Origin of the sequence: Kitasatospora sp. NPDC087861 (assembly GCF_044742585.1) — a bacterium.
In the GTDB taxonomy this organism is placed as follows: domain Bacteria; phylum Actinomycetota; class Actinomycetes; order Streptomycetales; family Streptomycetaceae; genus Kitasatospora.
Genome location: NZ_JBIUUS010000009.1, coordinates 177871 through 232873 on the forward strand (window position 1 = coordinate 177871; position 55003 = coordinate 232873).

At 73.4% G+C, this 55003-nt stretch carries 57 protein-coding genes and 1 riboswitch (1 of these 58 cut by a window edge); of the genes, 40 read left to right on the forward strand and 17 right to left on the reverse strand.

Going from position 1 to position 55003, the window contains the following annotated elements:
• The first annotated feature begins 130 nt into the window (after window positions 1-130).
• The 7 genes from aroC (at window position 131) to ACIOJE_RS15745 (ending at window position 7278) form a co-directional block, all read left to right on the forward strand.
• The gene (aroC, locus tag ACIOJE_RS15715) at window positions 131-1315 is read left to right on the forward strand and encodes a chorismate synthase (protein WP_280682908.1); all 1185 of its coding nucleotides are present in this window, start codon (window positions 131-133) and stop codon (window positions 1313-1315) included.
• The gene (locus ACIOJE_RS15720; protein ID WP_280682906.1) at window positions 1312-1833 is read left to right on the forward strand and encodes a shikimate kinase; all 522 of its coding nucleotides are present in this window, start codon (window positions 1312-1314) and stop codon (window positions 1831-1833) included. The genes aroC and ACIOJE_RS15720 overlap by 4 nt, the downstream gene beginning before the upstream one ends.
• Window positions 1826-2917: a 3-dehydroquinate synthase gene (gene aroB / locus ACIOJE_RS15725; RefSeq protein ID WP_280682904.1), complete on the forward strand. Its 1092-nt coding sequence runs from the start codon at window positions 1826-1828 to the stop codon at window positions 2915-2917. Before ACIOJE_RS15720 ends, aroB begins: the two co-directional genes overlap by 8 nt.
• 8 nt (window positions 2918-2925) lie before the next feature.
• Window positions 2926-3354: a type II 3-dehydroquinate dehydratase gene (gene aroQ / locus ACIOJE_RS15730; protein WP_280683026.1), complete on the forward strand. Its 429-nt coding sequence runs from the start codon at window positions 2926-2928 to the stop codon at window positions 3352-3354.
• Window positions 3355-3439: 85 nt separating this feature from the next.
• Window positions 3440-4306 carry an AAA family ATPase gene (locus tag ACIOJE_RS15735; RefSeq protein ID WP_400776753.1) on the forward strand — a complete coding sequence of 289 codons (867 nt, stop codon included), beginning with the start codon at window positions 3440-3442 and terminating at the stop codon, window positions 4304-4306.
• Between the two features lie 83 nt (window positions 4307-4389).
• On the forward strand, window positions 4390-5199 hold the full coding sequence (locus ACIOJE_RS15740) for an Fpg/Nei family DNA glycosylase (protein WP_400776607.1): 810 nt from the start codon (window positions 4390-4392) through the stop codon (window positions 5197-5199).
• 72 nt (window positions 5200-5271) lie between these two features.
• Entirely contained in the window at window positions 5272-7278 is a 2007-nt protein-coding gene (locus tag ACIOJE_RS15745) for an AAA family ATPase (protein WP_400776609.1), read from the forward strand.
• An 8-nt stretch (window positions 7279-7286) separates the two neighbouring features.
• Here ACIOJE_RS15745 and ACIOJE_RS15750 read toward each other — a convergent pair whose 3' ends face one another.
• Both ACIOJE_RS15750 and ACIOJE_RS15755 read right to left on the reverse strand, forming a co-directional pair.
• Window positions 7287-8978 (reverse strand): hypothetical protein, encoded by a 1692-nt coding sequence (locus ACIOJE_RS15750; RefSeq protein WP_400776612.1) that lies wholly within the window; start codon window positions 8976-8978, stop codon window positions 7287-7289.
• 69 nt (window positions 8979-9047) lie between these two features.
• Window positions 9048-9431, reverse strand: coding sequence for a metalloregulator ArsR/SmtB family transcription factor (locus ACIOJE_RS15755; RefSeq protein ID WP_280682896.1), 384 nt, complete (start codon window positions 9429-9431; stop codon window positions 9048-9050).
• Window positions 9432-9512: 81 nt separating this feature from the next.
• Window positions 9513-9727, forward strand: a riboswitch (cobalamin riboswitch).
• Window positions 9728-9758: 31 nt separating this feature from the next.
• Here ACIOJE_RS15755 and ACIOJE_RS15760 point away from each other — a divergent pair.
• Window positions 9759-10871 carry a HoxN/HupN/NixA family nickel/cobalt transporter gene (locus tag ACIOJE_RS15760; RefSeq protein WP_400776614.1) on the forward strand — a complete coding sequence of 371 codons (1113 nt, stop codon included), beginning with the start codon at window positions 9759-9761 and terminating at the stop codon, window positions 10869-10871.
• A gap of 67 nt (window positions 10872-10938) precedes the next feature.
• Here the strand turns inward: ACIOJE_RS15760 and ACIOJE_RS15765 are convergent, their stop codons facing one another.
• The gene (locus ACIOJE_RS15765; RefSeq protein ID WP_400666788.1) at window positions 10939-11187 is read right to left on the reverse strand and encodes a type B 50S ribosomal protein L31; all 249 of its coding nucleotides are present in this window, start codon (window positions 11185-11187) and stop codon (window positions 10939-10941) included.
• A gap of 26 nt (window positions 11188-11213) precedes the next feature.
• Window positions 11214-11378 carry a 50S ribosomal protein L33 gene (gene rpmG / locus ACIOJE_RS15770; protein ID WP_280682890.1) on the reverse strand — a complete coding sequence of 55 codons (165 nt, stop codon included), beginning with the start codon at window positions 11376-11378 and terminating at the stop codon, window positions 11214-11216.
• 140 nt (window positions 11379-11518) lie between these two features.
• On the opposite strand from rpmG, the gene rpmB reads away from it, so the two are divergent.
• From rpmB to ACIOJE_RS15820, 10 genes are all read left to right on the forward strand, one after another.
• Window positions 11519-11755 carry a 50S ribosomal protein L28 gene (gene rpmB / locus ACIOJE_RS15775; RefSeq protein ID WP_280682888.1) on the forward strand — a complete coding sequence of 79 codons (237 nt, stop codon included), beginning with the start codon at window positions 11519-11521 and terminating at the stop codon, window positions 11753-11755.
• The gene (gene rpsN / locus ACIOJE_RS15780) at window positions 11755-12060 is read left to right on the forward strand and encodes a 30S ribosomal protein S14 (protein WP_400776619.1); all 306 of its coding nucleotides are present in this window, start codon (window positions 11755-11757) and stop codon (window positions 12058-12060) included. Before rpmB ends, rpsN begins: the two co-directional genes overlap by 1 nt.
• Window positions 12061-12101: 41 nt before the next feature.
• Window positions 12102-13268: a CobW family GTP-binding protein gene (locus ACIOJE_RS15785; RefSeq protein WP_400776756.1), complete on the forward strand. Its 1167-nt coding sequence runs from the start codon at window positions 12102-12104 to the stop codon at window positions 13266-13268.
• A 12-nt stretch (window positions 13269-13280) separates the two neighbouring features.
• Window positions 13281-13517: a 30S ribosomal protein S18 gene (gene rpsR / locus ACIOJE_RS15790; RefSeq protein WP_400776621.1), complete on the forward strand. Its 237-nt coding sequence runs from the start codon at window positions 13281-13283 to the stop codon at window positions 13515-13517.
• 9 nt (window positions 13518-13526) lie between these two features.
• The gene (locus tag ACIOJE_RS15795) at window positions 13527-13733 is read left to right on the forward strand and encodes a 50S ribosomal protein L32 (protein ID WP_400776623.1); all 207 of its coding nucleotides are present in this window, start codon (window positions 13527-13529) and stop codon (window positions 13731-13733) included.
• 124 nt (window positions 13734-13857) lie between these two features.
• Window positions 13858-14964 (forward strand): M24 family metallopeptidase, encoded by a 1107-nt coding sequence (locus ACIOJE_RS15800; RefSeq protein ID WP_400776624.1) that lies wholly within the window; start codon window positions 13858-13860, stop codon window positions 14962-14964.
• Between the two features lie 79 nt (window positions 14965-15043).
• Window positions 15044-15607 carry an elongation factor P gene (gene efp, locus ACIOJE_RS15805; protein WP_280682879.1) on the forward strand — a complete coding sequence of 188 codons (564 nt, stop codon included), beginning with the start codon at window positions 15044-15046 and terminating at the stop codon, window positions 15605-15607.
• A gap of 4 nt (window positions 15608-15611) precedes the next feature.
• Window positions 15612-16049 carry a transcription antitermination factor NusB gene (nusB, locus tag ACIOJE_RS15810; RefSeq protein WP_280682877.1) on the forward strand — a complete coding sequence of 146 codons (438 nt, stop codon included), beginning with the start codon at window positions 15612-15614 and terminating at the stop codon, window positions 16047-16049.
• A 163-nt stretch (window positions 16050-16212) separates the two neighbouring features.
• Window positions 16213-17040 carry a thioesterase family protein gene (locus tag ACIOJE_RS15815; RefSeq protein WP_280682874.1) on the forward strand — a complete coding sequence of 276 codons (828 nt, stop codon included), beginning with the start codon at window positions 16213-16215 and terminating at the stop codon, window positions 17038-17040.
• A 199-nt stretch (window positions 17041-17239) separates the two neighbouring features.
• Entirely contained in the window at window positions 17240-18181 is a 942-nt protein-coding gene (locus ACIOJE_RS15820) for a hypothetical protein (RefSeq protein WP_400776627.1), read from the forward strand.
• A 133-nt stretch (window positions 18182-18314) separates the two neighbouring features.
• Here the strand turns inward: ACIOJE_RS15820 and ACIOJE_RS15825 are convergent, their stop codons facing one another.
• The gene (locus tag ACIOJE_RS15825; RefSeq protein WP_031072501.1) at window positions 18315-18818 is read right to left on the reverse strand and encodes a transcriptional regulator; all 504 of its coding nucleotides are present in this window, start codon (window positions 18816-18818) and stop codon (window positions 18315-18317) included.
• A gap of 328 nt (window positions 18819-19146) precedes the next feature.
• On the opposite strand from ACIOJE_RS15825, the gene pyrR reads away from it, so the two are divergent.
• The 14 genes from pyrR (at window position 19147) to ACIOJE_RS15895 (ending at window position 35725) form a co-directional block, all read left to right on the forward strand.
• Window positions 19147-19770, forward strand: a complete 624-nt coding sequence (pyrR, locus tag ACIOJE_RS15830) for a bifunctional pyr operon transcriptional regulator/uracil phosphoribosyltransferase PyrR (RefSeq protein WP_280682866.1) — start codon at window positions 19147-19149, stop codon at window positions 19768-19770.
• A gap of 5 nt (window positions 19771-19775) precedes the next feature.
• Window positions 19776-20750, forward strand: coding sequence for an aspartate carbamoyltransferase catalytic subunit (locus tag ACIOJE_RS15835; protein ID WP_280682864.1), 975 nt, complete (start codon window positions 19776-19778; stop codon window positions 20748-20750).
• Entirely contained in the window at window positions 20747-22051 is a 1305-nt protein-coding gene (locus ACIOJE_RS15840; RefSeq protein ID WP_280682862.1) for a dihydroorotase, read from the forward strand. Before ACIOJE_RS15835 ends, ACIOJE_RS15840 begins: the two co-directional genes overlap by 4 nt.
• Window positions 22048-22614: a hypothetical protein gene (locus ACIOJE_RS15845; protein ID WP_280682856.1), complete on the forward strand. Its 567-nt coding sequence runs from the start codon at window positions 22048-22050 to the stop codon at window positions 22612-22614. Before ACIOJE_RS15840 ends, ACIOJE_RS15845 begins: the two co-directional genes overlap by 4 nt.
• On the forward strand, window positions 22611-23801 hold the full coding sequence (gene carA, locus ACIOJE_RS15850) for a glutamine-hydrolyzing carbamoyl-phosphate synthase small subunit (RefSeq protein WP_280682854.1): 1191 nt from the start codon (window positions 22611-22613) through the stop codon (window positions 23799-23801). Before ACIOJE_RS15845 ends, carA begins: the two co-directional genes overlap by 4 nt.
• On the forward strand, window positions 23794-27102 hold the full coding sequence (gene carB, locus ACIOJE_RS15855) for a carbamoyl-phosphate synthase large subunit (RefSeq protein WP_400776632.1): 3309 nt from the start codon (window positions 23794-23796) through the stop codon (window positions 27100-27102). Before carA ends, carB begins: the two co-directional genes overlap by 8 nt.
• A 105-nt stretch (window positions 27103-27207) precedes the next feature.
• A complete protein-coding gene (locus ACIOJE_RS15860; protein ID WP_280682851.1) occupies window positions 27208-28323 on the forward strand; it encodes a quinone-dependent dihydroorotate dehydrogenase in 1116 nt (371 codons plus the stop codon).
• A 34-nt stretch (window positions 28324-28357) separates the two neighbouring features.
• Window positions 28358-29191, forward strand: coding sequence for an orotidine-5'-phosphate decarboxylase (pyrF, locus tag ACIOJE_RS15865; protein ID WP_400776635.1), 834 nt, complete (start codon window positions 28358-28360; stop codon window positions 29189-29191).
• 366 nt (window positions 29192-29557) lie between these two features.
• Complete coding sequence (gene mihF / locus ACIOJE_RS15870) at window positions 29558-29884, forward strand: integration host factor, actinobacterial type (protein ID WP_030056187.1); 327 nt, start codon at window positions 29558-29560, stop codon at window positions 29882-29884.
• A gap of 48 nt (window positions 29885-29932) precedes the next feature.
• Complete coding sequence (gmk, locus tag ACIOJE_RS15875; protein ID WP_280682845.1) at window positions 29933-30490, forward strand: guanylate kinase; 558 nt, start codon at window positions 29933-29935, stop codon at window positions 30488-30490.
• A gap of 37 nt (window positions 30491-30527) precedes the next feature.
• Window positions 30528-30794, forward strand: coding sequence for a DNA-directed RNA polymerase subunit omega (gene rpoZ / locus ACIOJE_RS15880; protein ID WP_030240625.1), 267 nt, complete (start codon window positions 30528-30530; stop codon window positions 30792-30794).
• A 154-nt stretch (window positions 30795-30948) separates the two neighbouring features.
• The gene (gene coaBC, locus ACIOJE_RS15885; RefSeq protein WP_400776639.1) at window positions 30949-32193 is read left to right on the forward strand and encodes a bifunctional phosphopantothenoylcysteine decarboxylase/phosphopantothenate--cysteine ligase CoaBC; all 1245 of its coding nucleotides are present in this window, start codon (window positions 30949-30951) and stop codon (window positions 32191-32193) included.
• 150 nt (window positions 32194-32343) lie between these two features.
• Window positions 32344-33552, forward strand: a complete 1209-nt coding sequence (gene metK, locus ACIOJE_RS15890) for a methionine adenosyltransferase (RefSeq protein ID WP_280682839.1) — start codon at window positions 32344-32346, stop codon at window positions 33550-33552.
• A 91-nt stretch (window positions 33553-33643) separates the two neighbouring features.
• A complete protein-coding gene (locus tag ACIOJE_RS15895; RefSeq protein WP_400776640.1) occupies window positions 33644-35725 on the forward strand; it encodes a primosomal protein N' in 2082 nt (693 codons plus the stop codon).
• Between the two features lie 134 nt (window positions 35726-35859).
• Here ACIOJE_RS15895 and ACIOJE_RS15900 read toward each other — a convergent pair whose 3' ends face one another.
• Window positions 35860-36486 carry a hypothetical protein gene (locus tag ACIOJE_RS15900; RefSeq protein ID WP_400776643.1) on the reverse strand — a complete coding sequence of 209 codons (627 nt, stop codon included), beginning with the start codon at window positions 36484-36486 and terminating at the stop codon, window positions 35860-35862.
• Between the two features lie 290 nt (window positions 36487-36776).
• Between ACIOJE_RS15900 and def the strand changes: the two genes are divergently transcribed.
• The 4 genes from def to ACIOJE_RS15920 all read left to right on the forward strand — a co-directional run bounded on the left by def (window position 36777) and on the right by ACIOJE_RS15920 (window position 40874).
• The gene (gene def / locus ACIOJE_RS15905; protein ID WP_280682833.1) at window positions 36777-37322 is read left to right on the forward strand and encodes a peptide deformylase; all 546 of its coding nucleotides are present in this window, start codon (window positions 36777-36779) and stop codon (window positions 37320-37322) included.
• Between the two features lie 40 nt (window positions 37323-37362).
• Window positions 37363-38307 carry a methionyl-tRNA formyltransferase gene (fmt, locus tag ACIOJE_RS15910; RefSeq protein ID WP_400776644.1) on the forward strand — a complete coding sequence of 315 codons (945 nt, stop codon included), beginning with the start codon at window positions 37363-37365 and terminating at the stop codon, window positions 38305-38307.
• Between the two features lie 103 nt (window positions 38308-38410).
• The gene (locus ACIOJE_RS15915) at window positions 38411-39844 is read left to right on the forward strand and encodes an RsmB/NOP family class I SAM-dependent RNA methyltransferase (RefSeq protein ID WP_400776647.1); all 1434 of its coding nucleotides are present in this window, start codon (window positions 38411-38413) and stop codon (window positions 39842-39844) included.
• Between the two features lie 55 nt (window positions 39845-39899).
• Window positions 39900-40874 (forward strand): MerR family transcriptional regulator, encoded by a 975-nt coding sequence (locus ACIOJE_RS15920; RefSeq protein WP_400776650.1) that lies wholly within the window; start codon window positions 39900-39902, stop codon window positions 40872-40874.
• Between the two features lie 6 nt (window positions 40875-40880).
• On the opposite strand, the gene ACIOJE_RS15925 is transcribed toward ACIOJE_RS15920, so the two are convergent.
• The 7 genes from ACIOJE_RS15925 to ACIOJE_RS15955 all read right to left on the reverse strand — a co-directional run bounded on the left by ACIOJE_RS15925 (window position 40881) and on the right by ACIOJE_RS15955 (window position 45868).
• The gene (locus tag ACIOJE_RS15925) at window positions 40881-41333 is read right to left on the reverse strand and encodes a hypothetical protein (RefSeq protein ID WP_400776652.1); all 453 of its coding nucleotides are present in this window, start codon (window positions 41331-41333) and stop codon (window positions 40881-40883) included.
• 143 nt (window positions 41334-41476) lie between these two features.
• A complete protein-coding gene (locus ACIOJE_RS15930; protein ID WP_280682825.1) occupies window positions 41477-41806 on the reverse strand; it encodes a sulfurtransferase TusA family protein in 330 nt (109 codons plus the stop codon).
• A 38-nt stretch (window positions 41807-41844) separates the two neighbouring features.
• The gene (locus ACIOJE_RS15935; RefSeq protein WP_400776654.1) at window positions 41845-42378 is read right to left on the reverse strand and encodes a MarR family winged helix-turn-helix transcriptional regulator; all 534 of its coding nucleotides are present in this window, start codon (window positions 42376-42378) and stop codon (window positions 41845-41847) included.
• 70 nt (window positions 42379-42448) lie between these two features.
• A complete protein-coding gene (locus ACIOJE_RS15940; protein WP_400776657.1) occupies window positions 42449-42802 on the reverse strand; it encodes a DUF6204 family protein in 354 nt (117 codons plus the stop codon).
• A 198-nt stretch (window positions 42803-43000) separates the two neighbouring features.
• Complete coding sequence (locus ACIOJE_RS15945; protein ID WP_400776660.1) at window positions 43001-43702, reverse strand: alpha/beta hydrolase; 702 nt, start codon at window positions 43700-43702, stop codon at window positions 43001-43003.
• A gap of 152 nt (window positions 43703-43854) precedes the next feature.
• Window positions 43855-45339, reverse strand: a complete 1485-nt coding sequence (locus ACIOJE_RS15950; RefSeq protein WP_400776663.1) for a serine/threonine-protein kinase — start codon at window positions 45337-45339, stop codon at window positions 43855-43857.
• A gap of 121 nt (window positions 45340-45460) precedes the next feature.
• Window positions 45461-45868 (reverse strand): helix-turn-helix domain-containing protein, encoded by a 408-nt coding sequence (locus ACIOJE_RS15955; protein ID WP_280682815.1) that lies wholly within the window; start codon window positions 45866-45868, stop codon window positions 45461-45463.
• A gap of 79 nt (window positions 45869-45947) precedes the next feature.
• Here ACIOJE_RS15955 and ACIOJE_RS15960 point away from each other — a divergent pair, with 79 nt between their 5' ends.
• Complete coding sequence (locus ACIOJE_RS15960; protein ID WP_400776667.1) at window positions 45948-46853, forward strand: NmrA family NAD(P)-binding protein; 906 nt, start codon at window positions 45948-45950, stop codon at window positions 46851-46853.
• 29 nt (window positions 46854-46882) lie between these two features.
• Here the strand turns inward: ACIOJE_RS15960 and ACIOJE_RS15965 are convergent, their stop codons facing one another.
• Window positions 46883-48901 carry an ABC transporter ATP-binding protein gene (locus ACIOJE_RS15965; RefSeq protein ID WP_280682812.1) on the reverse strand — a complete coding sequence of 673 codons (2019 nt, stop codon included), beginning with the start codon at window positions 48899-48901 and terminating at the stop codon, window positions 46883-46885.
• A 745-nt stretch (window positions 48902-49646) separates the two neighbouring features.
• Between ACIOJE_RS15965 and ACIOJE_RS15970 the strand changes: the two genes are divergently transcribed.
• Both ACIOJE_RS15970 and ACIOJE_RS15975 read left to right on the forward strand, forming a co-directional pair.
• Window positions 49647-51146 carry a PQQ-binding-like beta-propeller repeat protein gene (locus ACIOJE_RS15970; RefSeq protein ID WP_400776671.1) on the forward strand — a complete coding sequence of 500 codons (1500 nt, stop codon included), beginning with the start codon at window positions 49647-49649 and terminating at the stop codon, window positions 51144-51146.
• 261 nt (window positions 51147-51407) lie between these two features.
• Window positions 51408-52220, forward strand: a complete 813-nt coding sequence (locus ACIOJE_RS15975; RefSeq protein WP_280682809.1) for an alpha/beta hydrolase — start codon at window positions 51408-51410, stop codon at window positions 52218-52220.
• 84 nt (window positions 52221-52304) lie between these two features.
• On the opposite strand, the gene ACIOJE_RS15980 is transcribed toward ACIOJE_RS15975, so the two are convergent.
• Window positions 52305-52871: a hypothetical protein gene (locus ACIOJE_RS15980; RefSeq protein ID WP_400776675.1), complete on the reverse strand. Its 567-nt coding sequence runs from the start codon at window positions 52869-52871 to the stop codon at window positions 52305-52307.
• Window positions 52868-54010, reverse strand: coding sequence for a serine hydrolase domain-containing protein (locus tag ACIOJE_RS15985; RefSeq protein WP_400776758.1), 1143 nt, complete (start codon window positions 54008-54010; stop codon window positions 52868-52870). The genes ACIOJE_RS15980 and ACIOJE_RS15985 overlap by 4 nt, the downstream gene beginning before the upstream one ends.
• Before the next feature lie 218 nt (window positions 54011-54228).
• Here ACIOJE_RS15985 and ACIOJE_RS15990 point away from each other — a divergent pair, with 218 nt between their 5' ends.
• On the forward strand, window positions 54229-54798 hold the full coding sequence (locus ACIOJE_RS15990; RefSeq protein ID WP_400776677.1) for a hypothetical protein: 570 nt from the start codon (window positions 54229-54231) through the stop codon (window positions 54796-54798).
• Between the two features lie 119 nt (window positions 54799-54917).
• On the opposite strand, the gene ACIOJE_RS15995 is transcribed toward ACIOJE_RS15990, so the two are convergent.
• A protein-coding gene (locus ACIOJE_RS15995; protein ID WP_400776680.1) for a glycoside hydrolase family 18 protein crosses the window boundary here: on the reverse strand, window positions 54918-55003 show its 3' end. 1435 nt of this gene lie beyond the right edge of the window; only the last 86 of its 1521 coding nucleotides appear in the window; the start codon falls outside the window, past its right edge; its stop codon occupies window positions 54918-54920.

The window sequence follows — 55003 nt, forward strand, 5'->3', positions numbered from 1 at the left end:
GTGGCCGGTAGCCGTCCGTCACGCGGACTCCGCTCCCGGGTGCCGCCGGGGCATGAAAGGATTCAGTCACAAGGCACGTCCGGGCGGGCCCCGGCGGTGCCGTGGCCGGTCCGCTGATGAAGGAGCTCCGTTGGGTACGTTGCGCTGGCTGACGGCGGGGGAGTCGCACGGCCCCGCACTCGTCGCGACGCTGGAAGGCCTGCCCGCCGGTGTACCGGTCACCACCGCGGTGGTGGCCGACGCGCTGGCGCGCCGCCGGCTCGGTTACGGTCGCGGCGCACGGATGAAGTTCGAGCAGGACGAGGTGACCTTCCTCGGCGGTGTTCGGCACGGCGAGACCATGGGCAGCCCGGTCGCGGTCATGGTCGGCAACACCGAGTGGCCGAAGTGGGAGCAGGTCATGTCGGCCGACCCGGTCGACCCCGAGGTGCTGGCCGGCCTGGCCCGCAACGAGGCGCTCACCCGCCCCCGCCCCGGCCACGCCGACCTGGCCGGCATGCAGAAGTACTCGATCGACGAGGCCCGCCCGATCCTGGAGCGCGCCAGCGCCCGCGAGACGGCCGCCCGGGTCGCGCTCGGCGCCGTCGCCCGCGCGTACCTGAAGGAGACCTGCGGGATCGAGATCGTCAGCCACGTGGTCGAGCTGGCCGCCGCCAAGGCCCCGGCCGGCGTGCTGCCGCTGCCCTCGGACGAGGCGAAGCTGGACGCCGACCCGGTCCGCTGCCTGGACGCCGACGCCTCGAAGGCGATGGTCGCCGAGATCGACCAGGCCCACAAGGACGGCGACACCCTCGGCGGTGTGGTCGAGGTGCTGGCGTACGGCGTGCCGGTGGGCCTCGGCTCGCACGTGCACTGGGACCGCCGGCTGGACGCCCGGCTGGCCGCCGCGCTGATGGGCATCCAGGCGATCAAGGGCGTCGAGGTCGGCGACGGCTTCGAGCTGGCCCGGGTGCCCGGCTCCAAGGCGCACGACGAGATCGTCCCGACCCCCGAGGGCGTCAAGCGCACCTCCGGCCGCTCCGGCGGCACCGAGGGCGGGCTGTCCACCGGCGAGGTGCTGCGGGTGCGTGCGGCGATGAAGCCGATCGCCACCGTGCCGCGGGCGCTGCAGACCCTGGACGTGCGCACCGGCGAGCCGGCCAAGGCGCACCACCAGCGCTCGGACGTCTGCGCCGTGCCGGCCGCGGGGATCGTCGCGGAGGCGATGGTCGCGCTGGTGCTGGCCGACGCGGTGAACGAGAAGTTCGGCGGTGACCACGTCTCCGAGACCCGCCGCAACGTGCAGAACTACCTCGACAACCTGATCATCCGATGACTATTCCGGTCGTTGTGCTGGTCGGTCCGCCCGGCAGTGGCAAGTCCACCGTCGGGCGGGCTCTGGCCGAGCGCCTGGGCGTCGCCTTCCGGGACACCGACGCCGACATCGAGGCGCTGGCCGGCAAGCCCATCCCGGAGATCTTCATCGACGAGGGCGAGCCGCACTTCCGCGAGCTGGAGGTCCGGGCCGTGCGCGCGGGCGCCACGGAGCACGGCGGCGTCCTGGCGCTCGGTGGCGGTGCGGTGATGGCCGAGGCCACCCGCGCGCTGCTGCGCGAGCTGCCGGTGGTCTTCCTGGAGGTCCCGCTGGCGGACGCGGTCAAGCGGGTCGGCCTGGACGCCCCGCGCCCGCTGCTGGCCGTCAACCCGCGGGCCCGCTGGCGCGAGCTGATGGAGGCCCGCCGCCCCCTCTACCTGGAGGTGGCCACCGCCGTCGTCGACACCGCCGGCCGCACCCCGGAGCAGGTCGCGGACGCCGTACTGGAAGCACTGGAGCTGAAGACCCCCCATGACTGACCCCATCGTCAGGATTCACGTCGGCGGCAGCGCCGGCCACGACCCGTACGACGTGCTGATCGGGCACCAGCTGCTCGGCGAGCTGGCGCCGCTCATCGGCACTCGCGCCAAGCGGGTCGCGATCATCCACCCCGAGGCGCTGGCCGCCACCGCCGACGCCATCCGCGAGGACCTGCTCGGCGAGGGCTACGAGGCGATCGCCCTCCAGGTGCCCAACGCCGAGGACGCCAAGAGCGCCGAGGTCGCCGCGTACTGCTGGTCGGTGCTCGGGCAGACCGGTTTCACCCGCAGCGACGTCGTCGTCGGCCTGGGTGGCGGCGCCACCACCGACCTGGCCGGCTTCGTGGCCGCCACCTGGCTGCGCGGCGTGCGCTGGATCTCCATGCCCACCACGCTGCTCGGCATGGTCGACGCGGCCGTCGGCGGCAAGACCGGCATCAACATCGCCGAGGGCAAGAACATGGTCGGCGCCTTCCACCCGCCGGTGGGCGTGCTGGCCGACCTCGACACCCTGGCGACCGTGCCCAAGCACGACTACGTCTCCGGCCTCGCCGAGGTCATCAAGTGCGGCTTCATCGCCGACCCGGCCATCCTCGACCTGATCGAGGCCGACCCGGAGGGCGCCAAGACCCCGGACGGCCCGCACACCGTCGAGCTGATCCGCCGCGCCATCCAGGTCAAGGCCGACGTGGTCTCCGGGGACCTCAAGGAATCCGGCCGACGCGAGATCCTCAACTACGGCCACACCCTCGGCCACGCCATCGAGCGCAACGAGCGCTACAAGTGGCGGCACGGCGCCGCGATCTCCATCGGCATGGTCTTCGCCGCCGAACTCGGCCGCCTGGCCGGCCGGTTGGACGACGAGACGGCCGACCGGCACCGCGCCGTGCTGGCCTCCGTCGGCCTGCCGCTGCGGTACCAGGCGGACGCCTGGCCGAAGCTGCTGGACGCCATGAAGATCGACAAGAAGTCGCGCGGCGACCTGATCCGCTTCATCGTCCTGGACGGCCTCGGCAAGACCTCCGTCCTGGAGGGCCCCGACCCGTCCCTGCTGGTCGCCGCCTACGCGGAGGTCTCGGCGTGACCCGGGTGATGGTGCTCAACGGCCCCAACCTCGGGCGGCTCGGCAGCCGCGAGCCGGACGTCTACGGCGCCACGTCCTACGCCGGGCTGGTCGAGCGCTGCACCGCGCTCGGCCAGGAGTTCGGCTTCGAGGTCGAGGTCCACGAGACCAACTCCGAGCAGCAGATGGTGGAGTGGCTGCACGAGGCGGCCGACGGCAAGGTGCCCGTGGTGATCAACCCGGGCGCGTTCACGCACTACTCGTACGCCATGCGGGACGCCGCCGCGCAGCGCACCGCGCCGCTGATCGAGGTGCACATCTCCAACCCGTACGCGCGGGAGACCTTCCGGCACACCTCGGTGATCGCCGCGGTGGCCTCCGGCACCATCGCCGGGTTCGGGCTCGGCTCGTACGAGCTGGCCCTGCGCGCCCTGGCCGAACAGCTCACCACGCGCTGACGCCTGGTCAGCGGCCCGGCGGCGGACTGTGCCCGCCGCCGGGCCGCCGTGTAGTGTCCCCGCTGAGAGGTGTCGGGAGGTGACCGTGACGCAGTACGCCGGGGGTGGGCAGGTCCCGCCGCGTCCCGTCGCTCCGCCGGGGCCGCAGCCGTCGGGGAGCCGGTCGTCAGGGGCGCAGTCGTCGAGGGCGGTCGGTCCGCCGCCGGTGCCGCCGGCGTCCGCTCCGGTCGCTCCGGCCCCTGTGCCGACAGCACCGGTGCCCGCTCCGCCCGCGCCCGTCCCTCCGGCCCCCGCGCCGAGCGCGCCCGTCCCCGCCGGGGCCACCGGGCACTTCGTGCTGCCCTCCGGCATGCCCGTCCAGCTCCCCACCCACCCGCCCCAGCGGCACGCGCCCTCCGGGCCGATCGCCGTCCTGCTGATCGGACCTGCCGGAGCCGGCAAGACCACCGTCGCCCGGTACTGGGCCGAGCGCCGGCCCACCCCGACCGCGCACATCAGCCTGGACGACGTCCGCGAGTGGGTGCAGTCCGGCTTCGCCAACCCGCAGTCCGGCTGGAACAACGCCTCCGAGGCGCAGTACCGGCTGGCCCGCCGCACCTGCGGCTTCGCCTGCCGCAACTACCTCGCCAACGGCATCTCCTGCATCATCGACGACGCGGTCTTCCCGGACCGCCCGGCGATCGGCCTCGGCGGCTGGAAGCGGCACATCGGCCCCGGCATGATCCCGGTCGTGCTGCTGCCCAGCCTGGACTCCGTGCTGCGCCGCAACGCCCGGCGCGGCGGCACCCGGCGGCTCGGCGACGAGGAGGTGGCGCGGATCCACGGCCGGATGGCCGGCTGGTACAACTCCGGGCTGCCGATCATCGACAACTCCCACCTGGACGTCGCCGGCACCGCCGCCGAGCTGGACCGCGTCATCCTGGCCCGGCTGATGGGCATGCCGGTCCGCTGACCCGGGGTGTGTCGGTCCCGGCTGCGATGATGGACGAGTCCTTGGACCCGTCCTGTCGAACCACCCCGGGGGAGCTGACGCCCGTGCCGGAAGGCCACATCATCCACCGCCTCGCCGCCGAGAACCGGACGGCCTTCGGCGGCCGCCCGGTCGAGGTGTCCAGCCCGCAGGGCCGGTTCGCCGACGAGGCCAAGGCGATCGACGGGCAACTGCTCACCGGAGCCGAGGCCACCGGCAAGCACCTGTTCCTCGGCTTCGAGGAGGGCGCCTGGGTGCACGTCCACCTCGGCCTCTACGGCGGCTTCACCTTCGGCATCGGTCCCGCGCCCGAGCCGGTCGGCCTGGTCCGGCTGCGGCTGGCCAACGACGACGGCTACGCTGACCTGCGCGGCCCGAACACCTGCGCGCTGGTGACCGGCGCCGAGAAGGCCGCCGTCGCCGCCCGCCTCGGGCCCGACCCGCTGCGCGCCGACGCCGATCCGGAGGCCGCCTGGCGGCGGATATCGGGGAGCCGGACGACCGTCGCCGCGCTGCTCATGGACCAGAAGGTGCTGGCCGGGGTGGGCAACGTCTACCGGGCCGAGGTGCTGTTCCGACACGGGATCAACCCGCACCGGGCCGGTCGCGACCTCACCCGGGGCGAGTGGGACGCGATCTGGGCCGACCTGGTCGCCCTGATGCACGAGGGCGTCGGCGCGGGCCGGATCGACACCGTACGCCCCGAGCACACCCCCGAGGTGATGGGCCGCCCGCCGCGGGTCGACGACCACGGCGGCGAGGTCTACGTCTACCGCCGCGCCGCGATGCCCTGCCTGGTCTGCGGCACCGACGTCCGCACCGAGCAGCACGCCGCGCGCAACCTCTTCTGGTGCCCGCGCTGCCAGGCGGCCTGAGGCCCTGATCCGCCCTCCGGCCCGGCGCCCAGCCCGTAGGCTGGGGCCGACCGGCCGGAGGGAGCAGGCAAGATGGAGCATCACCGGGTGGCCAACACCGTGTCAGGGACGGTGGGCGGCCATGTGGTGCAGGCCGAGAACATCGGGTCGGTGCACATCCACCCCCGTCCCGAGCCGCCGCCGAGGCCTCATCAGGTCCGGTCGCCGTACGGCCCGTTCGTCAACCGTGAGCCGGAGTTCGCCGCGCTGAGCGCGGCCTTGGGCCGAGTCGAGACGGGCGGACTGGGGATCGTGGTGTTCACCGGCCTCGGTGGGGTCGGGAAGACCGAACTGATCGCCAAGTTCACCGAGGAGCACCGGGCGCGCTTCCCCGACGGGGACCTCTACGCGGACCTCCAGGCGTACCGCCACCAGGGTGGGGTGGACCTCCCCGCGCTGCTGGCCGGCTTCCTGCGCGCCCTCGGCACGGAGCCCCCGGCGGTGGAGGCGGAGCGGTTCACGACGTTCCGGACGGTCACCGCCGAGCGCCGGTGCCTGTTCTTCCTGGACAACGTCGAGCACGCCGCCGAGGTCCGGGCGCTGCTCCCGTCCTGCGGGCTGGTGGTGGTCGCGAGCCGGCGGCGGCTGCCCGCGCTGCGGACGGTCGGCGCCGAGGTGCGGCAGCTCGGGCCGCTGAGCGCGACGGCCGGCGCCGATCTGGTGCGGGCCTGGCTGGGCTCCGAGCGGGGCACCGACGGGGAGCTGGCGGCGCTGGTCGAGCTGTGCGGCGGGTTGCCGCTGGCGCTGAACGCGGTCGGCAGCCAGCTGCTGGACCGCGACAACCTGCCGCTCGGTCGGGTGGTGGCCGAACTGCACGACCGCGAGGGCAGGGTGGCCGTGCTGCACGACGAGGAGAGCGACCTCGGCCCGACCTACGACCTGGTCTACGAGCGGTTGTCGCCGCAGGGCCGGGCGCTCTACCACCTCATCGGCGTGCACCCTGGCCCCTTCGTGTCCGCCGAACTGGCGCGCGCGGCGGGCGTCGAACAGGCCGGGGCGGCGCTGACCGAGCTGCGCGCCGTGCACCTGCTGGACGAGGTGGTGGACGACGGCCTCGACGATCGCTTCCGGGCCCATGACGTGGTGCGGCTGCACGCCTATGACCGCACCCGCGAGCTGCCCGGCCGGGTCGAGCTCCTCGCCCGCGTCGTGGCGTACTTCCGGGGCCGGGCGTCGCTGGCGGACCGTGCGATGGGGGCGAGGCTGCGGTTGCAGGACCCGAGCGGCGAGGGGCTGCCCGGATTCGCCTCGTACCCGGAGGCACTGGAGTGGCTGCAGGCCGAACGGGCCAACCTGCGCGCGGCGGTGGAGGCGGCGGCCAAGCAGAAGTGGCACGGCGAGGTGTGGCGGCTCTGTGAGTCGCTGTGGCCGCTGTACCACGGCCGCAAGCACTACCAGGACCTGATCGCCACGCACCGGCTCGGCGTGACGTCGGCCCAGTGGGACAACCGGCCGGACGCCGTGGTCCGGATGCGCAATCAACTGGCCCGCGCCCACTTCGAGCGCAAGGAGTACGCGCTCGCCGCCGAGCAGCTGGAGGTCGCCTCCGAACTGGTGCCGCTGGTGACCGACCAGCGCGTCGTGGGCGTGCTGTACGAGACGGACGGTCTGCTCTGCCTGGCCGACGGCCGGTCGGCCCGGGCGGCGGAGCGGTTCGCACTGGCCCGCGAGGCCAACCGGGGCGACCGGCACGGCGAGATCGTGCAGAGCTACAACCTGGCGCAGGCGCTGATCGCCGACGACCGCCCGGAGCAGGCGCTGGCCGTCCTGGACGAGGCCACGGCACGAGCCGAGGAGCCCGAGCGGGACACCGCCATGCTGGTGAAGCTGCCCTTGGTCCGTGCCCGGGCCTACCGGGCTCTGGGACGGCTTGACCTTGCCGTCGCCCAAGCCGAGGAGTGCGCCCGGCTGGCGTCCGGTCAGCGCGAGTACGCGAAGGCGGCGCAGGCGTACACCCTGCTGGTCGCCCTCGCCGAGGAGCTGGAGGACGCGGAGCTGGCGGAGCACACCCGCGAGCGGCTGCGACAGCTGCGGGGCTAGGGCCTGTCCTAGGGTCCGCCGGGCAGGCCCTGAGGCCCGGTGCTGAAGGAGACCCGGGTGTGGTGGTCGCCGGTGCGGATGGTGAGGCCGTGCCCGGGGAGGCGGGTCGGGTCGCCGCCGTCGGCGAGCCAGGACGCCACGGCGGAGCCGAGCAGCAGCGGGTCGAGGGTGGGGTCGGGGCGGTCCCAGTCCGGTTCGGCGCGGGCTTCGAGCAGCAGGCCGGTGTGCAGTCGGAGCAGGTGGCGGGCCGGGCCGAGGGCGGCCACCGCGACGGCGAGGCCGGGCAGTTCGGCGGCGGTGTCGGCGAGCCAGCGGGTGGCGGGGCGTTCGGCGTGGGTCTCGGTGCGGGCGAGCACTTCGGCGGTGTAGCGCAGGGCGTCGTCCGGGTGTTCGTCGGTGAGGGCGTGGAAGCCGCGCGGGGTGTGGTCGTCGGGATCGAAGGGGTAGCGTCGCAGGCTCACCTCCGTCCCCTCGCTCTTGCCCTCGACGTCGTAGGCGGTGGGCCGGTCGGTGGCCCCGGGGCGGGGGACGGGCTTGGGGTAGGGCGGCAGGACCGGTTCGTCCCGGGGTTCGTCCAGCCCGTCCAGGAAGGAGTAGAGCAGCGGGCGCAGCACTTGGGCGGACTCGCCGCGGTGGGCGAGCGAGCGGTCGGTGATCGGGCGCAGGCCGGTCGGGTCCTGGTGCAGGGCCTGTTCGAGCTGGGCGAGCAGATCCCCGTCGGGGTCGAGGGCGGGGGCGGTCTGGCCGAAGGCGTAGCTGGGGGAGCGCGGGTCGAGTTCGGCGGCGCCGGTGGCGACCAGCAGGGTGGGGCGTTCCAGGGCGGCGCCGTAGACGGACACCGAGCCGTGGTCGCCGATCAGGCAGTCGGCGGCGACGAGGGCGGCCTGCCAGCCCTGGTGGGGCGGGATGAGGCGCAGGCCCATCCGGCGTGCGTCGTCGAGCAGGGCCTCGGGGTCGTGCCGGTTCCAGATGTTGGGGTGCAGGACGACGGCCACCGTGTACTCGTCGGCGGGGAGTTGGCGGACCAGCCGCTGGGGCAGGTCGGGGTGGCGGCCGAATAACGAGTGCTCGCTCCAGGTGGAGTTGACGACGACGAGCCGCCGGCCGTCGACGGCGCCGAGGGCGGCGCGGTAGCCGTCGCGGGAGCGGCGGCTGCGGAGCATCCGGTCGAAGCAGGGGTCGCCGACGACCTGGGCGACATCGAGGGCCTCGGGGCAGGAGATCCGTAGCCGGTCCAGCTGTTCGGGGTGGGAGAGGCCGAGGACGTCGACGAACACCCGCCCGTGGTAGGTGAGTTCGTTGCGGGAGAGGCCTGCGGAGCTGACCGTGTCGCCGGTGGACTCGGTCACCAGGCGGTTGTAGCCGGCGCCGTGCGGGAGGACGACGAGCCGGGCGTCGAGGCGGTGCATGGAGGCGTGGACGGCGCAGGCGACGGCCAGGTCGAAGCGGCGCCGGACGGCGTCCTCCCAGTCCAGCACGGTGATGCCGGGCAGGTCGCGCAGGTAGTCGTCGAGGCCGTCGGCGAACGCGGAGCCGGGGTTGATGGTGAAGTACCGTTCGATGCCGTCCCGGCGGAGCAGGGTGAGGACGTCGAGGACCCGGGTGGCCGAGGTGAGGGTGCGGGCGACCGCCAGCACGTGGGCGGCGACCGGTCTGGTGTTCCAGCGGTCGGCGGGCCAGGCGTGTTGGTGGGGTGGCACGTCATGATCGTACTCATCAGGCCGTGTCGTGGCGCGCCGTTCGCGGGAGTCGGTCGGCCCGGGTGTCGGTCAGCCGGTCGCCGCGGTGGGCTCGTGGTGCTCGGCGGCGGCGCACTCGTCGAGGAGGGGGCGCAGGGTGTCGTCCACGAGCCGGTAGCGCACGACGCGGCCGTCCCTGTCGCCGGTGACGACGCCGGCCGTCCGGAGCAGCCGCAGGGCCTGGGAGACGGCGGGGTCGCGCATGCCGGTGGCGACGGCGAGGTCGGTCACGGCGAGCGGGCCGGCCCGGTGGAGGGCGAGCAGGAGGGCGAGCCGTCCGGGGTCGGCGAGCAGGGAGAACCGCTCGGCCCAGGAGCGGACGTGCGCGGTGTCGCCGATCGCGGCGATGGCCTCGCAGACCCGGTGTCCGTCGATGGTGCGGTGGCCCGCGCGGTCGGCCGGTACGAGATGCATGCGCTCATTGTCGCAGGCGGGGGCGTGTGATCCTGGACACCTGCGCAGGTGCGCAGCCTTGCAAGGGTGGGGCCTGGCCCCTACGGTGTTCCCCGCCGTGGTGCTCGGGAAGACCGGTGACGGATCCTCAGGGATCCCAGCCCGGAGCGGCCCTCGCCACTGTGATCGGGCCATCGCGATCGTCGTCGATGGAGAGTCGTCCGTACCCACGACGCCACTGGGAGCCTCGCGCGCCTGGGAAGGCGGGTACGGAATCCCCGTAAGCCAGGAGACCGGCCACGGCATCTCACGAACTGTTTCCACGAGGTGCTGGAGCGTGACCCGAAGATGACCGTGCCCGAAACCGCCGCCGCCGAGCCGACGGCGACACCGCCCGCGCTGCCCACGTTCCGTTGGAGGCGCGAGGACACCATCCGTACGGCCGGGCTGATGGGGGTGATCGTGGCCATGCACGTGGTGGCCTTCGGGACGCTCGTCTTCCTGGTGGCGCCGCACAGGTACGAGGTCGGTACCCAGGTCTTCGGGGTGGGCCTGGGGATCACCGCGTACACCCTCGGGATGCGGCACGCCTTCGACGCCGACCACATCGCGGTGATCGACAACACCACCCGCAAGCTGATGGCGGACGGCAAGCGGCCGGTCTCGGTCGGCTTCTGGTTCGCCCTCGGGCACTCCTCGATGGTGGTGCTCATGGCGGCCCTGGTGGCGGGCGGCGCCCAGCTGGCCAACACCCTGATGGACGACGAGTCGGCCACCCACAAGTGGCTCGGGGTGGTCGGGACGACGACCTCCGGCGTGTTCCTCTACCTGATCGGCGCGCTCAACCTGGCCGCGCTGCTCGGCATCCTCAAGGTGTTCCGGTCGATGCGGGCCGGGTCGTACGACGAGGCGCAGCTGGAGGAGCACCTCAACTCGCGGGGGTTCATGGCCCGGGTGCTGAACCGGGCGACCCGGTCGATCACCCGGCCCGGGCAGATGTTCCCGGTGGGCATGGTGCTGGGGCTCGGCTTCGACACCGCGACCGAGGTCACCCTGATGGTGATGGCCGGGTCGGGCGCGGCGGCCGGGCTGCCCTGGTATGCGATCGTCTGCCTGCCGCTGCTGTTCGCGGCCGGGATGAGCCTGTTCGACACGCTGGACGGGACGTTCATGAACTTCGCGTACCAGTGGGCCTTCGCCAACCCGGTCCGGAAGGTGTACTACAACCTGACGATCACCGGGCTGTCGATCGCGGTGGCGTTCGTCATCGGCACCATCGAACTGGTCGGCGTGCTGCACGAGAAGCTCGACCTGACCGACCCGGTCACCGGCTGGATCGCGGACATCTCGCTGGACAACGTCGGCTACGCGATCGCCGGGCTGTTCGTGGTGGTCTGGGCCGCGGCGATCGCGTACTGGAAGCTGGCCCGGGTGGAGAAGCGCTGGGTGGCGGCCGAGTAGGGGCCACCGGTGGTCCGACGGCGCCTCCCTCGCGGGTTCGGGGGAGGCGCCGTCGCGTTGCCGCGGGTCAGTGCCGGTCGCCGTAGCGCTGACGGAAGCGCTCGACCCGGCCGGCGGTGTCCAGGACGCGCGACTGACCGGTGTAGAAGGGGTGGCTGGCCGAGGAGATCTCGACGTCGATCACCGGGTAGGTGGTGCCGTCCTCCCACTCGATCGTGCGGTCGCCGGTGACCGTCGAGCGGGTGAGGAAGGCGAGGCCGCCGACCTTGTCGCGGAAGACGACCGGGCGGTAGGCGGGGTGGATGCCGGGCTTCATGGGTGGGCTCCTTTTCGGGCGGGGGGTCAGCGCTCTTCGCGGAAGTCGACGTGCCGGCCCGCGACCGGGTCGTACTTGCGCAGGACCATCCGGTCCGGGTCGGTGCGGCGGTTCTTGCGGGTCACGTACGTGTAGCCGGTGCCGGCGGTGGAGCGGAGCTTGATGACGGGGCGCAGTTCGCTGCGGGCCATGGGTGTCCTCCCGGGTGGTCGGGGCGTTCGGGGCCGGGGTGTTCGGGGCTGGGGCGAAACCGTACACCGAAATGGAAGTCATTTTCATCTGGTGTAACGTGAGCTCCGTCCTGCCCATTCCCGGACGCCAGGGAGCATCCATGTCCGCCCACTGCCAACTCACCGGCCGTCGACCCGGTTTCGGCAACGCGATCTCGCACTCGCACCGCCGCACCCCCCGCCGCTTCGACCCCAACATCCAGCACAAGCGCTACTGGCTGCCCGGCGAGGGCCGGTACGTCCGGCTCACGCTCAGTGCCAAGGGCATCCGCACCATCGACACGATCGGCATCGAGGCCGCCGTCGCCCGCATCCGCGCCCGAGGGGGGAAGGTCTGATGGCCAAGCGGAGCAAGATCGCCAGGAACGAGCAGCGGCGCGCCGTCGTGGCGCGCTACGCCGAGCGCCGCGCCGAACTCAAGCGGATCATCGCCCACCCCGGCACCGCCGCAGCCGGGCGAGAAGCCGCGCAGGCCGAACTCGCCCGCCAGCCCCGTGACGCCAGCGCCACCCGGATCCGCAACCGCGATGCCGTCGACGGCCGCCCGCGCGGCTACCTGCGCGCCTTCGGCCTCTCCCGGATCAACCTCCGCGCCCACGCCCACGCCGGCCACCTGCCCGGCGTCCGGAAGGCCAGCTGGTGAGCGGCGTCGACGGGCCGGACCGCCCGGCCGGAATGGGCGGCATGGACGGGATCAAGCTGCCGGTGGTGGTCGTCGCCGGGCTCCACAGCGCCGAACGCCGCCTGGCGGTGGACGAGTTGATGCACGGCGCGGTGGACGCGGTGGTCCTCCACCACGACCTGCGGGAGTCCTCGCACGGCCTCGTCCACCGAGAGCTGCGCGACGGGGGAGGGGGGTTCGACGTCGCCGCCGTCCCGCTGGTGAACGACTGCCCCTGCTGCGCCCTGCGCGAGGACCTGGTGCCCCGGCTGGTGCGGATCGCCGACGAAGGCCGGTACGGGCTCGCGATCGTCGAACTGTGGGGCGGCAGCGACCCGCACCCGGCCGTCGAGGTGATCGCCGGGGGAGCGGCGGACGGCCGCCACCTGGAGGACGTCGTCGAACTCGCCGGCGTGGTCACCGCCGTCGACCCGGACCGGCTGATCGGCGAACTCTCGGTATCCGACGACCTGGTGGAGCACGGCGAGCACACCGCCGCCCAGGACGAGCGGACCCGCGCGGAGGCGCTCGCCCACCAGGTTGAGTACGCCACCACCCTGGCGGTGCCGCGCGCGACGGCGCACGCGCCCGGGCTCGCACTGCTCCGCCAGCTCCACCCCACCGCCCGGGTCGTCCGGCTCGGCACCAGCGCGCTCACCCGGGCCGCCCTCGGCGGCTTCGACGTCGCGGCCGCCCGCGACCGGGTCAACCCGGCGATAGCGCTGCTCCCGCAGGAGAGCGACGAGGCCGGCGTCACCACGCTGGTCTGGGAGCGCCGCCGGCCGCTGCACCCCGAGCGGCTGCACCGGGCGCTGGAACTGCTCGTCCCCGCCGCACAGCGCAGCCGCGGCCGCTTCTGGCTGGCGAACCGGCCCGACCTGATGCTCGCCTGGGACGCGGCCGGGGCCAACCTCGCCGTCGAGGAGTGCGGGCCCTGGCTCACCTCCCTGCCGGACGCCGCCTGGGACCGCTACCCGCCCGCCCGCCGGGCCGCCGCCGCCCTCGACTGGCACCCGCTGCACGGCGACCGGGTGCAGCAGCTCTGCTTCACCGCGGAGGGCCTGGACGTCGACGGCGTGACCGGGCTGCTCGATTCCTGCCTGCTCACCGACGCCGAGCTCGCCGCCGGCGAACCCGGCTGGAAGGCCCTGCCGGACGCCTTCCAGGACCTGCTCGACCCCGTTCACTGAGGAACCATCACTGTGCGTAAACGACCGAACGCACCCAAGGCCCGGCCCAACCCGCTGCTGGCCGCCGGCATCGAGTACGTCGACTACAAGGACACCGACCTGCTGCGGCGGTTCGTCTCCGACCGCGGCAAGATCCGAAGCCGCCGCGTCACCCGCCTCACCGTCCAGCAGCAGCGGGCCACGGCCCGGGCGATCAAGAACGCCCGCGAGATGGCCCTGCTCCCGTACGCCTCCGGCGCCACCCGGTAGGAGCCCCCGATGGCCGTCCCCGAGCGCAGGATCTCCCGCAGCAACACCCTCCCTCCTTGCCCGCCGGCGGGCAAGGAGGGGCCCATGCGCCGAGCCCGGTGGAAGGCCGAGGCCCCGAAGCCGGTCCCGATCACCCTGAACGGCCGCGAGCTGCTGGTCCCGCCGAACCTGGTCCCCGCCTACCGCCGCGGCCTGCTCGATCCGGAGGGGGAGTAGGCGCCTCCGGGGGCGGCCGAGCCGAGGGAGCGCAGGCGTCGGCTTGGGGCGTGCGAGGGTGCGGGCGCGCCCCGTCGGGGGTGCTCGGCGGGCGGATCGGGGTGGGGGTTCGTAGGCTCGACGCATGTCTGATGCGTACGCGGGTCGGCGGGAGCGGGTGAGGGAGCACTGCAGTGCGGCCGGGGCCGATGCGGCGCTGATCACCCGGGCGGCGAACGTGCGGTATCTGACGGGCTGCGCGCCCTGCGGGGCGACGCTGCTGCTGACCCGGGAGCGGACGTTGCTGGCGCTGCCGGACGACCTGCCGCAGGACGACACCGGGGAGCACCTGATCGCCGCGGACGTCCCCCAGGCGCCGGTGGCGGCCGGGGCGGACACCGCCCTGGCGGCCGCGGCCGCCGCCGCCCGGATGGGGGTGGCGGACCTGGCGGTGGAGGAGCACGACCTGACCGTCACCCGGCACCGGGCGGTGGCGAGCCTGGCGGAGGGGGCCCGGCTGGCCGACCTGGGGCAGGTGGTCGAGCGGCTGCGGGTGGTCAAGGACGAGCACGAGATCGCCGACCTGCGGATCGCCGCCGAGATCGCCGACCAGGCGCTCGGCGAGCTGCTGGAGTCGATCCTGGTCGGCCGCACCGAGCGGCACCTGGCGATGGAGCTGGAGCGCCGGATGATCGACCACGGCGCGGACCGGGCGGCCTACCCGGTGTCGGTCGGCACCGGCAGCCACTCCGGCCAACCCGCCCACCAGCCGACCGACCGCCGGGTGGAGGAGGGCGACTTCCTCACCGTGGTGATGGGCGCCCAGTACCGCGGCTACGGCGTCTCCACCGCCCGGACCTTCGTGATCGGCGCCGCCCCCGCGCCCTGGCAGGTGGAGCTGCACCGGCTGGTCTTCCGGGCGCAGCGGGCCGGCCGGGAGGCGCTCGGGCCGGGCGTGGAGCAGTACGTGCCCGACCGGGCCGCGCGGCAGATCCTGGAGGCGGCCGGCCACGGTGAGGCGTCCCCGCACCCGGTGGGCCACGGCATCGGGCTGGAGATCCGGGAGGCGCCGCGACTCGGTCCGTCGGACATGGGTAAACTGGACAGCCGCGTGCCGGTCACCGTCGGCCCAGGGGTCCACCTCCCGGGCAAGGGCGGCGTCCGGATCGAGGACACGCTCGTCGTCCGCCCCCTCGAGGAGGGCGGGCCCGAGCTGCTCACCATCACCACCAAGGAGCTCCTCGCCCTGTGACCGCGGCCTATCGACGGCCGTCGGCGACGGGACGCAAGCCTTGGTTCCTTGACAGCTATATCCAGGAGTAAGTGCGCCCGTGGCTTCCACGAACGATCTCAAGAACGGCATGGTCCTCAAGCTGGAGGGCGGCAAGCTCTGGTCCGTCGTCGAGTTCCAGCACGTCAAGCCCGGCAAGGGCCCGGCCTTCGTGCGCACGAAGCTCAAGGAGGTCCTGACGGGCAAGGTCGTCGACAAGACCTTCAACGCCGGCACCAAGGTCGAGACCGCCAACGTCGACAAGCGCGGCATGCAGTTCTCGTACAAGGACGGCGAGAACTTCGTGTTCATGGACACGGACACCTACGACCAGGTGACCGTCGAGCCCGCCGTCGTCGGCGACGCCGCCAAGTACCTGCTGGAGGGCTTCGACGCCCTGGTCGCCATGTACGAGGGCGCCCCGCTGTACATCGAGCTCCCGGCCTCGGTCGAGCTGGAGATCTCCCACACCGAGCCGGGCGTCCAGGGCGACCGCTCCACCGGTGGATCCAAGCCGGCCACGCTGGAGACCGGCGCCGAGATCGCCGTCCCGCTGTTCATCGTGACCGGCGAGAAGATCAAGGTCGACACCCGCGACGGCAGCTACCTCGGCCGGGTGAAGTAAGTCCGTGTCGGCCGCACGTAGCAAGGCCCGTACCCGGGCCTTCCAGATCCTCTTCGAGGCCGACCACCGCGGGGTCGACCCGCAGGCCGTCCTCGCCGACTGGGTGGCCCGCGCCCGCGAGCCGAAGCCCGACGAGGGCACCCCGCAGGTCGGCGAGTACACCATGGAGCTGATCGAGGGATACGTCCAGCACGCTCGCCGGATCGACGACCTGATCTCGCAGTACGCGGTGGGCTGGACGCTCGACCGGATGCCGATCGTGGACCGCAACGTCCTGCGGCTCGGCGCGTACGAGCTGATCTGGGAGGACGGCGTCCCGGACGCGGTCGTCCTGGACGAGGCCGTCGAGATCGCCAAGGAGTTCTCCACGGACGACTCCCCGGCCTTCGTCAACGGTCTGCTCGCCCGCTTCCTGGAGCTGAAGCCCAGCATCCGCCGGTAGGTCCTGTTCCGCCGGCGGGGGTGGCACCCCGCAGAACGGCCGCCGAACCCGGATTCCGGGTCCGGCGGCCGTCGCGGGTTTCACCCGGTCGGCGTAAGGTGGTCCCTACTCGCCAGTAACTTGGCGTTCGGAACCCCCGCAGTGAAGGGCAGGCCACCCCCCCATGACCACCGCGACCCGCAGCGAGTTCGACCAGGGCATCGCCCTGACCAGGCACCCTGACGAGCCCGGCCGCTACGAGGCCGAACTCGGCACCGGCTGGCAGATCGGCGGCGGGGTCAACGGCGGACTGCTGCTCGCCGTCGCCGGACACGCGCTGTCGCTGGAGCACGGCGACCACCCCGACCCGGTGTCGATCAGTGGTTACTACCTGTCCGCCTCCACCCCCGGCCCGGCCACCGTCCGCACCGAGGTGCTGCGCACCGGCCGCGGGCTCTCCACCGGCACCGCCTCGCTCAGCCAGGACGGCGTGGAGCGGCTGCGCGTGGTGGCCAGCCACGGCGACCTCGCCACCGCGGACGGCGAGGTGCGCACCAGCGCCGAGCCGCCGCGGCTGCCGCCGCCGGACCAGTGCATCGGCGTCGAGCACGCCCCCAAGGAACTGATCGCCCAGGCCGAGCTGCTGGAGCGCTTCGACCTGCGGCTCGACCCGGCCACCATCGGCTGGGCGCTCGGGCAGCCGTCCGGCAACGGCCGGATCCAGGGCTGGTTCCGGCTCGCCGACGGCCGCGAGCCCGACCCGCTGCTGCTCCTGCTGGTCGCCGATGCGCTGCCGCCGGTCACCTTCGACCTGGGTCTGCCCGGCTGGGCCCCGACTGTCGAGCTGACCGTCCACCTGCGGGCGAAGCCGGTCCCGGGCTGGCTGCGGGTCACCCACGCCACCCGCAACCTGGCCGGCGGGTACTTCGAGGAGGACGCCGAGGTCTGGGACGAGGCCGGCCGCCTGGTCGCGCAGTCCCGCCAGCTGGCGCGGGTGCCGCGCGGGGCCTGAATCAGACGATTTACCGTCGGTTACATTCCTGTGACACGCCGTACGTGTGCGGCGCGCGGTGGTGGGGAGGAAGACGGTCAGCGGCGAGCCCGCCGCTGACCGTCACCCGCCGATGCCAGGAGCCACGCGTGAGCGAGCGCAGCGAGCGAACCGTCGAAGTGTGGGCGAACGCCCCTGCCGAGCGTGTCGAGGTGGGCGCATGAGCCGACACGGCCGCGCCCGCCGCAACTCCGACTGCACCGCCGGCGGCCCGCGACCCACGGTGCGGGCGCCGCGTCAGCGGCAGCGGGTCGAGGGGACCGAGCAGGCCTTCGTCATCGGGATCCTGACCAGCGCGGCGGACTTCGCCCGGGCCCGTGCCTGGGGCGTGTCGAACGCCGCCGACTTCGAGAGCTACCTGGCCGACACCGCCGAGCTGCTGGCCGACGTGGCGGAGCGCTTCGACGTCGTGCGGGCCCGGATGTTCCACCCGCAGGACTTCGAGGAGTTCTGCGTCCTGCACGGGCTGGACCCGGCCGAGCCGGCCGCCCGCGACCGCTACCTGGTCAACCCGCCGCTGCGGACCCAGCTGTTGGCCTATCAGGGCGAGGAGCTGGCCGGGGACTTCGTGCCGCGCCTGGTCCGGGCCCGGGAGGACGGGCTGACGCTCTGCCACGCCGACCTGGTGCTGGACGGCGGCCTGTACGGGGGTGCGGGCGGGGCCGACGAGGACCACACCCGGTGGGTGCGCGCCGCCCACCAGCGCGGCGGCGAGGTGTTCCGCCGGATGCTGGTCGGTGCGGGTGCCGGGGTGTACGAGCTGCGGCTGCGGGTGGACGCGCCGGGCGGGCGGCTGACCGCCGCGGCCCGGGTGCTGCAGTGGGAGGACGGCGTCGTACGGATCAACGACGAGGACCTGGAGCTGGTCTGCGCGGTGCTGTGCGCCGGGCTGGCGCTGGAGCTGTCGGGCGTGGCGGTGCTGCACGGCTCGCAGGGCTCGGCGGCGGCCGGCGGGGCCCGCGGCGGAGCCGCTGACGAGCACTTCCGGCCGGCCTCCTGGGCCTGGTCGAGCAGCGGGCAGGACTGGGCGCCGGCGGCCCGGCCGGTACGGCTGGACGGCGTGGCGGCGCAGCCCGGCTACAGCCTGGGGACGGTCGGCTGAGGCGCGCCCTTCGGCACGGCGGTGGCCACCGCACGCGAAACGGCGCGGCCCCCGGGATGCGGGGTGCCGCGCCGTGACGTTTCTGCTTGGCCCGGAAGGCGGACCGAGCCGGCCGGAGCCGGTGCGGCGAACGTCAGCTCGCCTCCTCCTCGCGCACCGCGCGGCGCGCGTCGGGGTTCAGCACGCCCCAGGAGATCAGCTGTTCGGTGAGGATCGACGGCGACTGGTCGTAGATGACCGCCAGGGTGCGCAGGTCGTCCTGGCGGATCGACAGCACCTTGCCGTTGTAGTCGCCGCGCTGGCTCTGGATCGTCGCAGCGTAGCGCTGCAGCGGGCCGGCCTTTTCGGACGGGACCTGGGTCAGTCTCTCCAGGTCGAGGACCAGCCGCGGCGGCGGCTCGGCCGCGCCACCGGGGGTGCCGCCGGGCAGCAGCTCCTGCACCGGGACGCCGTAGAACTCCGCCAGCTCGGCCAGCCGCTGCACGGTGACCGCACGGTCGCCGCGCTCGTACGAGCCGACGACGACTGCCTTCCAGCGCCCCTGGGACTTCTCCTCGACACCGTGCAGGGAGAGACCCTGCTGAGTGCGGATCGCTCGGAGCTTGCCTCCGAGTTGCTTCGCGTAGTCGCTGGACATTGATCTCCCCGGACGAGATTGCTTCGCGTTCAGTGGTGGGTCACGGGCGATTGCCGACGCCGTTACCGGTGGGTTCGACGTCCGTCTCGTAACTCACTGTGAGGTTACGTAGAGTGAGGTAGCTGCGTCAAGCCGAATGGGGCAGTCGTGCGAATGGACCGCATCGGTGACGCATCCGGGGCGTTAACCCGGTGAAGCGGAATGGTGGGCGTCCGGTTGCCTCCCGGCCCGCTGATAGGATGACCCGAAGCCCACGCCAGGTGGCGGGGCTGTCCCCGACATCCTTTAAGACCCGTCCCGTGAGGCGGGGAAGGAGGTCCGCTTCGGCATGACCACACACCAAGATTCGACGCCGCGACCGCCGCACCAGGTGCTGGACGGCACGGACATCGCCCGGGTCGTCACCCGGATAGCGCACGAGATCGTCGAGCGCGCCAAGGGCGCGGAGGACGTCGTGCTGCTCGGCATCCACACCAGGGGCGTCCACCTCGCCCGCCGCCTGCACGGCCGGCTGGCCCAGATCACCGGGCGCGAGATCCCGCTGGGCACCCTGGACATCACCATGTACCGGGACGACCTGCGGCTCAAGCCCGCCCGCGCCCTGGAGCACACCGAGATCCCGCCCGGCGGCATCGACGGCAAGCTCGTCATCCTGGTCGACGACGTGCTCTTCTCCGGCCGGACCATCCGCGCCGCGCTCGACGCGCTGAACGACATCGGCCGCCCGCGCGCCGTCCAGCTCGCCGTCCTGGTCGACCGCGGCCACCGCGAGCTGCCGATCCGGGCCGACTACGTGGGCAAGAACCTCCCCACCTCGCTGCGCGAGGCCGTGCAGGTGCGCCTGTCCGACAGCGACGGCGTGGACGCCGTGCTGGTCGGCGACCGCGACTACACCGCGCGCTCCTCCCAGGCCCTGGCCTCCCAGCCGTCCGAACCGCACCTCCCGGAGTAACCCGCGTGAAGCGCCACCTCGTCTCCGCCGCCGATCTCACCCGCGACGACGCGCTGCTGATCCTGGACACCGCCGAGGAGCTGGCCCAGCTCTCCGGACGGGCCGTGAAGAAGCTGCCCACGCTGCGCGGCCGCACCGTCGTCAACCTCTTCTTCGAGGACTCGACCCGTACCAAGACCTCCTTCGAGGTCGCCGAGAAGCGGCTCTCCGCCGACGTCATCAACTTCTCCGCCAAGGGCTCCTCGGTCTCCAAGGGCGAGAGCCTCAAGGACACCGCGCTCACCCTGCAGGCGATGGGCGCCGACGCGGTCGTCATCCGGCACCACGCCTCGGGCGCGCCGGCCCGCCTCGCCCAGTCCGACTGGCTGCACGGCAGCGTGATCAACGCCGGTGACGGCACCCACGAGCACCCCACCCAGGCGCTGCTCGACGCCTTCACCATGCGCCGCCACCTCAACCCCGGCCTCGGGCAGGACCTGGCGGGCCGCCGGGTGACCATCGTCGGCGACGTCCTGCACAGCCGGGTCGCCCGCTCCAACGTCCACCTGCTGACCACCCTCGGCGCCCAGGTCACCTTCGTCGCCCCGCCGACGCTGCTGCCGATCGGCATCGAGAACTGGCCCTGCGAGATCAGCTACTCCCTGGACAGCGTGCTGCCCAAGACGGACGCGCTGATGATGCTGCGGGTGCAGCGCGAGCGGATGAACGCCGCGTTCTTCCCGACCGAGCGCGAGTACAGCCGCCGCTACGGCCTGGACGGCACCCGGATGGCCCAGCTGCCCGGCCACGCCATCGTGATGCACCCCGGCCCGATGGTGCGCGGCATGGAGATCACCGCCGAGGTCGCGGACTCGCCGCGCTGCACCGTGGTCGAGCAGGTCGCCAACGGCGTCTCGGTCCGGATGGCCGTCCTGTACCTGCTGCTCGGGGGAGCCACCCTCAACGACGCCCGCACCGACTCCGTGGAGACCGCTCAGTGACCACCTACCTGATCCGCAACGCCCAGATCCTCGGCGGTGCCCCGCAGGACCTCCACCTCGCCGACGGCGTGATCAAGGCGATCGGCACCGACCTGGCGGTCGAGGCGGACATCGAGATCGACGCCCGCGGCCTGATCGCGCTGCCCGGCCTGGTCGACCTGCACACCCACCTGCGCGAGCCCGGCCGCGAGGACGCCGAGACCGTGCTCACCGGCACCCAGGCCGCCGCGATGGGCGGCTTCACCGCCGTGCACGCGATGGCCAACACCACCCCGGTGGCCGACACCGCCGGCGTGGTCGAGCAGGTCTGGCGGCTCGGCCAGGAGGCCGGCTACTGCGACGTGCAGCCGGTCGGCGCCGTCACCATCGGCCTGGGCGGCAAGAAGCTCGCCGAGCTGGGCGCGATGCACGAGTCCGCCGCGAACGTGCGGGTCTTCTCCGACGACGGCAAGTGCGTGGACGACGCGGTGCTGATGCGCCGCGCCCTGGAGTACGTCAAGGCCTTCGACGGCGTCGTCGCCCAGCACGCCCAGGAGCCGCGGCTCACCGAGGGCGCCCAGATGAACGAGGGCCAGGTCTCCGGCGAGCTCGGGCTCGGCGGCTGGCCGGCCGTCGCCGAGGAGTCGATCATCGCCCGGGACGTGCTGCTCGCCGCGCACGTCGGCTCCCGGCTGCACGTCTGCCACGTCTCCACCGCCGGCTCGGTCGAGATCATCCGCTGGGCCAAGGCCAAGGGCTGGGACGTCACCGCCGAGGTCACCCCGCACCACCTGCTGCTCACCGACGAGCTGGTCCGCTCCTACGACCCGGTGTACAAGGTGAACCCGCCGCTGCGCACCGCCGAGGACGTCCAGGCGCTGCGCAAGGCGCTGGCGGACGGCACCATCGACGCCGTCGCCACCGACCACGCGCCGCACCCGGACGAGGACAAGGACTGCGAGTGGGCCGTCGCCGCGATGGGCATGGTCGGCCTGGAGACCGCGCTGTCGGTCGTGCAGCAGACCATGGTCGACACCGGCCTGCTGAACTGGGAGGGCGTCGCGGACCGGATGTCGCACCGCCCGGCCCGGATCGGCCGTCTCGCCGGACAGGGCCGGCCCGTCTCGGTCGGTGAGCCGGCCAACCTGGTGCTGTTCGATCCCGCGTACCGTGGTGCCGTGAACCCGGACAGCTTCGCCACCCGCAGCCGCAACACTCCCTACAAGGGCCTTGACCTGCCCGGACGGGTGCACGCCACCTTCCTGCGCGGGCGCGCCACCGTGCTGGCCGGAGAGCTCGCCGAGCAGGGCGGCGCGGCGTGACCGGCCTGGCCCAACTCGCCCAGCAACAGGCGAAGGTCACCAACTGGCCCGGGTACATCGGCTGGGCCGTCGGCCTGCTGATCGTGATCGGCCTCGTCTACTGGCTGATGCGGCAGGGCTGGAACTGGCGGCGCACCCTCCAGTCCGGCATCCCGCCGCTGCCCGCCGTGCCGGCCGGCGCCGGACGGAAGATCCTGGAGACCAGCGGGCGGTACCACGGCACCACCACGGCCGGGAACTGGCTCGACCGGGTCGTCGCGCACGGCCTGGGCACCCGCAGCCGCGCCGACCTCACCCTCGGCGAGGACGGCCTGCTGGTGCAGCGCCCCGGCGACGTCGACCTCTGGATCCCGGCCGGGTACCTGACCGGTGCCCGCACCGACTCCGGGATCGCCGGAAAGGTCGTCCCGGCCGGACTGCTCGTCGTCACCTGGACGCACGAGGGCACCGAGCTGGACTCGGGCTTCCGGGCCGACCACCCCGACGAGCACGCCGCCTGGGTCGAGGCGATCGCTCAACTCGCAACACGTACGAAGACGAAGACGGAAGAGGCCGCTCAATGACCGCACCTGCCCCCACCACGCAGCGCCGACGGCGGGAGCGCATGCCCGCTGTGCTCGTCCTGGAGGACGGCCGGACCTTCCGCGGCCAGGCCTACGGCGCGATCGGCGAGACCTTCGGCGAGGCGGTCTTCAACACCGGCATGTCCGGCTACCAGGAGACCCTGACCGACCCGTCGTACCACCGCCAGGTGGTCGTGATGACCGCCCCGCAGATCGGCAACACCGGCTGGAACGACGAGGACGACGAGTCCAAGCAGATCTGGGTCGCCGGCTACGTCGTGCGCGACCCCGCCCGGGTGGCGTCCAACTGGCGCTCCACCCGCTCGCTGGACGAGGAGCTCGTCCGCCAGGGCGTCGTCGGCATCAGCGGCATCGACACCCGGGCGCTCACCCGGCACCTGCGCGAGCGCGGCGCGATGCGCTGCGGCATCTTCTCCGGCCAGGAGCTGGCCGACCCGGCCACCCTGCTCGCCCGGGTGCAGCAGTCGCCCGAGATGAAGGGCGCCGACCTGTGCGCCGAGGTGGCCACCACCGAGGCGTACGTCGTGCCCGCGATCGGCACGAAGCGGTTCACCGTCGCCGCGCTGGACCTCGGCATCAAGGGGATGACCCCGCAGCGGATGGCCGAGCGCGGCATCGAGGTGCACGTGCTGCCGGCCAACTCCACCCTGGAGGACCTCTACGCGGTCAACCCGGACGGCGTCTTCTTCTCCAACGGCCCGGGCGACCCGGCCACCGCCGACCACCAGGTCGCCGTCGCGCAGGGCGTGCTGGAGCGCAAGACCCCGTTCTTCGGGATCTGCTTCGGCAACCAGATCCTCGGCCGCGCGCTGGGCTTCGGCACCTACAAGCTCAAGTACGGCCACCGCGGCATCAACCAGCCGGTGCAGGACCGCACCACCGGCAAGGTCGAGGTGACCGCGCACAACCACGGCTTCGCCGTGAACGCACCGCTGGACAAGGTGAGCGACACCCCCTACGGCCGGGTCCAGGTCTCCCACGTCTGCCTCAACGACGACGTGGTCGAGGGCCTCCAGGCGCTGGACGTCCCCGCCTTCAGCGTGCAGTACCACCCCGAAGCGGCTGCCGGCCCGCACGACGCGGCCTACCTCTTCGACCGGTTCGTCGAGCTCATGCGAGGCGACGACAAGCACAGTGTTGAGCTCATGGAGGGCCAGCGTGCCTAAGCGCACTGACATCAAGTCCGTCCTGGTGATCGGGTCCGGCCCGATCGTGATCGGCCAGGCCGCCGAGTTCGACTACTCGGGCACGCAGGCCTGCCGCGTCCTCAAGGCCGAGGGCCTGCGGGTCATCCTGGTCAACTCCAACCCGGCCACGATCATGACCGACCCGGAGATCGCCGACGCCACCTACGTCGAGCCGATCACCCCGGAGTTCGTCGAGCGGATCATCGCCAAGGAGCGCCCCGACGCGCTGCTGCCGACCCTCGGCGGGCAGACCGCGCTCAACACCGCGATCTCGCTGGACGCCAACGGCGTGCTCGCCAAGTACAACGTCGAACTCATCGGCGCCAAGGTCGAGTCGATCCACAAGGGCGAGGACCGCGAGCTCTTCAAGGGCGTCGTCGAGGCCGTCAACGCCAAGATCGGCCACGGCGAGTCCGCCCGCTCGGTCATCTGCCACACCATGGACGAGGTGCTGGCCGGCGTCGACACGCTCGGCGGCTACCCGGTCGTCGTCCGCCCCTCCTTCACCATGGGCGGCGCCGGCTCCGGCTTCGCCCACGACGAGGAGGACCTGCGCCGCATCGCCGGCCAGGGCCTGGCGCTCTCGCCGACCACCGAGGTGCTCCTGGAGGAGTCCATCCTCGGCTGGAAGGAGTACGAGCTGGAGCTGATGCGCGACAAGAGCGACAACGTCGTGGTCGTCTGCTCCATCGAGAACTTCGACCCGATGGGCGTGCACACCGGTGACTCGATCACCGTCGCCCCGGCGATGACCCTCACCGACCGCGAGTACCAGATCCTGCGCGACATCGGCATCGCCGTGATCCGCGAGGTCGGCGTCGACACCGGCGGCTGCAACATCCAGTTCGCCGTCAACCCCGACGACGGCCGGGTCATCGTCATCGAGATGAACCCGCGTGTCTCCCGCTCCTCGGCGCTCGCCTCGAAGGCCACCGGCTTCCCGATCGCCAAGATCGCCGCCAAGCTGGCCGTCGGGTACACCCTGGACGAGATCCCCAACGACATCACCGAGCAGACCCCGGCCTCCTTCGAGCCGACCCTCGACTACGTCGTGGTCAAGGTCCCGCGCTTCGCGTTCGAGAAGTTCCCGAGCGCCGACGCCACGCTGACCACCACCATGAAGTCGGTCGGCGAGGCCATGGCCATGGGCCGCAACTTCCCCGAGGCGCTGCAGAAGGCGCTGCGCTCGCTGGAGAAGAAGGGCTCCCAGTTCTCCTGGACCGGCCCGGTCGGGGACAAGGCCGAGCTGCTGGTCAAGGCGGTCGTGCCGACCGACGGCCGGATCAACACCGTGATGCAGGCCATCCGGGCCGGCGCCACCCCGGAGGAGGTGTTCGAGGCCACCAAGATCGACCCGTGGTTCGTCGACCAGCTCTTCCTGCTCGACGAGATCGCCGGGGAGCTGACCGAGGCCGCCGAGCTCACCCCCGAGCTGCTGCGCCACGCCAAGCGGCACGGCTTCTCCGACCAGCAGATCGGTGAGATCCGCGGCCTGAAGCCGGACGTCGTCCGGGAGGTCCGGCACGCGCTCGGCATCCGCCCGGTGTTCAAGACCGTCGACACCTGCGCCGCCGAGTTCGCCGCCAGGACCCCGTACTTCTACTCGTCCTACGACGAGGAGAACGAGGTCGCCCCGCGCACCAAGCCAGCCGTGATCATCCTCGGCTCCGGCCCGAACCGCATCGGTCAGGGCATCGAGTTCGACTACTCCTGCGTGCACGCCTCCTTCGCGCTGGCCGACGCCGGGTACGAGACCGTGATGGTCAACTGCAACCCGGAGACCGTCTCCACCGACTACGACACCTCCGACCGGCTCTACTTCGAGCCGCTCACCCTGGAGGACGTGCTGGAGATCGTCCACGCCGAGCAGCAGGCCGGCCCGCTCGCCGGCGTGATCGTCCAGCTCGGCGGCCAGACCCCGCTCGGCCTGGCCCAGGCGCTCAAGGACAACGGCGTGCCGATCGTCGGCACCCAGCCCGAGGCGATCGACCTCGCCGAGGAGCGCGGCGCCTTCGGCCGCGTGCTGCGCGACGCCGGCCTGCCCGCCCCCAAGCACGGCACCGCGTTCTCCTTCGCGGAGGCCAAGGCGATCGCCGACGAGATCGGCTACCCGGTGCTCGCCCGCCCGTCGTACGTGCTCGGCGGCCGCGGCATGGAGATCGTCTACGACGAGGCCTCGCTCGCCTCCTACCTGGAGCGCCACGCCGGCCTGATCTCCGAGCACCCGGTGCTCATCGACCGCTTCCTCGACGACGCGGTGGAGATCGACGTCGACGCGCTGTACGACGGCACCGAGCTCTACCTCGGCGGCGTCATGGAGCACATCGAGGAGGCCGGCATCCACTCCGGCGACTCCGCCTGCGCGCTGCCCCCGATCACCCTCGGCGGCTTCGACATCAAGCGTCTGCGCACCTCCACCGAGGCCATCGCGCGCGGTGTCGGCGTCCGCGGCCTGATCAACATCCAGTTCGCGCTGGCCGGGGACATCCTGTACGTGCTGGAGGCCAACCCGCGCGCCTCCCGCACCGTGCCGTTCACCTCCAAGGCGACCGCGGTGCCGCTGGCCAAGGCCGCCGCCCGGATCTCGCTCGGCGCCACCATCGCCGAGCTGCGCGCCGAGGGCCTGCTCCCGGCCGAGGGCGACGGCGGCACGCTGCCCGCCGACTGCCCGATCTCGGTCAAGGAGGCCGTGATGCCGTGGAGCCGCTTCCGCGACGTCCACGGCCGCGGCGTGGACACCGTGCTCGGCCCGGAGATGCGCTCGACCGGTGAGGTCATGGGCATCGACAAGGTCTTCGGCACCGCCTACGCGAAGGCCCAGGCCGGTGCGTACGGCGCGCTGCCGACCAAGGGCAAGGTCTTCGTCTCGGTCGCCAACCGGGACAAGCGCAACCTGGTCTTCCCGGCCCGCGCGCTGGTCAGCCTCGGCTTCGAGGTGCTCGCCACCGCCGGCACCGCCGAGGTGCTGCACCGCGGCGGCATCCCGTCCACGCTGGTGCGCAAGCACAGCGAGGGCGAGGGCCCGAACGGCGAGCGGACCATCGTCCAGCTGATCCACGACGGCGAGGTCGACCTCATCATCAACACGCCGTACGGCACCGGCGGGCGCCTCGACGGCTACGAGATCCGCACCGCCGCCGTGTCCCGCGGCGTGCCCTGCCTGACCACCGTCCAGGCGATGGGCGCGGCCGTCCAGGGCATGGACGCGCTGCTGCGCGACGAGGTCGGCGTGATGTCGCTCCAGGAGCACGCCGAACTGATCAACGCCGGCCGCAAGTAGCACCACCGCAGTGGGGGGCACCGACGCCAGACGGGTGCCCCCCACTTCCATGCCCTGGTCCGGGTGCTCACGCTCAGATCCGGGCCCTGATCCGGGAGTTGGGTTTTGTACAAGCTGCTGTTCGATCTCGTCTTCAAGAAGCTGGACCCGGAGAAGGCCCACCACCTCGCCTTCTTCTGGATCCGGCTGGCCTCCTCGGTGCCCGGCCTGCGCACGCTGGTGCGGCTGGTGCTCGCCCCGCGCGACCGGGCGCTGCGCACCACCGCCCTCGGCCTCGACCTGCCCGGCCCGTTCGGCCTGGCCGCGGGCTTCGACAAGAACGGCGTCGGCATCGACGGCCTGGCGATGCTCGGCTTCGACTACGTCGAGATCGGCACCATCACCGGCGAGCCCCAGCCGGGCAACCCGGCGCCCCGGCTGTTCCGCCTGGTCGAGGACCGCGCGCTGATCAACCGGATGGGCTTCAACAACCAGGGCTCGGCCCGGGTCGCCGCGCGCCTCGCCGCCCGCCCGCACACCAGCTCCACCCCGGTGATCGGCGTCAACATCGGCAAGACCAAGGTGGTCGAGGAGGCCGACGCGGTCGCCGACTACGTCAAGTCCACCGAGCGGCTGGCCACGTACGCCGACTACCTGGTCGTCAACGTCAGCTCGCCGAACACCCCCGGGCTGCGCAACCTGCAGGCCGTGGACCACCTGCGTCCGCTGCTCGCCGCCGTCCGCGAGGCCGCCGACCGCACCACCGCGCACCGTGTCCCGCTGCTGGTCAAGATCGCCCCCGACCTGGCCGACGAGGACGTCGACGCGGTCGCCGACCTCGCCCTGGAGCTGGGCCTGGACGGCATCATCGCCACCAACACCACGATCGGCCGCGACGGCCTGCTCGCCGACGCCGCCCGGGTCGAGGAGATCGGCATGGGCGGCCTGTCCGGCGCCCCGCTCAAGGCCCGCGCCCTGGAGGTGCTGCAGCGCCTGCGCGCCCGCACCGAGGGCCGGCTGACGCTGGTCTCGGTCGGCGGCGTGGAGACCGCCGAGGACGCCTGGCAGCGGATCATCCACGGCGCGGACCTCGTGCAGGGCTACAGCGCCTTCATCTACGAGGGCCCGTTCTGGTGCCGCCGGATCCACCAGGGCCTCTCCGCCCGGGTCCGGGCCGCGGGCTTCCGCAACCTGGCCGCGGCCGTCGGCAGCGCCGTCGGTGGCACCAGGGCCGCCTCCTGAACCTCCCACCCCACGACCCTTCGGAAAGGACGACATGACCCTCGCCCCGTTCGGCGCCCGGCTGCGCCAGGCCCTCGACACCCGTGGCCAGCTCTGCGTCGGCATCGACCCGCACGCCTCCCTGCTCGCCGCCTGGGGGCTCGGCGACGACCTCGCCGGCCTGGAGACCTTCAGCCGCACCGTCGTCGAGGCGCTGGCCGACCGGGTGGCCGTGCTCAAGCCGCAGGCCGCCTTCTTCGAGCGCTTCGGCAGCAAGGGCGTCGCGGTGCTGGAGAAGTCCGTCGCGGAGGCCCGGGCGGCCGGTGCGCTGGTCCTGATGGACGCCAAGCGCGGCGACATCGGCTCCACCATGGCCGCCTACGCCGAGGCCTTCCTGTCGCCCGGCAGCCCGCTGTTCTCGGACGCCCTCACGGTCAGCCCGTACCTGGGCTTCGGCTCGCTGCGCCCGGCCCTCGACCTGGCCCGCGCGCAGGGCTGCGGCGTGTTCGCGCTGGCGCTCACCTCCAACCCGGAGGGCGGCGAGGTGCAGCGCGCGGTCGGCCCGGACGGCGAATCGGTCGCGGCGGCGGTGCTGCGGCAGCTGGCGGCGGAGAACGCCGGTGCCGAGCCGCTGGGCTCCTTCGGTGCGGTCGTCGGCGCGACGCTCGCCGACGCGGGCGTGGAACTGGCCGTCAACGGCCCGCTGCTGGCCCCCGGGATCGGCGCCCAGGGCGCGACCATGGCCGACCTGCCGCGGGTGTTCGGCGCCTCGGTGATCAACGTGGTGCCGAGCGTGAGCCGCGACGTGCTCAAGCACGGCCCCTCGGTGGTGGCCCTGCGCTCGGCGGCCGAGCGGTTCGCCGGCGAGTACGCGGACGCGGTGAAGTAGCGGCGATCGCGGGCGCGAACGCGTAGCGGGGCGATGACCCTGCGCAGTGTGCGCAGCCCGGTGCGGCCTCCCCGAGGCTCCCCGGAGTTGACGTGAGCGCCGTCACATTGGCGGTGTCAAAGTCTCGCAATCGCGGTCATTTTGCCCTGGAAAGTCCTGGTCGGCCTTGGCTGACCAGGACTTTTCGTGTTCTTTTCCTGACGCGGCGCCGCAATCCGGGTAGTGTCCGGCGATAGGTCATCGGCGAGCCGCGAATCTCGTAGCTCCCGCAGGTCAAGGGCCCTGTGGTTCTCCTTGCGGACGGTGTCCTGAGAACCAAACCAGTCATAGCTCAATCCCTTCCTTCCACACCCTGAGGTGAACGGCGTGGCTCTTCCGCCCCTTACCCCTGAACAGCGCACCGCCGCGCTCGCCAAGGCCGCCGAGGCTCGCCGGGAGCGCGCCGAGGTCAAGAACCGGCTCAAGCACTCCGGCGCCTCCCTGCACGAGGTGATCAAGGCCGGAAAGGCCGACAACGACGTCATCGGCAAGATGAAGGTCTCCGCCCTGCTGGAGTCCCTTCCGGGCGTCGGCAAGGTCCGTGCCAAGCAGATCATGGAGCGCCTCGGCATCAGCGAGAGCCGGCGCGTCCGCGGCCTCGGTACGAACCAGATCGCCTCCCTGGAGCGGGAGTTCGGCGGCGGTGCCGCCTGACCGTGCCCCGTGGTCCCGGGATCGTCCGCGATCCGGGATAATCGGTGCATGAGTGAGCGTCCGCGGCTGACCGTGCTCTCCGGCCCTTCGGGGGTCGGCAAGAGCACGGTCGTCGCTCATATGAGGAAGCAGCACCCCGAGGTCTGGCTCTCGGTGTCGGCGACGACCCGCCACCCGAGGCCGGGCGAGCAGAACGGGGTCCAGTACCACTTCGTCGACAACGACGAGTTCGACAAGCTGATCGCCAACGGCGAGTTGCTGGAGTGGGCCGTCTTCGCCGGCAACCGCTACGGCACCCCGCGCTCGGCGGTGCTGGAGAAGCTGGACCGTGGCGAGCCCGTCCTGCTGGAGATCGACCTGCAGGGCGCCCGCCAGGTGCGCGAGTCGATGCCCGAGGCGCAGCTGGTCTTCCTGGCTCCGCCGAGCTGGGACGAGCTGGTCCGCCGGCTGACCGGCCGGGGCACCGAGCCGCAGGACGTGATCGAGAAGCGGCTGGAGGCGGCCAAGGTCGAGCTCGCGGCCGAGACCGAGTTCGACACGACCCTTGTCAACACCTCGGTCGAGCAGGTAGCGGCCGAACTGCTAGCCTTGCTCGGTGTAGCCTGACCTGTCTGTCTTTTCCACCCTTTCGGAAGGTTTTCGCGTGTCCTCTTCCATGACCGCGCCCGAGGGCATCATCAACCCGCCGATCGATGAGCTGCTCGAGGCCACCGACTCCAAGTACAGCCTCGTGATCTACGCCGCCAAGCGCGCGCGCCAGATCAACGCGTACTACTCCCAGCTCGGTGAGGGTCTGCTGGAGTACGTCGGCCCGCTGGTCGACACCCACGTGCACGAGAAGCCGCTGTCGATCGCGCTGCGCGAGATCAACGCCGGCATGCTGACCGCCGAGGCGATCGAGGCCGCCTGAGGCGGTGCTCCGGGATTTCCCGTGGAAGGGCCTGGCGGAATCGTTTCCGCCGGGCCCTTCGGCGTACCCGGGGGCTGTGGGCGCGACCACGGTGCGCGCGACGGCTGAGGGGCCGTAGGGTGTGCACGTCCCAGACGTGGAGGAGAGCGGGAGTATGAGCGCGACTTCGGACCGGAGCGGGGCCGACGCGCCGCGCGTCGCCCTCGGCGTCAGCGGCGGCATCGCCGCCTACAAGGCCTGCGAGCTGCTCCGCCGGTTCACCGAGTCCGGCCACCAGGTCACCGTGGTGCCCACCGCCGCCGCGCTGCACTTCGTCGGCGAGGCCACCTGGGCCGCGCTCTCCGGTCGCCCGGCCGCCACCGAGACCTGGGAGCGCGTGCACGAGGTGCCGCACGTGCGGATCGGCCAGCAGGCCGACCTGGTCGTAGTCGCTCCCGCCACCGCCGACCTGATCGCCAAGGCCGCCCACGGCCTCGCCGACGACCTGCTCACCAACACCCTGCTCACCGCCCGCTGCCCGGTCGTCCTGGCGCCCGCCATGCACACCGAGATGTGGGAGCACCCGGCCACCCGGGACAACGTCGCCACGCTGCGCCGCCGGGGCGTGATCGTGCTGGAGCCGGCCGTCGGGCGGCTCACCGGCAAGGACACCGGCAAGGGGCGGCTGCCCGAGCCGTCCGCGATCTTCGACGCCTGCCGGGCCGTGCTGCGTCGGGGCGGGGCCGTGCCGACCGACCTGGCCGGTCGGCACGTGGTGGTCTCGGCCGGCGGCACCCGCGAGCCGCTGGACCCGGTGCGCTTCCTCGGCAACCGTTCCTCCGGCAAGCAGGGCTACGCGCTCGCCGTGACGGCCGCGGCCCGTGGGGCGCGCGTGACGTTGGTCTCGGCCAACGCGGAGCTCGCCGACCCGGCCGGGGTCGACGTGGTGCACGTCTCGACGGCGCTGGAGCTGCGCGAGGCGGCGCTGAAGGCGGCCGAGGACGCGGACGCCGTGGTCATGGCCGCGGCCGTGGCGGACTTCCGGCCCGCCGAGTACGCCACCGGCAAGATCAAGAAGGTCGAGGGGATCGAGCCGGCGCCGGTCGTCCTGGTCCGCAACCCCGACATCCTGGCCGAGCTGTCGGCCCACCGCCCCCGTTCGGGTCAACTCGTCGTGGGTTTCGCGGCGGAGACCGACGACGTGCTCGCCAACGGCCGCGCCAAGCTCGTCCGCAAGGGGTGCGACCTGCTGGTCGTCAACGAGGTGGGCAACGGCAAGGCCTTCGGGACGGACGTCAACGAGGCCGTGGTACTGGGCTCGGACGGCACGGAGACGGCCGTTCCGGTGGGCCCCAAGGAGGCTCTCGCCGACGTGGTCTGGGACCTGGTCGCGAAGCGGCTGGAAACGATCGGCAACTGATCAAGCCCTGCTGGAGAACGGTCGGGATTTCCGAAAGCGGGTGACGCTCGGCGGAAGCAGACCGTTAGACTCCAGGAATCAAGTCTTTCCGGATGTCCCCGGTTCGCCGGGGGCCTTCAGTCAGCAGCCGCTGCAACCCCAGGGAGCGCTGTGTCTCGCCGCCTGTTCACCTCGGAGTCCGTGACCGAGGGTCACCCCGACAAGATCGCTGACCAGATCAGCGACACCATCCTTGACGCTCTCCTGCGCGAGGACCCGACCTCCCGGGTCGCCGTGGAGACGCTCATCACCACCGGCCAGGTGCACGTGGCCGGCGAGGTGACCACCAAGGCGTACGCGCCGATCGCCCAGCTCGTCCGGGACAAGATCCTGGAGATCGGCTACGACAGCTCCAAGAAGGGCTTCGACGGCGCTTCCTGCGGCGTGTCGGTGTCCATCGGCGCGCAGTCGCCCGACATCGCCCAGGGCGTCGACACCGCGTACGAGGCTCGGGTCGAGGGCGACGAGGACGACCTGGACAAGCAGGGTGCCGGCGACCAGGGCCTGATGTTCGGCTACGCGTCCGACGAGACGCCCGAGCTGATGCCGCTGCCGATCACCCTGGCGCACCGCCTCTCCCGGCGCCTGACCGAGGTCCGCAAGAACGGGACCATCCCGTACCTGCGCCCCGACGGCAAGACCCAGGTCACCATCGAGTACGACGGCGACAAGGCCGTCCGCCTCGACACCGTGGTGGTCTCCACCCAGCACGCCAGTGACATCGACCTGGAGTCGCTGCTCACCCCGGACATCCGCGAGTTCGTGGTCGAGCCCGAGCTGAAGGCGCTCGCCGAGCAGGGCATCAAGCTGGTCACCGAGGGTTACCGCCTGCTGGTCAACCCGACCGGCCGTTTCGAGATCGGCGGCCCGATGGGCGACGCCGGCCTCACCGGCCGCAAGATCATCATCGACACCTACGGCGGCATGGCCCGCCACGGTGGCGGCGCCTTCTCCGGCAAGGACCCGTCCAAGGTCGACCGCTCGGCCGCGTACGCGATGCGCTGGGTGGCGAAGAACATCGTCGCCGCCGGCCTCGCCCGCCGCGCCGAGGTGCAGGTCGCGTACGCGATCGGCAAGGCCGAGCCGGTCGGCCTCTTCGTGGAGACCTTCGGCACCGAGACCGTTCCGGTGCTGGCCATCCAGAAGGCCGTCACCGACGTCTTCGACCTGCGCCCGGCCGCGATCATCCGCGACCTGGACCTGCTGCGCCCGATCTACTCCCAGACCGCGGCGTACGGCCACTTCGGCCGTGAGCTGCCCGACTTCACCTGGGAGCGCACCGACCGGGTGGAGCAGCTGAAGGCGGCCGTGCAGGACTGACCCCCGCACGCGTGCAGGCGGCGCCCGTCCCTGGTGGGGCGGGCGCCGCTCTGTGCGTGGTGTCGGTGTGACCTGGTAGTACTTGGGAGCGATGAGCAGCACAGGGGAGAACGGGGCCGAGCCGGAGCAGCTGGCGTTCATCCGGGACACGGTCAAGCGGGCCAAGCCCCGGACGTGGCGCGGCGCCAAGCGGGCCGAGCACCTGCCGGTGGCCCGGGTCGTGGTGGACAAGGGCGTGCTCACCATCGACAAGTTCTTCGACTACGAGGTGCCGGCCGCGATGGCCGAGGAGGCCCGGCCGGGGGCCCGGGTACGGGTGCGCTTCGGGGCGCGCGTGGTGAAGGGCCAGCGCGAGGGCGGGGAGCTGCACGACGGGTTCATCGTCGCCAGGCTGGAGAAGAGTGACTTCCCCGGCCCGCTCGCCCCGCTCGCCCAGGTGCTCTCACCCGAGCCCGTGCTCACCCCCCAGCTGCTCCGGCTCTGCCGGACCGTCGCCGACCGCTACGCCGGCACCCTCGCGGACGTCCTCCAGCTGGCCGTCCCGCCCCGGCACGCCAAGGCCGAGGCCGAGCCCTCGCCACCACCGCTCCCGCGCCCGCCGGCCCCCGCCCCCGGCGGCTGGCAGCGCTACCCGGCCGGGCCCGACCTCCTCGCCGCGCTGACCGGCGGCGGCTCGCCGCGCGCCGTCTGGGCGGCGCTGCCCGGCCCCGGCTGGCCGTACGAGATCGCGCGGGCCGTCGCCGCCACGCTGGCGGGCGGGCGCGGCGCGCTCGTCGTGCTGCCCGACGGGCGGTCGGTGGCGAGGGTCGACCAGGCGCTGACCGAACTGCTCGGCGCGGGGCTGCACGTCGCCCTGGAGGCCGACCTCGGCCCGCGCGAGCGCTACCGGCGCTGGCTGGCGGTGAGCCGCGGCTCGGTGCACGCCGCGATCGGCACCCGCGCCACCATGTTCGCGCCGGTGCGCGACCTCGGGCTGGTCGTCGTCTGGTCCGACGGCGACAACAGCCACAGCGACCCGCGCGCCCCGCACCCGCACGTGCGCGAGGTCGCGCTGCTGCGCGCCGCCGAGGAGGGCGCGGCGGTGCTGCTCGGGGGGCATGCGGTGACGGTGGAGGGCGCGCAACTGGTCAGCACCGGGTGGGCGCGCCCGCTGACCGCCGACCGGGAGACCGTACGACGGGTCGCGCCGAGGGTGCGGACCGTCACCGACCAGGACCAGCACCGCGACGGCGCCGCACAGGCCGCCCGGCTGCCCTCGGTGGCCTGGGAGGCCGCCCGGGAGTCGCTGGCCGCCGGACACCCGGTGCTCATCCAGGTGCCCCGGCGCGGCTACGTGCCCCGGCTGGCCTGCGGGCGCTGCCGGACCCCGGCCCGGTGCCGACGCTGCGAGGGGCCGCTGGAGGCGCCCTCGGCGGACGCCCTGCTGTGCTGCGGCTGGTGCGGGGAGGCGGAGGCGGACTGGCACTGCCCCGAGTGCGGCTCGTTCCGGCTGCGGGCGCAGGTGGTCGGTGCCCGGCGCACGGCGGAGGAGCTGGGCAAGGCCTTCCCGCGGATCCCGGTGCGGGCCTCGGGGCGGGACGCGGTGCTGACCACCGTCCCGGACGAGCCCTCGCTGGTGATCTCCACGCCCGGCGCGGAGCCGGTGGTGGAGGGCGGCTCCGGGTACGGGGCCGCGCTGCTGCTGGACGGCTGGGCGCTGCTCGGCCGGCCGGACCTGCGGGCCGGGGAGGAGACGCTGCGGCTGTGGCTGGCGGCCGCCGCCCTGGTCCGGTCCGCGGAGGACGGCGGGACGGTGGTCGTGGTCGCCGAGCCCTCGGCGCGCCCGGTGCAGGCGCTGGTCCGCTGGGACCCGCTGGGCCACGCCGGGCTGGAGCGCGACGAGCGGGCGCAGCTGCACTTCCCGCCGGTGTCGCGGATGGCCTCGGTGAGCGGGAGTCCGGCGGCGGTGGCCGACCTGCTGGGGCTGATCCGGCTGCCGGAGGAGGCGGACGTGCTCGGGCCGGTGCCGGCGCCCGCCCTGCGCGGGGAGGAGCAGGAACGTGCGCTGCTGCGGGTGCCGCCCGGGCAGGGGGCGGCGCTGGCGGCGGCGCTCAAGGCGGCGCAGATCGCGCGGATCGCGCTGCGGACGCCGGAGGCGGTGCGGGTACGGGTGGATCCGACGGACATCGGGTGAGGTCGGCGGTCGGGTGGAACCGGGGGTCGGGTGACGCCGGTGCGTGCGGCGGGGGCGGGGTGAGTGGGCCACCCCGCCCCGGGTGGCCCCGCGACGGTGCTGCGCGGAATCGGCTTCCCTGGTCGGGAAGGCGGTCAGCCGCGCAGCGGGATGCCGGTGCGGTCGACCGGGGTGCGCTCGGAGGTGCCGCGCTCCAGGGTGTTGCGGTCGAGGGCGTTGCGGTCGACCGCGCCGCGCTCCAGGGTGTTGCGGTCGAGGGCGTTGCGCTCCAGGCTGGTGCGGTCCAGGCCGCCCTGGCGGGCCGCCGGGACGGTCGCCGCCAGGCCGCCGGACGGCGCGGCGGGCAGCTCCTCGGAGCGGTCCGGGCGGCTCGGGCCCGGGACGGCGCCGCTGGCGGCGAGGAGTTCGCTGGTCGGGCGGCGCATCCCGTACCGGCGGTGCACGGCCTGCTTGGTGACCCCGAGGGCCGAGCCCACCGAGTCCCAGGAGAAGCCCAGCGCCCGGTCGAACTCGACCGCCGCCGCCACCAGGGTCTCCACGCTCTCCCGCAGCTCCTGCGCCAGGCGCACGGTCGGCGCGGGCGCCCGCCCGTACACCACGAAGCCGGCCGAGGTGCTGGGGCGGCGCGGTCGGTAGACGTTGCCCAACTGGGCGGTGAGCGTCCGCAGCGCGTCGACCTGCCGCCTCACCCGCTCGATGTCCCGCACCAGCAGGTGCAGGCTCGCCCGCGCCCGGGCGTCGTGGTTGATCTGCTCGGCCATGGCTTACGTGCCACCTTCCGTACGGTTCAGCTCGGCCGGGGCGCGGTGTCCCGTGCGCCCGGCCCCGGTCAATCTCACTTGACCAACGCCGAAGCGGGGGCCGGGGTAACGCCGCTCGGCAGACTCGGGATATGCCAGCAGCCGGTGCCGGGCGTGGGGGAGGGGCTTTTCGTCCGGGTGAGGGCCCGGGTGAGGGCATGGTCGGTGGCCCCGGTGCGTTGCATAGACTTGCGGGGAAACCAGTAGCCGCCCGCAGCCCCGCACCTTCGACGGACAGGAGCCCGTACCCCGTGGCGATCCAGCCGATCCGGCTCTTCGGAGACCCCGTCCTGCGGTCCACCGCCCGGCCGGTGACCACGTTCGACAAGGAACTGCGCACCTTGGTCCGGGACCTCACCGACACCATGCTCGACGCCCCCGGCGCCGGCCTGGCCGCCCCTCAACTCGGCATCTCGCTGCGGGTGTTCACGTATCACGTGGACGGCGTCACCGGGCACCTGATCAACCCGGACCTGTCGCTGACCGAGGAGGAACAGGAAGGCCCCGAGGGCTGCCTCTCGCTGCCCGGCCTGCGCTACGACACGAAGCGCGCCTACGGCGTGGTCGCCAAGGGCTTCAACATGTACGGAGACCCGGTCACCCTGGAGGGCACCCAGCTGCTCGCCCGCTGCATCCAGCACGAGACCGACCACCTCGACGGCATCATCTTCATCGACCGGCTCGACCGCGAGCAGCGCAAGGCCGCGCTCAAGGCGATCCGCGACACCGACTGGGGCGGCGCGCCCGCGCCGGTCGTCAAGGTCTCGCCGCACAGCACCTTCGGCGCCGCACGCTGACTCTCCCGCTCCCCGACATCCCTCCACCGAAAGGCACTTGATGCGCCTCGTGTTCGCCGGCACCCCCGAGGTCGCCGTTCCCGCCCTGGACGCCCTGCTCGCCTCCGACCGGCACGAGGTCGTCGCGGTGGTCACCCGCCCCGACGCCCCCGCCGGGCGTGGGCGCAAGCTGGTCGCCAGCCCCGTCGCCCAGCGCGCCGAGGAGGCCGGGATCGAGGTCCTCAAGCCGGCGAAGCCCAGCGACCCGGATTTCGTCGCCCGGCTCACCGAACTCGCCCCCGACTGCTGCCCGGTGGTCGCCTACGGCGCGCTGCTGCGTCCCGGCACCCTGGAGATCCCCAAGCACGGCTGGGTGAACCTGCACTTCTCGCTGCTGCCCGCCTGGCGCGGCGCGGCCCCGGTCCAGCACGCGGTGCTGGCCGGCGACGAGGTCACCGGCGCGGCCACCTTCCTGATCGAGCAGGGCCTGGACTCCGGCCCGGTCTACGGCGTGATCACCGAGGAGGTCCGCCCGACCGACACCAGCGGCGAACTGCTCACCCGCCTCTCGGTGTCCGGCGCGCGGCTGCTCGCGGCCACCATGGACGGCATCGAGGACGGCTCCCTGCACGCCGTCCCGCAGCCGGCCGAGGGTGTCACGCTCGCGCCGAAGATCACCGTCGAGGACGCACGGATCGAGTGGAGCCACCCCGCGCTGCGGATCGACCGCGTGGTGCGCGGCTGCGCCCCGGCTCCGGGCGCGTGGACGGAGTTCCGCGGCGAGCGGCTGAAGATCACCGGGCCCGTGAAGCTGCTGGCCGGGGAGGCCGCACTGGCGCCCGGGGAACTGGCCGTGGTCGGGAAGAACAGCGTGCGGGTCGGCACGGGCAGCCACGAGATCGAACTCGGGGAGGTCCGCCCGCAGGGGAAGAAGGAGATGCGGGCGGCCGACTGGGCGCGCGGGGCGCGGCTGGAGACCGGGGAGCGCTTCGGCTCCGCGGGCTGAGACCCGGGGCCGGCGTTACTGTTCGTCTGCATCATTACTGTTCGTTTTGCACTGTTCGTTTGCACTGTTCGTCCGATAACCACCGCAGCACCTTGAGGCACCTGTGACCACCCCCAGCGCCAAGCGCGCCCCCCGCCCGCACCGCCGTCCGAAGAAGGACCCGGCCCGGATCGTCGCGTTCCGGGCGCTGCGTGCCGTCGACGAGCGCGACGCGTACGCCAACCTGATCCTGCCGTCGCTGCTCCGCGAGGCCGAGCAGAAGGGCATGGACCGGCGCGACGCCGCCCTCGCCACCGAACTGGTCTACGGCACCCTGCGCCTGCAGGGCACCTACGACGCGATCATCGCGGCCTGCATCGACCGACCGCTCAGCAAGGTCGACCCGCCGGTGCTGGACGTGCTCTCGCTCGGCGCCCACCAGCTGCTCACCACCCGCATCCCCAGTCACGCGGCCGTCTCGGCGACCGTCGAGCTGGCCCGGGTGGTGCTCGGCGACGGCAAGGCCAAGTTCGTCAACGCCGTCCTGCGCCGGATCAGCGCGCACGACCTGGACGGCTGGATCGAGCAGGTCGCCCCGCCGTACGAGAAGGACGCCGAGGACCACCTCGCCGTCGTCCACTCGCACCCGCGCTGGGTCGTCTCCGCGCTCTGGGACTCGCTCGGCCGCTGGCAGCCCGACGCCTGCGGGCGCAGTGACGTCGAGGACCTGCTGCGCGCCGACAACGCGCGGCCCGAGGTGACCCTCGTCGCGCGCCCCGGCCGGGTCACCGTCGGCGAACTGGCCGACGCGCTGCCTGAGGCCGAGTCCGGCCGGTGGTCCCCGTTCGCGCTGCGGCTCGCCGAAGGCGGCGACCCGGGCTCGCTGGATGCGGTGCGGGACAACCGGGCGGGCGTGCAGGACGAGGGCAGCCAGCTGGTCGCCCTCGCCCTGGCCGCCGCGCCGCTGGACGGCCCGGACCGGCTCTGGCTGGACGGCTGCGCCGGCCCCGGCGGCAAGGCCGCGCTGCTCGGTGCGCTGGCCGCCGAGCGCGGCGCGGCGCTGGTCGCGAGCGAGAAGCAGCCGCACCGCGCTCGGCTGGTGGCCCGGGCGCTGGAGGGCAACCCCGGCCCGTACACGGTGATCGCCGCCGACGGCACCCGCCCGGCCTGGCGCTCCGGGGGCTTCGACCGGGTGCTGGTCGACGTGCCGTGCTCCGGCCTGGGCGCGCTGCGTCGCCGTCCGGAGGCGCGCTGGCGCCGCCGCCCGGCCGACGTCGCGGCCTTCGGCCCGCTCCAGCGGGACCTGCTGCGTTCGGCGATCGAGGCCACCCGGGTCGGTGGGGTGGTCGGGTACGCGACCTGCTCGCCGCACCTCGCGGAGACCCGGGCCGTGGTGGACGACGTGCTGCGGGCCGAGGGTGGCCGGGTCGAGTGGATCGACGCGCGCCCGCTGCTGCCCGGTGTCCCGGCGCTCGGGGACGGGCCGGACGTGCAGCTCTGGCCGCACCTGCACGGGACGGACGCGATGTACCTGGCGCTGCTGCGGCGGACGGCCTGACCTTCGTGCTGTCGGCCTTGCATCTCCCGTAGGGGGAGGCGCCAGGGTGGTGGGCATGAACGGCGATACGCACTCCTGTGATCCGCTCGGAGCCGAACTGCTCGGCTCCGAACCGCTCGGACCCGAACCGCTCTACACGATCGGTGAGCTGGCGCGGCGGAGCGGGCTGACGGTCAAGACCGTCCGGTTCTACTCGGACCAGGGGATCGTGTCGCCGGCCGACCGCAACCCGGCCGGCCACCGGCGGTACGGCGTCTACGCGGTCGCGCGCCTGGAGCTGGTACGTACCCTGCGCGAGCTCGGGCTCGGGCTGCCCGCCATCCGGCAGGTGGTGGACCGCGAGCTCGCGCTGCCCGCCGTCGCGGCGGCGCACGCCGAGGCGCTGGACGTCCAGATCCGGGTGCTGCGGCTGCGGCGGGCGGTGCTGGGGACGGTGGCCAGGCGCGGGTCGACACCCGAGGAGCTGACTCTCGTGCACCAGCTGGCCCGCCTGTCGGAGGACGAACGGTACCGTCTGATCGGGGAGTTCCTGGCCGGGGCGTTCGGCGGTCTGCGGGCCGACGGGCGGTTCGCCGCCGTCGTGCGCTCGCTGACGCCGGAGCCGACGGACGACCTGGAACCGGAACAGGTCGAGGCGTGGGTGGAGTTGGCGGAGCTGGCGGCCGACGACGGGTTCCGCGGCCTGCTGCGGAGGCTGGCGGAGGACGAGGCGGCGGAGGCCGGCGCGGACTGGCCGCGCCCCGGACTCGCCTGGGTGGTACGGGAGTTGGCCGGGCCGGCGGTCGTGGCGGGGATCGATCCCGGGTCGGGGGAGGCGGCGGGGATCGCGCGGGAGTTGGCGGCGCGGTACGCGGGGTCGGCGCCCGGTGCTGTGGTGCGCGGCCGGTTGGCGGAGCGGCTGGCGGCGATGGCCGATCCACGGCGGGAGCGGTACCTGGCACTGCTGGCGGTGGTCAACGGGTGGGCGGCGCCGGAGAGTTCGGCGGCGGTGCTGGACTGGGCGGTGCGGGCGGTGCGCTCGGCCGGGTGAGGGGGACTACGGCTGGGTGGACGTGGAGCCGGGGAGATCGCTGAGGAGGGCGTGGGCCTGGGCGCGGAGGTGGTCGACCGGCGGGTCCTCGCAGACCACCTCCAGGCCGAGTGCGGTCGTCTGGCCCCAGTGGTAGTACGACTGGTAGGCGAGGTAGGGGCGGTGGTCGTCGGCGGGGTCGAGTCCGACGGCGAAGGTCGCGAAGTGGGTGCGCTCCTTCTCGGTACGCTCGAACTCCGTTCGGGAGAGCTCCCATGCGAACTCGTACGGCTCCGGATCGGCGGGCAGGTCCAGCAGTGCCTGGGCGAGCCGGCGGACGTCCTCCGGCCCCGCGAACGGCAGCGACTCGGACCAGCGGGGCGCGGCGGCGATCAGCTCCCAGCCGCCGCCGTTGCGGCTGACGGACAGTTCCCACTCGCCGTCCTGGTCGTGCCAGCGGCAGCTGAGGACCGGATCCATGGCGGTCAACCTCCCTGTGGTGCTTGGCTATTGCTTCATCGTGGCACACCAGGCGGTCGACGGGAGACGGGGCTTCCGCGGTCATGGGGGCGGCGTTCACCGGCGGCGGGTGCGGGCGCGCGGGAATTCCGCCCCGGGTGCGGTCAGTCGGAGGCCGGGCCGGGCGCGGGGTGCCAGGGTCGGTCGGCGCGGGTCGGGCGGGCGGTGGCGGTGAGGCGCAGGGCGTACACCTCGCGGTCGGTGGCCGGGTGCGGGACCGGGCCGAGGTAGTCGTGACCGGTCAGGTGGCACCAGGCGGGCAGGTCGAGCGGGGCGGCGGGGTCGGTGGTGTGGATGTGCACCACCGCGCCGGCCGGGAGGTCGGCGATCCGGGCGCGCAGGCGCAGCAGCAGCTGGACGCAGAGCAGGCCGGTGCCGTCGACGGTCAGGTCGGGGGCTGCCTCGGGGGAGGTGGTCTCGTGGGAGGTGCTCATGGGGTGCTGCCCTTCGCGGTGGTGCGGTGGTGCAGGCCTCAGCCTAGGCGGTGGGTCGGGGCAGGCCGCTGGTCGGGGGCCGTGCCGCCGAGGCGGGTGAGCAGGGCCCCGAGGCGGCCGAGGTCGTCGGCGCCCCACTGGTCGGCGGCGAAGAGGTCGTCGGCTACCTGCCGGGCGGTGTACAGCATCTCGGCGAGCCGTTCGCGGCCGGTCGGCGTCAGGGTCGCATAGGCGACCCTGGCGTCGCGGGCCGCCGCCTCGCGGCTCACCAGGCCGATCCGCTCCAGGGGTGCCAGCCCACGGGTCACGCCGGAGGCGGTGAGGCCGAGTGCCTCGGCGAGGTCGACCCGGCGCATCCGGCCGCCGGGGGCGTGGCCGAGGTGGAGCAGCAGGGTGAAGTCGGACAGGCTCACGCCGTGCAGGCCGCTGAGGCTCGCGTCGAACTGCTTGACCACGGCCGCCTGGGCGCGGACCAGCCGTAGGGCGGTGTCCAGCGGGTCCGGACGGGGTGGGTCGGCGCGCGGGTCGGAGTGGTGTGCGTCGGGCTTCGGGTCGGGCTGCGGGAATGTCATTGCTACCTCCTTGACTACTCAAGCATACCGTTGCGGCGAGCCGTCAAGGAGGTAGCGGAGGGGGAGGGGGCTAGCCGGCGTTGGCGGCGCGGCGCTGCCGCTTGCCGAGCGGCGCCTGCGAGAGGTCCTCGGCTTGGGAGCGCAGGTTCCTGTAGCCGTAGCCGTGCTCGGCCAGCCAGTCCCGCGCCGCCTGCTCGGCCCGCTCGGAGGCCGCCAGGATGTCCTCCTCCGCCTCACCCGAGTCGAGGAAGCGGAAGGTGAAGGCGGCGCGCGCGGTGAGGTCGTAGCTGAGGTGGCCCTCGGGGGTGAAGGCCGCGCGCAGCACGTCGTGCTCGGCTGCGCGGGCGAGGAGTTCGGCGTGCTGTTCGGCGCTGAGGCCGTCGAAGACGCCGCGCACCATGATGCGGAAGGTTCGAGTGGTCATCCCCCGACGATAGGCAGGACGGGGCATCGACCGCCAACCTGATTTCGGGCGGTGCGGCGCGGCCCGCGGCGGTGGCCGGGGTTCGATGGTGAAGGCCGCGATGGCGGCGGCGATGCCGGGCGGGCCACTCCGCGCGGGGGTCCGAAGGGGCCCCCGGGCGTGAGGTGACGGACCCGCCACGGGCGACGGGCCCGCCGGCTACGGGCGGGCGGTCGGGAGGCGGGTGCAGACGGTGCCGGCCGCGAGGGCGGCGGGTTCGGCGTCGAGGGTGGCGAGGGTGAAGGTGGTGGTGAGCGCGCTGATGTCGCCCGCCTGCCGGATGAGGTAGTGGTTGGCGCCGGGGGCTTCGTAGCGGGCGAGGTCGGGGACGACCGCGCGGGCCCGGAGCGCGTATTCGAGGGACTGGGTGGCGTTGGCGGCGCTGCGGTCGCCGGTGCCGTGGACGATCAGGACGCGCCGCCCGGCGAGGTGGTCGACCTGGTCGCCGCTGGGCAGCCAGGGGGCGATGCCGGCGACGCCGACGACGTTCGGGTGCCCGGCGCACCAGAACGCGGCGCGCCCGCCGAGCGAGTTGCCGATCAGGACGACGGGCACGGGGCCGTAGCGGCGGGCGAGTTCGTCGAGGGCCCAGCGGGTGTCGACGGCGGTGTCGGCGTCGGCGCCGTTCCAGCCGCTGTAGCGGTAGCGCAGCAGGTGCACGGCGACGCCGTGCGGGCGGCCGCGGGCGGTGACTTCGGCGGCGAGGTCGCGCAGGCCCAGTTCGGCGACCTTCACCGGCCCGCGCCGGCTGCGCAGGAATCCGCCGGGCAGGAGCAGGGCGACGCCCTTGACCTGGTCGGTCCCGCCGTCGCCGGTCCACGGGGTCAGTTGTGCGGTGCGCGGCCGCGGCGCTTGGAACACGCGAAATCCCTCCCTGGGTGCCTACCTGCGGATTCTACGGTTCCGGGGGCGGGTCGCGGTGCGCGAGCAGGGCCCACAGGATCCAGCCGGTGACGCGGGTACGGGCGACCATGACCTTGGCCCAGCGGGCGCCGAGCGGCGAGGTCCAGGGGTCAGGAGCGGCGGCGGCCCGGCTCGTCGCCCTCGGCCGCGCCCCGGTTCAGGCCGGAGAGCAGGTCCTGCATGCTCGGGAGCTTCCGGCGCTGTGAGCCGGCCGTCGAGCTCGTGGTCGAGCCGGTGATCGAGCCCGTCGGGGCGCCGGTGGGCGTGCCGCCGGGCGGGGCGATCTGGCGCCGGGTCTCGGGGGCCGGGCCGAGGCCGGCCTTGGCGGCCGCGTCGGCGAGGAAGTCCGAGGCCTGACGGCGGGCGTTGTCCACCGTGCGGCGCAGACTCTCGGCGTCGCTGCGCAGCTTGTCGGTCTGGCGGCGCAGCAGGTCGGTGCGCTGCTCGGCCTCGGAGAGCTGCCGGAGGCTGGCGGCGGCCCGTGCGGCGGCCTCCCGTTCGATCTCCTCGCCGCGCTGCTGGGCCTCGGTGACGATCTGCTGCGCCCGGGCTTCGGCGTGGGCCCGCTGGTCGGCGAGGTCCTGTTCGAGCTGGCGGCGCCGCTGGGCGATGCCGGTCTCGAACTGCAGCGCGACCTGGGCGGCCTGGTCGCGGGTGCGCTGGAACAGCGCGTCCGCCTCCTGGCGGCGCGCGACCACGTACGGGTCCTCCTCGGCGGCCGGCACGTCCCGGACGGTGGCGTGGTAGCCGGCCGGGGGCCGCTCGGTCTGCTCGGCGAGGTGGAGCAGACGGTCCGCGACCTGGTCGGCGTGCGGCGGGCGCCGGTTCGGGTCCTTGGCGAGCAGTTCGAGGACGAGGGCGTCGACCTCGGCGGGCAGGCCGGGGCGCAGGGTGCCGGGGGCCGCCGGGTGGACCTCGCCGTGCTGGCGGATGAGTTCGTAGAGGCTGCCGCGGAAGGGGGTGCGGCCGGTGAGGAGTTCGTACAGGAGGCAGCCGAAGGCGTAGAGGTCGGAGCGGGCGTCGAGGCCGCCGCTGTCGAAGCGTTCGGGGGCCATGTAGGCGGGGGTGCCGACGATGACGTTGGTGCTGGTGATGCCGTCGTCGGCGGTGCCGATCCGGGCGATGCCGAAGTCGACGACCTTGACCGCGCCGGAGGACTGGATCATCACGTTGGCCGGTTTGACGTCCCGGTGGACGACGCCGGCCCGGTGGGCGGTGGCGAGGGCCTGGGAGATCTGGACGGCCCAGGTGAGGGCCTGGCGCAGCGGCAGCGGCCCGTCGCCGAGGTGGCGGTTGAGCGGGGCGCCGTCGAGCAGTTCCATGACCAGGAAGTACAGCGGCCGGCCGGCCTCGTCGTGCTGGCCGAAGTCGTGCACGGTGACGATGGACGGGTGGTTGAGCGCGCCCGCGGTGGCCACCTCGCGGACGAACCGGGCGGCGTCCTTGGGGGTGTTGTTGCCGCCCGGGAGCATCACCTTGACGGCGACGAGCCGTTGGACCCGCGCGTCGCGGGCCTTCCAGACCGCGCCGAACGCGCCCTCGCCGATCTGCTCGACCAGTTCGTACCGTCCGTCGAGTATGTCGCCCGGCTGCATCCCCGCCCCTTTCGCGCCCCGGGTGCCGCGCCCCGGCCCCGGTTCAACCTACCCTCCGCGCCGGGCGGTCGGTCACCTGCTCCACCGGGGCCCGGGGCCAGGGTCGGGGCCCGGGTCGGGGCTACTCGGGCGGTTGGGCGGCGTCCCAGCGGGCGCGGTGGTCGAGGATGGCGTCGTGGTGCTGGAGCGACCAGTCGGTGAGGGTGCGTACCAGGTGGGCGAGGCTGCGCCCGAGGTCGGTCAGCTCGTAGTCGACCCGGGGCGGGACGGTCGGGTGGACGGTCCGCGAGACCATGCCGTCGCGCTCCAGCCGGCGGACGGTGAGGGTCAGCATCCGCTGCGAGATGCCGCCCGGCAGGGCCCGTTGCAGCTCGCGGAACCTCCTGACCCCGCGGCTCAGCTCGACCACCACCTGCACCGACCACTTGTCGCCGAGCCGGTCCAGCACGTCGCGGATGCCGCAGTCCTCCCCGCTCTCCGCGAGGTCGAACAGCGCCGTCGTGGTTACCTCGGTGTGCCCGAGTGACATGAAACTGCCTCCTTACCCGATCCGGGTCGATTGTCGAGGATGGACACCGCCCCCCTCGTGAACGGCAAAGGAGCGTCAGATGATCCTCGTCACCGGTGTGTCCGGAGTCCTCGGCGGCCTGGTCCACCGCCGGCTCGCCGACGCCGGCCTGCCCGTGCTGGCCGGCTCGCGGACCCCGCAGGACGGCGGGCGGCGGATCGACTTCGACGAACCCGCAGGCCTGGCCGAGGCGTTCGCCGGGGTGGCGGTGCTGGTGCTGGTCTCGGCCGGCTACGCGGAGGACGACGTGGTCACCGCCCGGCACGGGGCCGTGATCGAGGCGGCGGTCCGGGCGGGCGTGCGGCATGTGGTCTACACCAGCCTGGCCGCCTCGGGCGAGCGGATGACCATCGCCCCGCCGCACCGCTGGACGGAACGGGCCCTGGCGGCGGCCCCGCTCGGCTGGACCGTCCTGCGCAACGGCCTGTACGCGGAGCTCGCCGGGGGCCTGGCCGCGGCGGGCGCCGAACGCGCCGCGGCGGAGGGCGTGTTCCGGCTGCCGTGGGGGCGCGGGACGCTTCCGGTGGTCGCCCGTGAGGACCTGGCCGACGTCGCGGCGACGGTGGCCCGCGAGGTGCAGGAGGCGCGCGTGGCCGGCCGGCCCGTCCCGCACCTCGGGCGGACGTACGAGCTGGAGGGGGACGCCGTGGTCGGGGGCGCGGAGCTGGCGGGCGCGCTGGCGCAGGCGCTGGGCCGGGAGGTCCGGTACGAGCCGTCGCCGCTGGGGGAGGCCTGGGACGCCCTCCGGGAGGGTGCGGCGCCGTACCAGGTCGGGCACGCCGTCTCGCTGCACTCGAACGTCGCCTCGGGCTTCGCGGTGGCGGGCCCGTCCGACCTGCCCGGGCTGCTGGCGGCCGAGCCGCGTCCGGCGCGGGAGCTGGTCGAGGCGGTGGTGCGGGAGTCGGTGGTGCGGGAGTCGGTGCGGCGGGAGGCCGTGGCGGGCTGACGGCGGCTGCGGCGTCGGTGCTGCCGGTGCTACCGGGGCGGCGCAGCAGGCCGATGGAGTTCGGCCGGCCCTGGTGAGGGCTGGTCCGGGCGGTCGGGTGACCGCCGGTCGACCGGACCTGCCGCCGGGGCGGGGGCGCGCGGGCCGACGTGCGCGGGCCGGGTGCCCGTACCCGCGACGCGGGCGTAGCCCGGGGCCTCCGGTGCTGCCGGTGCCTCCGGGGCGTCAGGGGTCTCAGGGGCCTCGGGCGTTGCCGGTTCCTCCGGTTCCTCCAGCGCCTCCGGCATCGGGAGGGTGAGGACGTCGTCGGCCAGCGGGAGGAACGCCGGGTCGTGGGTGATCAGGACCGCGGTGCGGCCGGCCATCAGGCGGCGCAGCGGGGGGATGAGCTGCTGGACGGTGCGCGGGTCCAACCCGGTGGTGGGTTCGTCCAGGACGAGGACCGGGGTGTCGCGCAGGAAGGCGCGGGCGATGGCGACGCGCTGGCTCTGCCCGCCGGAGAGCTGGAAGCCGTCGGCTCCGATGACGGTGCCGTAGCCGTCCGGCAGTGCGGTGATGAAGTCGTGGGCGCCCGCGCTCCGGGCGGCGCGTTCGATGTCGTCCTGGGGGGCGTCGGGCCTGCCGTAGGCGATGTTGTCCCGGATGGTCGCGTGGAAGAGCGGTGCCTGCTGGGGCAGGAGGGTGATCGCCCGGCGCAGTGAGGCGATGGTCAGCTCCCGGATGTCGTCGCCGTCGAGGCGGACGGTGCCGCCCTGGGGGTCCAGGAAGCGGACCAGGAGCTTGCCGAGCGTGGACTTGCCGCTGCCGCTGGGGCCGATGACGGCCAGGACCTTGCCGGGGCTGACGTCGAAGCTGACGTCGGACAGCACCGGGGCGTCGTGGCTGCCGGGGTAGACGGCGCTGACGCCGTCGAAGGAGACCCGGCCACGGACGGCGTCGGTGTCGCGGGCGGTGGGGCTCTCGTGGACCGGGCTGGTCAGGTCGTGGAGTTCCAGGACGCGTTCGCCCGAGGCGCAGGCGGCGCCGGCGAGCGGGATGACCGCGGCGAGCTGCTGGACCGGTTCGAACAGCTGGGCCATGAAGGCCGCGAAGGCGAGCAGGCCGCCCAGGGTCAGCCCGCCGTGGATGACCTCCAGCGCGCCGACGCCCACCACGACCAGTCCGGCGAGCATCTGCAGGACGTTGAGGAGCGGTTGGTAGAGGTCCGCCATCCGGGCGGAGGCGAGTTCGGCGTCGAGCAGGGCCTTTCCTTCCCGGTGCACCCGTGCGACGTCGCGGGCCTCCTGGCCGCAGGTGCGGGTGACGACCGCGTTGCGCAGCGACTCCTCCAGCAGCGCCGTGACGCCGCCGGCGCGGCGCTGGACCTGTCTCTCCCGGGTGCGGATGCGCCGCCCGAAGAAGCTGGTGGTGACGATGAACAGCGGCGCGGCGAGGAGCGCGGCCAGGGTGAGGGGCCAGCTCAGGTAGAAGGCCGCGCCGGCGAACAGCACCAGGCTGACCGCGGCCACCGCGCCCTCGACGAGGCCGGTCGCGATCATCTGCTCGATCGTCGCGATGTCGGCGGTCATCCGGGCGACCAGGTCGCCGCGCCAGCGGGTCTCCAGCGTGTCGGGCGGCAGGCTGTGCAGATGGGCGAGGGTCCCGGTACGGAGCCGCAGCATGAACCGCTCGGCGGTCCTGGTGCCGGTGTAGGTGCCCGCGAAGATGAGCAGCGCGGCCACCACGGCCGCGCCGAGCATGGTGCCGGCGAGCGGCCAGAAGTCGGCGAAGCGCCGCGGGACGAGGACGTTGTCGATCAGGTCCTTGAACAGCCAGACCGAGACCACCTCGCCGAAGGCGCCGAGGACGAGCAGGGTCGCGCTCAGTGGCAGCCAGCGCGCGTCCGGGCGGACCCAGGGCCAGAACCGTCGGAACAGCTCGCGCAGCGTGATGGCGGGCGAGTCGGCCACCGGCCCCTGGTAGGGGGCGTGGTCGGCGGCCCGACCCTGCTGTGCGGTCTGCTCCGCAGCCTGGCCGGCCGGGCTCCCCAAGGGCGTCGCACCGTGCATGGAGGTACCCCGATCAGGATCAAGGGGCCGGCGGTTTTCACCGCCGACCCCACAGATGGTGTTATGCCGGACTGTTCAGGACAGTCCACACCGTCTTGACTGTCACCACCAGCCGTACCGACGGCGGCGGTTGCGACCACCACCACGACGGCGGCGATCGCGGTCGCGTCCGTAGCCACGGTCTCTGCGGTTGAAGTAACTCATGACGGCCTTCTTTCGTCGCATTGGCTCACCGCGTAACCGCGATCCGCGCCCAGTGCGCTGATCGGAGGGTTTGCGGCACAGACTGCCGTTGCCGTGTGGGACAGCCCGAACGACAGGCCAGTCGCGGACTGTTGCCGCGATCCCGTCCCACTCCTCCAGTATCCGCACGCCTGCTCCGCGCGCAGCTCAGGAGCCGGAGCGCTCATCCGCGCCGGGCGCGGCTCCAGGGTCGGATCTGCGAACGGATCTGGGCGTACGCAGGGCCGCGAGGCGGGTCCGGGCACCCGGAGCGCGAGGGCTCGGCGGCCTTCCCTGCGGGCCACACATGCCTGTGCCACAGGCGAGTTGACGATTGGTCAGGATGTGCGCCGGCGGGTATCGAGGCGGCGCCGACGGCGGGTGCGGGTGGTGGCCCGGTCCGGGGTGCTGAGGGGGTCCGGCGGGTTTTCCGTTGTCTTTGTTCAGGATGAAGCGAGGCTCTGCGATCATCCGATGATCGTCGCTCGTGCGGTGGGCGACGCTTGATGGGGGAGTGACCGACATGGCCGAGGTGCCCGCGGACGGCGCTACCGGGGCCGGGCGGCCCGGTAGGTCCGTACGGATCGCCGTCGACAGGGAGACGCGGATGGTGGTCCTCGGCGGGGTGCTGGGGGCGATGTTCGCGAGCATGGGGCTGGCCGTGCTGATCGGGCGCTCCCACGGGTACGGCGGCGAGAGCCTCGGTTCCATGGGCCTCATCAGCATCCTCGGCCTGATGCCCTGCGGTGCCGGCCTGCTCTGGGCCCTGCTCCACCCCCGGCTCGGGTTCCCCTCCGTCGCCGTCGGAATCCTGATCGGGATTGGTCTGTTCGTGTCCTTCGCCGGGACGGGCCTCAACGACGCCTGGGCCGCGCCGCTGGACCGGCCGTCCAGCATCCGCGCGGTCGGCAGCTGGACGAGCGGGGACGTGGTGGTCCGGGTGCGGCCCGACCAGGTGGTCGCCTACCGCGGCGCCACCGGGCAGGTCGCGTGGCGGTGGACGCCGCCGGGGGAGGACTCCGTCTGCGCCATGAGCCGTGGGACCGGCCACGGACTCGGACTGCTCGGTCACTCCGAGCACGACCGGCCGTGCGCGGCGGTGACGGCACTGAACCTCGCGAACGGCACGGTTGCCTGGACCGCCGCCGTGGACGCGCCCGGCCGGGTGGGTGACACGGCGGCGCCCGATCTGCTCGCCGTCGCCGGGGACGAGGCCGTCCTGCAGGAGAGGAGCGGCTGGCGCGCGGTGCACCTTGCCGACGGCGGTGCGGCCTGGCACGGCGACGCGGACGCCGGCTGCTCGCCGTTGCAGGTGGCGGGCGGTGCGGCGGAGGCGGTGACGGTCGCGCAGTGCGGCGACGCCGCGCCGGTGCTGCGGTCGCTGGATCCGGCGGACGGGCGGGAGCGGACGCGCGTCGTCCTCCCGGTCACGGGCGGGTTGAAGGACCTCGCGGTGGTCTCCACCGAACCGCTGGCGGTCTGGGTCGACGCGCAGGGCGAGCGCGGGACGCACGCCGTCCTCAGCTTCGACGGGGCGGGGCGGCAGCGGGCGTCGATCCCGGTCGCGGGTGACGAGTACGACCTGGACGTCATGCTGGGCGGCGCCCACGCCTACGACGCGTTCGCGGCCCGACCGCTGTTCGGAGGGGTGGTCGTCGGAGACCAGCTGATCATCCCGGGGGAGAAGCCGGACGACGTCCGGATCAGCGGGGGCAAGAACCCCAGCCGCATCGCCACCGGGCGCCTGGTCGCCTACTCGCTCGCCGACGGCGGAAAGCGGTGGACCTCCGGGTTGGACGACCAGGTGACGGGGCTGCTGGTGGACGGGACGTCGGTGTGGGCACTGACCCGGGACAAGCTGACCCGGGTCGACGCCGCCACCGGGCGCCAGAGCGCCGAACTGGACGTCAACGACACGGAGTCCGTCCACCCGGTGGACCTGTCGGTCTCCGGGCGGAACCGGTTCACGGTGGTCGCGGAGGACGGCACGCGGGACGAGCCGCCGGTTCGGGGCATGAGCTGACGCCGGTGCCGGTTATGGGCGGTAGCCGGTGCCGGGTGTGGGCGGAAGCAGGGCCGTTCGGGTGAGGGCGAGGTTGGCGAGGTCGGCGAGGTCGGCGTACGGGGCTGTCCGGCGGGGTCGGTCCGACCCCCGACGGCCCGCATCTCGTCACGCCCGGTGACGACGGGCGCCGAGACGAGCACACCGATCCGACCGTTCTGAGCGTTTCGGGCGCCTGTGTCAGGCTGGTGGAGGAGCACCGCCGAGATCGGGAGGCTCGTGATGGCCGAGATCAGGGCGAACGGGGTGTCGCTGCACTACGAGGCCCAAGGGGAGGGGCCGGGCGTCGTCCTGGTGCACGGCTCGTGGACCGACGGCGACAGCTGGGCGCGGGTGATGCCGGGCCTGGCCGAGTTCACCACCGTCGTCGCCTACGACCGGCGGGGCCACAGTCGCAGCGAGGACCTGCTCACCCAGGGTTCGGTGTACGAGGACGCGGCCGACCTGGCCGGGCTGATCGACGCGCTCGGACTGGCCCCGGCCTTCGTCTGCGGGAGCTCGTACGGGTCGCTGATCACGCTGCGGCTCGCCTCCGCCCGGCCAGACCTGCTGCGGGGGATCGCCGTGCACGAGCCGCCCGGTACCGGCGTCCTGCTCGCCGATCCCGAGCTGCGGCCGGCCGCCACCGAGCTCGCCGGTCGGATCGCCGCCGTCCGGGAGCTGCTGGAGCAGGCGGAGTCGGCCGCGGCGGCCGAGCTGTTCGTGGAGACGGTCGCCTTCGGGCCGGGGGCCTGGGCGCAGCTGCCCGCGCCGGTGCGGCACACCTACGTGCGCAACGCGCCGACCTACCTGGACGAGCTGCGCGACCCGGACGCCCTGGACCTCGACCTGACCGCGCTGGCCCGCTTCACGGAGCCCGCCCTGCTCACGCAGAGCGACGACAGCCCGTCGATGTACGGCGAGGTGCTGGACATCATCGACCTCACCCTGCCGAGTGTGGAGCGGCACCTGTACAAGGGTGCCGGTCACGCTCCGCATCTGTCGGAGCCGGAGGAGTGGGTGCGGGTGGTGCTGCCGCGCGCGTTGGCGTCGTGAGTCGCGGCGCGACGCCTGCGGTCGGCCCGTTCCGCTGACACCTGGGGTTCGAGCGTCGAAGATCGAACGGGCCGACGACACAGGTCAGTTGGGTGCCGCTCCCCAACCGTCGTCGGGGAGGGTGCGGTCCGGCTCCGGGCAGTCGGTGTGATCGTAGCCCCACAGCAGGGCCTTGTTCAGCACCCAGTCGTCCAGCGGCGGCGCGTCGCGGTCCTCGCGGTCGGTGAGGACGAACGCCACCCGGATCTCCTCGGCCACCGCCACCTCCAGAGTGCGCTGGTCGGGGACGTTCTCGTACGTCACGGTCTCCCAGCGGCAGCCGGCGGCGGTCAGCGCGGCGACCAGGGACGACTCGGTGACGTGCGTGTCGAATGTCCGCAACCCGCCACCGGCCAGCGGGAGCTCGAGTTCGCCGTGCCACACGGGCAGGGAGAGCGACTGGAGCCGGCGGCAGTGGCAGAACACCGTCTGCACGTCGCCCCAGCCGAAGCCGTGCGGCCAGCGGGACTCGCGGTGGATCCGCCCGCCGTCCCAGGGATCGCCGTAGTGGGCGGCGAGTTCGGGCAACGAGGCGTTGTAGCGCAGGCCGTCGAAGCCGTCCAGGCCGCCGGTGGCCGCCAGCGCGGTGAGCCGCGCGAGGAAGTCCGTCACCCCAGGCACCCGCGCACCGCGTCGACCAGTCGGGTGGCGCGGGCGTCGCCGTGGCCGATCATCCGGTTGGCGACGTAGCCGAAGCCGACGCCGAACTCGTCGTCTCCGAAGGCGAACTGGCCGCCCGCGCCGTCGTTGCCGAAGCTGCGCGCGCCCAGCAGCGGACGGAAGGCGGGGGAGTCCAGCAGCAGGCCGGAACCCCAGCGGGCGCCCATGTCGAAGCCCAGGAAGCCCGCGCCGGAGGAGACTTCGCGCACCGCGTCGGTGACGGTCTCGTGCGAGAGCAGGCGCGGGGCGCCGTCCAGGCCGGTGGCGGCCGCCGCGTAGAGCCCCGCCAGCCCGGTGGCGGAGGCGACCGCGCCCGCGCCGGGCAGCTCGATCGCGTGCAGGGCCGGGTCGTTCCAGCCGTGCGGTGAGTCCAGGCCGGGGAAGACCAGGGCGCCGTTCATCGTCACGATCCGGGTCAGCAGGTGCTCCGGGCCGGGCATCGGGCGGCGGCCCTCCGCCTCCACCAGCCGGGCCAGTCGCGGGAGGTCGCTCTCCGGAAGGCCGATCCAGACCGGCAGACCGAGCGGCTCGGCGATCTCCTTGCGGAGGAACGCGCCCGGCGTGAGCCCGGTGATCCGGCGGATCACCTCGCCGACCGCGAAGCCGAGGACGTGGCCGTGGTACTCGTAGGTCGTGCCGGGCTCCCAGAGCGGCTCCTGCTCCTCGATCGCGCGGACGACGGGCGTCCAGTCGGCGATCTCCTCGAAGGAGAGCACCGCGTCCAGGGCCGGGATGCCCGCGCGGTGGCCGAGGATCATGCGGGTGGTGATGTCCTGCTTGCCGTGGCGGGCGAATTCGGGCCAGTAGCGGGCGATCGGCGCGTCGAGGTCGAGCCGGCCCTGCTGGGCGAGCAGGTGGGCGCTGATGCTCACCGGGCCCTTGGCACAGGAGAAGACCGGGACGACGGTGTCCTGCGTCCAGGCCCGCCCGGTGCGCTCGTCGGCCGTCCCGCCCCACAGCTCGACCACCTTGCGGCCGCCGGCGAACACCGTGACGGCGGCGCCGAGCTCGGGGAACTCGGCGAAGTTGCGGGCGAAGACGTCCGCCACGGCGCCGAACCGTTCGTCGGCCCAGCCCGGGTACTGCTGCATGGTGTCCCGCCCCGTTCTCTGGTCCTCGTGGAGCCAGCCCTCGTGGAGTCGCTGCCCCAAGATCGTCGACCGGACCACGGTACGGGGTCGGAGCGCTCGGCACGACCAGGTTTCCCACCCGGGCCGGGGCGAGCGGCAGCGGCGAGCAGCCGCTGCCGGGCGGGGGGTCGGCGTCGGGCATGATGGTCGGCGACTGAGGGGTACTGAGGGGGTTCGGAATGGATCGTGAAGCGCTGGACGTGCTGACCGCGCTGTGGCTGCAGCGGTGGCCCGGCGGCCCCCCGGTCGGGCATGAGATCGGCGCCGAGCACAGGGACGTCTGGGTGCGCTTCCACAGCCTGCCGGAGTCCAAGCGCTACCCCGACGACGAGGGCGAGTACGCCGTCGTGCTGGAGCGCCACAACACGGTCCTGGACGAGCTGTTCGACGGTTCGGACGTCTACGTGATCACGCCGACGTGGACGAGCGGGCCGGACGTCCCCGACGAGCGCCCGGCCGGCACGCACTGGCAGACCCGGCTGCAGACGGACGACCCGGATCCGGAGTTCCGCACCTACTGCCACGTCTTCGTCGACCGCCGGACGTGGCGGCCCGGCAGTCTCGACGAGCTGCTGCGCCGCGTCGCCGACGAGGAGGTGGCCGGCGTCATCGTCGCGGACACCGCCATGCGTCGGCTCTACCACCCGTACGACGGCGGCGCCGACGTCTACCTCACCTCCTCCGAGGAGCGGGACCGGCTGCGGGAGCGGCACGCCGACTGGCTGTCCCGGCACCCGCAGGGGTGGTGAGTCCCGGCCGGAAGCCCGGCGGCCGGAGCCCGGAGCCCGGCGGCCGGTAGGCCGGGGGCTTCGGGCCGCACAGGGCCTCCCGTGGTGCCGCCGCCCGGGCGGCGGTCGGTCACCCGCCGTCAGCCGCGGCCGGTGACGTAGAGGGGCTTCATGTCGACGACCGTCGTGGTGACGGTGTGTCCCAGGCCCTCGCGGGCGGCGTTGG

Bases quoted from the DNA above. Each gene is read 5' to 3' on its own strand.
- ACIOJE_RS15720 (WP_280682906.1), top strand. From the start codon at position 1,312: ATGACTATTCCGGTCGTTGTGCTGGTCGGTCCGCCCGGCAGTGGCAAG.
- aroB (WP_280682904.1), top strand. From the start codon at position 1,826: ATGACTGACCCCATCGTCAGGATTCACGTCGGCGGCAGCGCCGGCCAC.
- aroQ (WP_280683026.1), top strand. From the start codon at position 2,926: ATGGTGCTCAACGGCCCCAACCTCGGGCGGCTCGGCAGCCGCGAGCCG.
- ACIOJE_RS15745 (WP_400776609.1), top strand. From the start codon at position 5,272: ATGGAGCATCACCGGGTGGCCAACACCGTGTCAGGGACGGTGGGCGGC.
- ACIOJE_RS15755 (WP_280682896.1), bottom strand. From the start codon at position 9,431: ATGCATCTCGTACCGGCCGACCGCGCGGGCCACCGCACCATCGACGGA.
- ACIOJE_RS15760 (WP_400776614.1), top strand. From the start codon at position 9,759: ATGACCGTGCCCGAAACCGCCGCCGCCGAGCCGACGGCGACACCGCCC.
- ACIOJE_RS15765 (WP_400666788.1), bottom strand. From the start codon at position 11,187: ATGAAGCCCGGCATCCACCCCGCCTACCGCCCGGTCGTCTTCCGCGAC.
- rpmG (WP_280682890.1), bottom strand. From the start codon at position 11,378: ATGGCCCGCAGCGAACTGCGCCCCGTCATCAAGCTCCGCTCCACCGCC.
- rpmB (WP_280682888.1), top strand. From the start codon at position 11,519: ATGTCCGCCCACTGCCAACTCACCGGCCGTCGACCCGGTTTCGGCAAC.
- rpsN (WP_400776619.1), top strand. From the start codon at position 11,755: ATGGCCAAGCGGAGCAAGATCGCCAGGAACGAGCAGCGGCGCGCCGTC.
- ACIOJE_RS15785 (WP_400776756.1), top strand. From the start codon at position 12,102: ATGGACGGGATCAAGCTGCCGGTGGTGGTCGTCGCCGGGCTCCACAGC.
- ACIOJE_RS15795 (WP_400776623.1), top strand. From the start codon at position 13,527: ATGGCCGTCCCCGAGCGCAGGATCTCCCGCAGCAACACCCTCCCTCCT.
- ACIOJE_RS15800 (WP_400776624.1), top strand. From the start codon at position 13,858: ATGTCTGATGCGTACGCGGGTCGGCGGGAGCGGGTGAGGGAGCACTGC.
- ACIOJE_RS15815 (WP_280682874.1), top strand. From the start codon at position 16,213: ATGACCACCGCGACCCGCAGCGAGTTCGACCAGGGCATCGCCCTGACC.
- ACIOJE_RS15820 (WP_400776627.1), top strand. From the start codon at position 17,240: ATGAGCCGACACGGCCGCGCCCGCCGCAACTCCGACTGCACCGCCGGC.
- ACIOJE_RS15825 (WP_031072501.1), bottom strand. From the start codon at position 18,818: ATGTCCAGCGACTACGCGAAGCAACTCGGAGGCAAGCTCCGAGCGATC.
- pyrR (WP_280682866.1), top strand. From the start codon at position 19,147: ATGACCACACACCAAGATTCGACGCCGCGACCGCCGCACCAGGTGCTG.
- carA (WP_280682854.1), top strand. From the start codon at position 22,611: ATGACCGCACCTGCCCCCACCACGCAGCGCCGACGGCGGGAGCGCATG.
- pyrF (WP_400776635.1), top strand. From the start codon at position 28,358: ATGACCCTCGCCCCGTTCGGCGCCCGGCTGCGCCAGGCCCTCGACACC.
- gmk (WP_280682845.1), top strand. From the start codon at position 29,933: ATGAGTGAGCGTCCGCGGCTGACCGTGCTCTCCGGCCCTTCGGGGGTC.
- coaBC (WP_400776639.1), top strand. From the start codon at position 30,949: ATGAGCGCGACTTCGGACCGGAGCGGGGCCGACGCGCCGCGCGTCGCC.
- ACIOJE_RS15895 (WP_400776640.1), top strand. From the start codon at position 33,644: ATGAGCAGCACAGGGGAGAACGGGGCCGAGCCGGAGCAGCTGGCGTTC.
- ACIOJE_RS15900 (WP_400776643.1), bottom strand. From the start codon at position 36,486: ATGGCCGAGCAGATCAACCACGACGCCCGGGCGCGGGCGAGCCTGCAC.
- fmt (WP_400776644.1), top strand. From the start codon at position 37,363: ATGCGCCTCGTGTTCGCCGGCACCCCCGAGGTCGCCGTTCCCGCCCTG.
- ACIOJE_RS15920 (WP_400776650.1), top strand. From the start codon at position 39,900: ATGAACGGCGATACGCACTCCTGTGATCCGCTCGGAGCCGAACTGCTC.
- ACIOJE_RS15925 (WP_400776652.1), bottom strand. From the start codon at position 41,333: ATGGATCCGGTCCTCAGCTGCCGCTGGCACGACCAGGACGGCGAGTGG.
- ACIOJE_RS15930 (WP_280682825.1), bottom strand. From the start codon at position 41,806: ATGAGCACCTCCCACGAGACCACCTCCCCCGAGGCAGCCCCCGACCTG.
- ACIOJE_RS15935 (WP_400776654.1), bottom strand. From the start codon at position 42,378: ATGACATTCCCGCAGCCCGACCCGAAGCCCGACGCACACCACTCCGAC.
- ACIOJE_RS15940 (WP_400776657.1), bottom strand. From the start codon at position 42,802: ATGACCACTCGAACCTTCCGCATCATGGTGCGCGGCGTCTTCGACGGC.
- ACIOJE_RS15950 (WP_400776663.1), bottom strand. From the start codon at position 45,339: ATGCAGCCGGGCGACATACTCGACGGACGGTACGAACTGGTCGAGCAG.
- ACIOJE_RS15955 (WP_280682815.1), bottom strand. From the start codon at position 45,868: ATGTCACTCGGGCACACCGAGGTAACCACGACGGCGCTGTTCGACCTC.
- ACIOJE_RS15960 (WP_400776667.1), top strand. From the start codon at position 45,948: ATGATCCTCGTCACCGGTGTGTCCGGAGTCCTCGGCGGCCTGGTCCAC.
- ACIOJE_RS15965 (WP_280682812.1), bottom strand. From the start codon at position 48,901: ATGCACGGTGCGACGCCCTTGGGGAGCCCGGCCGGCCAGGCTGCGGAG.
- ACIOJE_RS15970 (WP_400776671.1), top strand. From the start codon at position 49,647: ATGGCCGAGGTGCCCGCGGACGGCGCTACCGGGGCCGGGCGGCCCGGT.
- ACIOJE_RS15975 (WP_280682809.1), top strand. From the start codon at position 51,408: ATGGCCGAGATCAGGGCGAACGGGGTGTCGCTGCACTACGAGGCCCAA.
- ACIOJE_RS15985 (WP_400776758.1), bottom strand. From the start codon at position 54,010: ATGCAGCAGTACCCGGGCTGGGCCGACGAACGGTTCGGCGCCGTGGCG.
- ACIOJE_RS15990 (WP_400776677.1), top strand. From the start codon at position 54,229: ATGGATCGTGAAGCGCTGGACGTGCTGACCGCGCTGTGGCTGCAGCGG.